Below are 57,671 nucleotides of genomic sequence, written 5' to 3'. Positions count from 1 at the left end.
AGCACTATACTGGAACTGTGATTGAAATTTTCAAAGAAGGTCAGCACACGAATACGCTAGAAGATGGCGAGCACGGTGTTGTTGTGCTTGATCGTACGCCTTTCTATGCTGAGTCGGGTGGCCAAGTAGGTGATACTGGTGTACTTAAAGTGGCGAATGGTGAATTTGTCGTAACAGATACCCAGAAATTAGGTAATGCGTTTGCACATCATGGTCATATTGTTGGCCGTATTGGTATCAACGACAAGGCGGATGCACGTATTGACGCTGAGCGTCGTGAGCGAGTGAAGAAAAACCATACCGCAACACACTTGGTACATAAAGCACTACGCGACTTACTAGGCGACCATGTTACTCAAAAGGGCTCGTTGGTACTACCTGATCGTTTGCGCTTTGACTTTTCGCATTTTGAAGGTGTGACAAAAGCACAGCTGCAACAAGTTGAAGACGCCGTGAATGCTGAGATCCGTAGTAACTTTGCTCTGCAAACGGAGCTGATGGATATTGATGCCGCAAAAGACAAAGGAGCGATGGCGCTCTTTGGTGAAAAGTACGACGATGAAGTTCGCGTCGTATCAATTGGTGAATACTCAATTGAACTTTGCGGTGGTACACACGTGAAGCGTGCAGGTGATATTGGCCTCTTCAAGATAGTTTCAGAAGGTGGTATTGCAGCTGGCGTTCGTCGTATTGAAGCGGTAACTGGTGCTGATGCTATTGCTTATGTGAATGAACAAGAGCAAGTGTTATCAGAAATTGCGGCGTTAGTTAAAGGTGATACCTCATCGGTATTGGAAAAAGTAACGGCACTGCTTGAAAAGTCAAAAGGCCTTGAAAAGCAAGTTGCACAGTTGAATGACAAACTTGCAAGTGCTGCGGGTGCAACACTACTAGACTCGATAACTCAAGTGAATGGTATTAAGTTACTGGTAGCTAATGTTGCAGGCACTGAGTCTAAGGCCTTACGTGGTATGGTTGATGATCTGAAAAACAAGATTGGCTCGGGTGTAATTGCACTAGCTGTTGCGAACGGTGAAAAAGTAAGCCTGATTGCAGGTGTAACGAAAGATCTTGTCGGTCAGGTTAAAGCTGGCGAACTGGTTAATCACATGGCTTCTCAGGTTGGTGGTAAAGGAGGCGGTCGTCCTGATATGGCGCAAGCTGGAGGCTCACAACCAGAAAACCTTGACACAGCACTCAATAGTGTTTCTGATTGGTTAAATGAAGTAACGCAGTAATCAGCAAGTGGCGCTGATTGTACAAAAGTTTGGCGGCACCTCGGTAGGTTCTATAGAGCGTATCGAGGCAGTCGCTGATCTCGTGGTTAAAACACAACAACAAGGCCACCAAGTGGTGGTCGTACTGTCTGCAATGTCGGGTGAAACAAATCGCCTAATTTCTCTTGCACAACAAATCGATGCACGTCCAAGCGCCCGTGAACTAGATGTGTTGATCACGACGGGTGAACAAGTCTCAATTTCTCTATTGGCAATGGCTATTATTAAGCGAGGCCACTCAGCGGTTAGCTTACTGGCGGATCAAGTTGGTATCAAAACTGACAATATGTTTTCTAAAGCGCGAATTACCCAGATAGATACAACGCGCTTAAGGCAAGAGCTAGAGCATAATCGGATTGCTATTATTGCTGGATTTCAAGGCCGTGACGAGGAAGGTAATATCACCACGCTTGGGCGAGGCGGTACAGACACCTCAGCAGTTGAAATTGCAGGTGCTTTGCAGGCTGATGAATGTCAGATTTATACCGACGTTGATGGTGTTTATACGACCGACCCACGCATTGAGCCACATGCAAAGCGGCTATCACATATCACTTTTTCTGAAATGCTGGAGTTAGCGTCCGTTGGCGCAAAAGTATTGCAGATCCGCTCTGTTGAAGCGGCTGGTAGATACAATGTACCGCTGCGAGTACTGTCATCATTTTCCCCTGATAATGGCACTTTAATTAGCTATGAGGAAGCAAAGATGAAAAATACTAAGATTGTGTCTGGGATAGCAAGTGTCAAAGATGAAGTATTGATCTTAGTTAAAAATATCGACGTAAAAGTAAGCAACTTGGCTAATATTCTCACGCTTTTAGGTGAATATAATATCGAAGTTGACATGATTAACCATTTGAACCACAGTGATAAAAAAATAGACTATGCTTTTACTGTGCAGGTTAATGATGCTGTGTTGGCACAAGAAGTTTTACTTCCACATCTACAAAATTTTGGTGGTGCAACAATGGAGGTTAATGCTAACGTGGCAAAAGTGTCGGCGGTTGGGATCGGGATGAAATCTCACTCTGGTGTCGCCGGTCTATTTTTTATGGCATTGGCCGAGGAAAGCATTCACACTCTACTTGTATCTACCTCTGAGATAAAGATCTCAGCACTTGTAGAGGAGAAGTATCTCGAACTGGCAGTGAGAGCATTACATGCCAAGTTCGAATTGGAAAGTACTGAGTAAACTAAGTTTTTGCTTACTTTTCTGGGAAGTTTTATTTAAAATGGATTTGATGCGGAATCTTTTAAATTTTGGAATAACAGGAGCAAGAGAATGCTAATACTAACTCGTCGAGTAGGTGAAACCCTGATGATTGGTGATGAAGTGACTGTAACAGTACTAGGTGTTAAAGGTAACCAAGTACGTATTGGTGTAAACGCGCCTAAAGATGTTTCAGTACACCGTGAAGAAATCTATATGCGTATTCAGGCTGAGAAATCTAGCCCAGGCAATATGTGATCAAGGTATTGAATTAGTATGCGAGTTAAGGTGACTTGATACCCAGTTTGTCTTAATACTTGCTCAATTTGAAGGAGTAAATCTGACGCGAACAGCGTTAAAATTTTTTATTTAGAACAACTGAATAGCAAAATTTTTGCCTGATTATCGACAAGATTTTCTCGCCTCAAAATAGACCACTTAATTAAGAAAATCGGTATAACTTGCATAAGTAAGCCCCACAAATGTGGGGTTTATCATTTCTATATGTTCTTTGTCACTTTCTGTGACAAAAACTCGATGGCTTCTGCACTTAACCCTGACTTACTAATATAACTTGGCTTGTTACTTTGAAAGACCAAAAAACCTCGCTCTGTTTCAATTAACTTTTCAATAGCATTAAAAGCGTAACAAAACTCAGCATGACTGGCTTTAGTGGTGATCTGGTTATCGGTAATTGATACTGTAACCACATTGCCTGCGGCTCGTGAAAGTGCCTGCCTAGTTACCCACCAAGCTTTACGATAATAAAAAGCTAAGCATTCGACTACGGCTAGCAAAATAAGAAAGTTGCCAAGGTAATGCTCTTGTAATCCATAAATAGCGAAAAAGCCGAGCGCGACAAGCAGTATTAATAGACCATATTTAGGTTTTATCGCCAGTCCATTTGCTTCAGATTCTTCAAAGCACTCTTTGTAATAGGCCTTATCTAACTTAAATTGACTTTGGAAAGATAAATTTTCATTTTCTTTAGGCGATGACATACGTAATTACTTTAGTGAAAATTTACCTTAATTATACCTTTATACAGGTTCAAAGCGGTAATGCTAGGTTAGAGTAATTAAAACAAATTTATTACACAGACCGAGAAATAAGCGCTACAGCTTAACGTTTACGTAAACTTACCTTTTTGGTCAGTCCAATTGACAAATATAATTATGATAACCAAAGTCCCATTAAATGAGACCTAGATCTTGACTATTACCTGCTACTATTTTGAATATTTTTCATATTTATTGTGCATATTAGCAATGTTTTAGGTGATTTTTATAGCTAACTATATGATTGGCATAAGTTTAATATTTTTGGTATTACCAATTTACACCAAGCTTTACAGCGAAACATTTTTTGTTATAAGGTGAATAAATATCGATAAAAAGTGAAGGTTTGTATCAGTTCGTTAACGCGAAGAATAAAACCGGATAGCAAGTAAGGGGTAAAAATGGATATTGGCGCACAGTTATTGCAAGCAGGAAACTTAATGTTAACTGGTATGGTTGGTGTGTTTTTGTTTCTGTCTATTTTGATTTTTGCGATGCGGCTTTTAGCAAACTTCGCCGCTCAGCTTAAAGAGGCTGAGTCAAGCACTTCACGGCAAAAAATAGCCAAAACAGCTTCTTCACAAGGGGTGCCGCAGGCACATATTGCAGCGATTAGTGCAGCTGTTGCAACCTACAGAAAAAATAATTAATAGGGGTCTTGCATGTCACAGTTAAAGCTTACTGAACTTGTGTTGCGCGATGCGCACCAATCATTATTAGCAACCAGAATGCGATTAGAAGATATGCTTCCGATTGCTGAACAGCTTGACAATATGGGGTATTGGTCGGTTGAATCTTGGGGAGGTGCAACCTTTGACTCATGTATTCGCTATTTGGGAGAAGATCCTTGGGAGCGGATCCGTGCACTGAAAGCTGCGATGCCTAAAACCAAACAGCAAATGTTGTTACGTGGTCAAAACCTTTTAGGCTACCGGCATTATGCCGATGATGTGGTCGAAAAGTTTGTCGAGCGTGCTCACCATAACGGCGTTGATGTCTTTAGAATATTTGATGCAATGAATGATGTGCGTAACCTAGAAACTGCTATCAAAGCAGCGATTAAGGTGGGAGCGCATGCGCAAGGAACGATTTCGTATACCGTGAGTCCAGTCCATACATTGGAGATGTGGTTAACTCAAGCTAAGCAACTTGAAGACCTTGGCTGTCATTCAATCTGTATCAAAGATATGGCCGGATTATTAAAGCCTTATGACGCTGAGAAACTGATTTCAGGACTAAAGCAGACAGTATCAATACCGATTGCAATGCAGTGTCATGCTACGACTGGGTTGAGTACTGCTACCTATCAAAAAGCCATTGATGCAGGCATTGACATGCTCGACACAGCTATTTCGTCTATGAGTATGACTTATGGTCATAGTGCAACAGAAACCATTGCTGCAATTGTTGAAGGTACTGAACGTGATACCGGTTTGGATTTACTCGCATTAGAAGAAATAGCGGCTTATTTTCGTGAAGTAAGAAAAAAATACGCAGCATTTGAGGGCAGTTTAAAAGGTGTGGATGGTCGTATTCTCTCGGCTCAAGTACCGGGTGGTATGCTTACCAATRTGGAAAACCAGTTGAAAGAGCAAGGAGCTGGAGATAAGCTTGATGCTGTTTTAAAAGAGATCCCAAGTGTAAGAAAAGAACTTGGCTACTTGCCGTTAGTTACACCAACTTCGCAGATTGTAGGGACACAAGCGGTATTGAATGTACTTACAGGTGAGCGGTACAAGTCGATAACCAAAGAGACCGCAGGTGTACTAAAAGGTGAGTATGGTGCGACTCCCGCTGATGTTGACCACGCCTTACAGCAGCGTGTACTGGAAGGTAAGGAGCCTATCACGTGCCGCCCAGCTGATTTAATTGAGCCAGAACTTGATAGCCTACAAAATGAATTGATAGCGACAGCGAAAAGCGAACAGGTTACGTTGGCCGAAGACGTTATTGATGATGTACTTACTTACGCTTTATTTCCTCAAATTGGCCTTAAATTCTTAAAAAACCGCAACAACCCTGATGCTTTTGAACCAAAGCCCACGCAACTTGAGAGCAAAGAGCAAAAAACAACAGCAACCCCTGCAACAGGTAAAGCATCAACTCCAGAGCGTTATAGCGTAAAAGTTGATGGCAAAGTGTATGACGTTGTTGTGGCACCTGGTGGCGAGTTGCAAGAGGTACAAGTAAAAGACAGTGAACTCATCCCACAGTCAACTTCAGTAAGTTCAAGTGAAACTCTTAATGCGCCACTTGCTGGTAACATTTTTAAGTTAATGGTACGCGCCGGAGATGAAGTACAAGAGGGCGATGTTGTACTTGTGATGGAGGCGATGAAAATGGAAACAGAGGTTCGTGCTACCCACAGCGGCCGAGTCGCAGAGTTATTGGTGTCCGAAGGTGACTCAGTCAGTGCTGGCGACGCTATGATGTCTTTAGCGTAAGGATGCAAAAATGGAAGGGTTGATTAATTTGTGGCAAGCAACAGGGCTTGCGAATTTTACCTGGCCTGCATTGTGTATGATGGCCGTGGGTTGTGGGCTATTGTACCTAGCAATTGCAAAAGGCTTTGAGCCTCTGCTTTTGGTGCCAATCGGTTTTGGGGCTATTTTGACCAACATTCCCGTTGCAGGGCTTGGAGATCCCGGCGGCTTGTTACATTACGTCTATTACATTGGCATAGATAGCGGTGTATTCCCTTTATTAATCTTTATGGGGGTTGGCGCGATGACAGACTTTAGTGCATTGATTGCAAACCCAAAAATGCTGTTATTAGGAGCAGCGGCTCAGTTTGGGATCTTCGCAACCTTATTCGGCGCTATTTTACTTAATTTTATCCCAGGGTTTGAATTTACTCTACAAGATGCCTCTGCAATCGCGATTATCGGTGGTGCTGACGGCCCAACTGCGATATTTCTGGCATCAAAATTAGCCCCTGAACTATTGGGCGCGATAGCCGTTGCTGCATATTCGTATATGGCGTTGGTGCCGATTATTCAGCCACCGATCATGAAAGCGCTCACCACAAAAGAAGAGCGTCAGATAGCAATGCCGCAATTACGTCACGTATCGAAAACAGAAAAGATATTATTTCCACTCGCTGTACTTGGCTTGACGATATTGTTTTTACCTGCCGCAACACCACTAGTCGGTATGTTTTGCTTAGGTAACTTGATGAAAGAGTGTGGTGTGGTAGACCGCCTTAGTAAAACGGCACAAAACGAGCTTATTAATATTACAACCATTTTCCTCGGTCTGGCTGTTGGCTCAAAATTAGCAGCAGATCAGTTTTTAACAATAGAAACTTTGGGAATTCTGGCGTTAGGGGCTGTTGCCTTTGGTATTGGCACAGGAACCGGGGTATTAATGGCAAAAACCATGAATCGCTTTAGCAATACTCCGATTAACCCTCTGGTAGGTGCGGCAGGGGTATCCGCAGTGCCGATGGCAGCGCGAGTGGTTAACAAGGTCGGTCTTGAGAGTAATCCACATAACTTTTTATTGATGCACGCGATGGGGCCAAATGTTGCTGGTGTATTAGGCAGTGCGGTCGCTGCTGGTATTTTGCTTGCACTAGTTGGATAATTTTAGCTTCTCCAACCATTAACGTGGCAATGATTTAATTGCCACGTATTTTTGATCCAAAATATGCGGAAGCTGAAAGAGTATGAAGTTTATTCCATTTCGAAACTTACAATGTCCGGGTTTAGAAACTGCAGTGTGGTATTGTCGATTGCTATTTTTAACCGGTGTTGGTTTGATTGTGTTTGGCATAATAAAAGAGGGGCTTGCCCTTTATCACTGGTGTGTTGAATTGGCCACTGACTCCAAGTTAACCATAGCTAGTATTTATAATTTTGACCTCTTGTCCCGTGCGAATTTTCATTTAATGGTAGTCGGTGTGGTGAAAGTATATTTTGCATGTGGACTCGCAATTAAGCTAAAAAGTATGTCTCATGAAAAGTCGTAATAATTTGATATACCCATACGAGACCTTAGATCACTTTATGTAAACTCTTTTTATACCGTTTTTGTTCCGCCTTGAAAGCGTGCTTTGCTATCCATTTTGCTATTTTCTGCATTAAAACTGGTGGAAAATCATGCCCCATGCCATTGACTAATTTGAGTTTTGATTTTCGGATACGCGTTGCAGTTTGTAACCCTGCAGTGATGGGGAAAATGGGATCATCCGTACCGTGGATGACAAGTGTTGGCGCTTTGATTTGTGATAAAGCATGTTGGCGACAACGGCCTGCTATTACTGCTGCGAGCTGGCGTTTAAACCCTTCAGGGCTATGGGCGCGCTCAATATTTTGCTTTGCGAGTTGGTGAAGTGTCATTTCATCTTGTGGGTAGGCGGGGCTTCCAATCAGTTTGTTGAGCTTGATATTATACTGTACAGCTGATTGTCGGCAGTTTGGTTTAGGCCTTGCTTTGGCGAGCTGTAACATCACTTTGAGGTTAGAAAAAGTAAACCGAGGATACGCCGAAGTTGACATAATAGACGTTAAGCTCACTACCTTTTTTCTGTGTTTGGCCGCAACTATTTGCGCAATCATTCCCCCCATGGACGCACCAACTAGATGTGCGCGCTTTATCTTTAAACTTTTCATGAGTCCTATTACATCTGACGCCATATCGTCTAAGGTGTAGGGAATATGAGCGTGGATTGGAAGTTTTTTACTGAGTATTGTTCTGATCACGTTAGGTGAGCCTAGGCTATCTAAATGGCTTGATAAACCGCAGTCTCTGTTATCAAATCGGATCACGCGAAACCCTTTGTTCACAAGTCCAAAGTACAACTCATCTGGCCATACTGTCATTTGTGCACCAAGACCCATGATAAGAATGATGACAGGTGCGCATCGCTCTCCTTCGTCTTGGTAATGTAATTCAACCCCGGTTGCTATCTTAATATTGGTCATTATCACAAATAGATTGGGTGGCCTTTTGCACTAAAGTTAAGTATAGGCATGACAACTGCGGTTATACCATTTTTACTTAACCTAGTTGCTATACTTTTCTATCAGCAGCTAAAAATATTTGTTGTCAAAGCATTGCGCTTTAACTGCGTTAGGTTATTATCCGTGCAGTGTCTACCGTGCTTATTTAGACCACAGTAGGCTTATTAATTTCGTTTCTATTTATACATTTATTCGGAGTGGATAATGACTAAAAAAAGTAAGATTCAACATGCTCATCAGCGTGGTGAAATTAAAGATAATGCACTAAAAGCGTTGGTAACCAGCCCCTTGTTCAGAGCAAAAACCGAGAAGAGCAAAAAGGGAAAAGGCAGCTATCAACGCAGCGCAAAACACAAAGGCCAAGAGCCTTACCTTAAGGCAGCCTGAGCTTTAAGATAAGGTTTTTTGCCGATACATTTGTATGTCATGTGTGATTAAATTGTTGATATTGGGGGTTGGGCATATACCGCCCGGCACTACCTCAAATTGCCACCTTTTGTCTCCCATAACTAAACGATAGGATGTTGAATAGTATAGTTGTTACCGCTGTTATGCTTTTGCTTCTACAGGTTGTGTGTCGTCAAATAGACGCAGGGCAGCAAACTCATCGTCAACTAGTACATGCTCGTAGCTGAACCAATATCTTGTAGTGACAAACAAGCCACTAAGCACAAGCCAAAATTGTCCCGTATTAGTAGTGCAATCAATAAAATAAGCTGCTATCGCCATAATCAAGTGTAAAGCACGATTACTACAGAAAACCAAACTAGGGTAATACTAGTTTGGACGTGTATTAAATGTTTACGCTAATTGGCCTTAATACTTGTTCAATTTGACGAAGTAAATTTGACCCTAACCGTGTCAAAGTTTTTCTTACCTACTGAACGTAGGTATCCTAGCGATAGCAGGGCGCAGAGCCGTGTTATTGACAAGATTTTCTCACCTCAAAATAGACCACTTAATTAAGATAACGGGTATTACTTGTAAAGTTTCTCTGTTGCTTCTTTAAGTCCTGAGTGGGGTAAAAATTGATCTGTGATTGTTAGTATTGAGTGGAGATTATTTTGTAACTTATCAAGCTCTAGATTACCTGGTTTAATAGCTGTTTGTAATAAATGAATGGCCATGTCTGCTAACAGAATACGCTGTTTTTCTAGCCATTCTTCATCGCCTTTGGCAGCGGGGTTGTCAAGGTAGCTATTTTCTACCAAACTATGCAAATCCCAGCTTGTTTTAATTAACTTATTCTTTTCAATATCATTCACTGCTGACCTTCCAAAATATATAGATTCAATGACTCCCACACCATGCTCGCCTTCTCTTCTTTGTGGGTTAGCTTAATACAAAGCAGAGTCATAATTAATTTGTGAAATAACTGAGCTGTTGGGGCTAGTCTGGGCGAACATAACATACTTTACATCTGAATTAACACACATCAAACATAGAGCGCTGTAGCCTATATTGAAGGCTTGGAGTGTGAAGCTTGCGGCGCAGGGTGTCTCCCGCGCCATCACGTTAGTTTATGAAGTTAAAGTTCTACGTTTTGCCATTTTAAAAGTAGCTTTAAGGTCGACCCACCTATACTCCCTGCTTCTGATAGCCCATAATGGATCATAGCTGCGTTCTGGTATGATAATGATATACCCAAGAGATAGTCTTTGACACCGTCTTGACACTCTGTTTCTTCATCACCATCATAATCTGAGCATTGTAAGTATAAGCCATCAATTAACGGCACAAAATAAGAGTCAAAGTGATCAGATAAGTCAACTAAGTATGACTCGATTAGCGGTTTCGAAGCATGTTCCACTGCTGCTAACGTACTAGCTTGATCCCAACAACGCTGCCACACTCTCGGGTAATCAACTTCTTTGTTTTCTAATAAAGTAATAAACTCATCATAGCTGCCATTGATGTCGAGCATTACTTGTGTGTCGTCATAACTCGTGCAATTTTGAGGGTTATTGATCGTATCAAAAATGGTGACTTTTAACTTTGAATTGTAACTAGTTCGGGCAGGGTTATATGATGAGGATAATCTTTTCCAGAGCGGCAAAAGTGTGCCTAAACGTACCGGATAAAAATCATGGTCAATTGCTACTCCTTTCTCATCAAGCCAATGAACAATATCTAACGCTTCTCGATAGCGGCCAGACTCATATAAGTAATTAGCCTCATCTAGCTTTGCTTGTAGTTGCGGGTTGATGTCGTTGGCGTGTGCAAAACCGCTAAGCGCGCTGGTGATAATAAAAGCGCTGGTGGTTAACTGTTTTTTCATTTTGCTCTACTCCTTAGTAAAAAATGAATGGGTAGTTCTCTACCACAATTAGGATTGCTTGCGTGAGGTATTGAGATTCCTTCCACGTTACAAGCAAATATATAGAGCAAAATATGCACCAAAATTATGATTAAGGTGTTTTTGTTTTCCAATGGCGATTACGACTTAAAACGAAGAGTCCAGCAGGTGTAGACTTACTGCAAAAGAACATAGAAGTTAAATTGCAAGTCCATAAAGAAATTAAATCAGCTAATGTCAACCGGACATCTGCCGCTAACTTCAATGCAAATACAGTTGGAGGAATAGTTTCCTCCATTCAGCTAGTTCAGCTCACTTAGCTTGAAACGAGGCAACGGGCACTGGGGGTTTCACCAGGTTCGATGATATTAATATTGACCTCTGTTAAGTCGCCTATTATAGGTTTTAGCGCCTTATCAAAACGATTTGCTGCGGCTTCGATTTTTTCGGCATAGTCACCAATAGCATCAAAACTGTCGCTATGATTTTCAATTATTGCTTCAATCTGCTTGGCCTTTTCTTCTTGTTTAGCCAATAACGCTTTATTGATCACAAGTTGACTGTCGTCTTCTCGTATCGCTTCTATACTAATGGCCTCTATTTCTTTGCTCAGCAGTGCAAGCTTGTCCTCAATATCTCTTATTGGTAACTCTTTAGCTGACATATCACGCTCTGCCGCTTTAAGTGCTTTATATGCACCAACCTGCTCGGAGTCCATGGTGTGTTTGATTATTGGGATACAGTCTTGGTAAGCGATAAGCTGATAGCTGCCTTGTGTTTGCACCTCAGTTGGATTTGCTTTGGAGTAGCCAACGCAGGCACTCAACGCCAATGTTACCGAAATAATGAGTATTGATTTTGTGGTTTTCATAAGCACCTCAAAGGGAAAAGTCTGATGTACAGAATTAGTCGTGGTACAGTTTGAAAAGGTTGATTTTAGATGTGCAAGTATTAGTAACAAAATATGAATCGGGCAGTGAGCTTAGGGTTATTGACCACTCTTATCGGGTGCTTGGCCTTGGTGCTGTGCAATTTCTTCGGCGTATTTGGCTTTAACTAGTTCAACATAATGGTTGAGGTTTTTATCAGGGCTAACAGCATAGGTCAGCTCATTTTTATTTATCGCAGTGATACGATCCAAACGAAACTCGCGGTAGTCGCTGCGTAATTGACAAAATGCGATGAGTGTCCACTTACCACCCCAATAGACTAACCCAAGTGGCTCGATAACGCGCTGAGAGTGTTGCTGTAAGGCATCTTTATAGTCAAGGGTTACACATCGCTGAGTTTCGATGGCCGCCCTGAGCTTGGCACTAAACGATTGCTGTTGTGGCCCATGTTTAAAGCTAGATACCAAATAGGGAGAGTGTTCGTGTTGTTGCTTAAGATGCGCAGGTAGTACAGCTTCTATCTTGGCAATGGCTGATTTTGCATGGGCGCTTAGTTCGGGATCCGTCCAAGCACTGACCATTTTACTGCCAAGCAAGAGTGCTGTTAATTCGTCATAACTAAACATCATAGGAGGAAGCGGGTAATCGGCAATGACATAGCCGATACCAGCTTCCCCTTCAATTGGCACGCCAGAACTTTGTAAGTCCTGAATATCGCGATAAATCGTACGCTCCGATACGCTAAAGTGAGCGGCTAACGATCTGGCTGTTACAGCTAATCGCCGACCCTTGAGCAAATTCACTAGCTGGAAGAGGCGTTCGGATTTATGCACGAATTTTCCTTTTTAAAAGATGTAGTGCTTATCCACTACATTGAGTTTGAGTGACGATATGGCTTCGACTAATGGAGACACTTTCACTGTTTGTATACTGCATTAGTCGCTTACATACTTCAGTGGTTGGGAATTGTTCAGATACTGCTTGCGCATGTGCTAATGATTGCCAATAGAATACATCGATATATTCATCGGTTTGGTCATCTTTACTGAGTGACCGATATAGCAGTCCAGGCTGTTGCTCAATCCATGGAGCAAAGTCAGTGTTAACACGCATTAAATCCTGCTCTGTTGCGCTAATAGCTAATTTAAATTTTACGATCTCTACGATATGTTGTTGCATAGTACGTCTCCTATTAAGTTCGTAGAGCAGTAAATCATGGGGCTGTGTCAGGGAGTGTCAGTAGTGTTCAAATATACAGTATTATAGATAAGATACCAAACATGGACTGATATACACTATGAGTGATTAGGTTCAAACTATATCGAGTCGTCAAGTTCTATTAAACAGGAGTTGCACAATGGATCATCAACAAGTACATGATTACTTACTAGCCAAGCCTTATACCAGTGTAAGTCAGCCTTTTGGTGAAGGTGTTGATGTGTATAAAGTAAAGGACAGAATGTTTGCGACGTTGGCGCTTGGTAAAATGGGTAAAGAAGATGACGAGCATCGCCATTGGCGCGTAAATCTCAAATGCGATCCTGATGAAGCACAAGCGCTGCGAGATATTTTTAGTGCGGTGTTACCGGGTTACCACATGAATAAAAAACTTTGGAACACGGTGGTGCTTGATGGATCCATTCCAACTGGAGAACTTGAGCGGATGATGGATAACTCATTTCGCCTTGTGGTCGAAAAAATGCCTAAAAAACAGCAAAAAGATATATGGGATTGAACATAGCTAGCTATCAGTGCAGTTCACCCTGAACATCACTGATATGTGCAATGAGCTGTGGAAAGAAGGTGTTGAACCCGCTTTCAAGTTCTTGATAATGCTTGTTTATGTCAGCTTCGCTGCCTGTAAATTGGTTAGCAAAACGAATGCGCCTTGCAATGTCATCCAGCGCCAGACCAACACCTGAAACAGACTCATAAGTTGCAAACCAGTCATGTGTTGTCATTGCCGTTACAACGCGCTGCATGTTGGTTGGCATAGCACCTAAACTGTCTTGGAGTAAGGCGAACCGGCTACGTTTGAATTGATGTAGAGGCGTTGTATGAAAGCTGTCCCAATACTTAATTAAAAAATGGTCATACAATACGTCTATGGCTATCCCTGCAAAGCGACGGCGTGATGGCGAAAAAAGTTGTTTCGCAGCTCTGGTTATTGCATGACTATCAGTGAACTTATCGACTTGAATGTGGGTTTTCAGACCTTGCTGCACTGCGTTTGGCAGCATCTTTACATCAACACCTTTTTGAAAGTCGCCAAGTAGATTACCAAAGCATGATGCGCCTGTGGGTTTAGCAAAGTACAAGTGCGCCAAATAGTTCATGGAAGCCTTCTCAGTTATGTTGCTGTGAACAGGGTACCTCATTGAGCCGGATTTAAGAAGATAAGAGGGGGTTAATTCAGTCAGGGGCAATCTACGTTAGATTAAGCTGGAGTCATAACATAATCTGAGTTTCAGGTTCCACCGTAAACAGGGAGCGCATAATGGCAGTTAAGGCTAAATTGAAGCAAAAGACTAAGCGACTGGTCGAATCAAAAAATATGCTTCACGGGATCACCGTTGCATCCTTTTTAGAGTCAACTATCGTGCCCATTCCCCTCGAGGCAGTGATGGTGCCGCTGATGCAAGCAAGGCGAGAAAAGCTGTGGCTAATTGCGCTAATGGCGACAGTTGGATGTGTGATTGGTGCCCTATTTGGTTATGCGTTGGGTTATTATTTATTTGATGTAGTGGGGGATTCTGTTATTGAGCTGCTGTCGAGTCAGTCTCAATTTGAGCAAGTGAAAGCGCAGATGCAAAGTCAGGGATTTTGGTTTGTGCTGACCTTAGGCATAGCACCAATACCGTTTCAGATTGCCATGTTAGCAGCAGGTGCTACTAAATTTTCACTCTTACAATTTCTAATTGCAACTTGTATTGCCCGTTCACTGCGCTATTTTGGTTTGGCGGCGGTCGTTTACTTTGCAGGTGATCAGGCAGAAAAGCTAATTAAAAAGCATAAAATAAAAGCCGTTATTTTTACAACGGCTATGGTGCTGTTGGCTTGGTGGATAGCCAGTCGTTAATCATTAATGCTTTCGATATAAAAATTTAGACTCATGTTGTGAGCGCGCAAACATCAAAAAATCATTGCTTAATGTCAATGGGGTTGATGCGAGCGTTTTATACTGCTGATACAAATTATTTGGAACGTCGGCGCGTTTCAATAATGTGAGCGCGGCTTTTCCCTTTTGTGCATACTCTCTGTAATCTTTGGACTTATTTAGCAGTTGAATATAAGCAAGGTAAAAAGGTTCAAACTCAGCATGTCTTGCAGAGCCTGTCTGCTTTAACATGAGATCAATGTTGTATAGCAGCTCGCTTTGGTGCTGCATTGTCTCAATTAACTTATTTTGATCTTGGCGGATCATCGAGGCTACCACTCGTTCTTCAAAGTTATTAAGCTGCTCTGTCACTGTGTGGTGGAGCCGTACAAATTGCTCTGCATGTCGCTTACTCAATTGTTGTTGGAGGTTGCGCAACAGCACACTTTCCTGTTTGCCCAACAGATTAATCTGAGCTCTCGCTTCTGCCAGCACCGTTTGGTAAGCTAATTTGTCCCTGTTGTCTTCTGGGATCGCCTCAATCTGCTTTTTGATTGCTTGAATATGCGTGTTGATCAGCGAGAGTTTTTCATTAACTTCAATAATGTTCCACTTACTGGGTGGTTGGTTAAAAAAACCATGAAGTGTCATTTTTTCTTGGCTAGCTTGTGTGTGTAGTTTCACCAATACATCGATCAATTCAGTCAGTGGGTAATCTGTAGATAATGCGCGCAGTAAATTATCCGCTTGTAGTGAGTTATTAATACTTTTTGATTGTGCCGCTTTTATTTGAGCCGTAACGATATCTGCGCTTTCATAAGCTGTTTTTGCATCTAATAGCAAAGCAAAAGCCTGTTGTGTTTCTTCGTATACCGCTTGCCATGTGGCGCTATCGTACCCACTGAGCGTTTTAAGTGCATTTGCCTGTGCTTCTATGTCTCTTTGTTGTTGGGCATGGTTAAGCGCGTGTTCGGTTTTTGTTATTTCAGCCGGTGTACAAGCCACGAGCGCTGCGAAACACAGGGTAGGGAGTAGTTGCTTCATGTCATTATTGTTTTGTATTCCTTTTTCCTAACGTTAGCATCATCACCGTAACGGAGCAATATTCCTAAATTGGGTATGTATTTCGATATTTGCCTACACTGGAGTTATTTAATGGCTGTCTGATCTGCATTTTGCTGGCTGTTGCTGAGTAATAACCCTGCTTATAAAAGTGAAGTGCATTGTCTTGCCAATCCAATTCGAGAAAGTGACAAAGCGATTGCATAGTCAATCGGGGCGCTTCTACTAGCGATTCATAATTCACCAATTTAATTTGAGTCGGATGCTTTTGTGTGGCTTTTTGTAAAAACGCATAAGTATCATCATACATAGTTTGAATATCTTGTATCCGGTATGAGTAGCCATGAAAGGGGCTGCTCGTTTGATAGAGTTGACGGAAGTTTGCGATACAAGTATCTGTTCTGTCTCGCTTCATCACGACAAACTTTGCGCGTGGAAACGCCTTAGCAAGCAAATCGATAAAGAAAAAATGAAATGGCTGTTTGTCTATAAAACGTTTGTCACCATCAACGGATTGCGCGCTAAAGAGACGATATTGCTCAATGGCGTAAGCCTCTTCATAGGCGCGGCTGAGGTGTTGAATATTGCTGTTATAATCATGACAAAATCTAAGTGCTTGAGGCAATATACTGGTCTCTCCCAGTGGCTGTAACAGCAGTTGCGCTAAAATTTGCTCCATCAGACTGGTGCCTGAGCGCGGCAGCCCAACGACAAATATTGGTGCAAGTGACCGCTCTGGTGCAAATTCAATAGGTTTGTCGAGAAGTTTACTAAGTGCTTGAAAGTAATCTGTCATCTGTTTAGGTGAATAGGAGATCTCAGCACTGATCGCTTGCTTACTGGCAATAAAGCTTTGCCATGCCTTGGGATAATTTTCTTGCTTTTCGTATTCGAGTGCCAGTGCATGGTGAAGCCGCTGTAATGTAAGTGGTGTAGTTTGCGCTGTTATCTCAGTAGCTAATTGAGTGATGCGAGTCGGTGCTAATTCCACAGGAGCAAGCTCTGAGTAGGCTAACTGGCACTTTGCATTACTTGAGTTTGCTTGCACTAAAGAGGCAAGCAGTGTCCGCGCTTGAGCTAATTCACCAGACATTTTCAAGTGTATTGCATAGTTTATCGCGATTTCAGGGCAGTGCGGTGCGTGCGTGTAGGCACGGTTAAAATGCCAACCAGCGTCAGTATATTGATTTAATCTCAGTAAGATATTTGCAAGCGTATCGTGCTCTGACCCCGATAATTGAGTGCAGCCTAGCAAATGCTGTATATAGCGCTTTGCAGCTAATGGTGATTGTGTAAACAGCGCAAGTTTGGCAGCGCTCAGAGAATAAAGGGCACAGGGAAATAAACTTAAGCACTTATCGTAAATTTTTTGCGCTTTATTGAGGTTGCCAAGAGTCATATTCAACTCAGCTAATAATGCGTACGCTTGGTGGTCATTGGCATTGGTATTGATGCGAGCGACTAATGCGTGATGCGCTGCTTGAAATTGGCGCTGTTGAATGTAGCTTTGGATCTGATTGTATGGTGTCATCGCAATATACAAGAGAGTGAAGGCGGCCTCACTCTCTATCTTGATTTTTACTGATTATAACTCAAACTGATAGTCTAGCTTGAGGCCTACAGTACGAGGTGCTGTGACATAGTGCCCGTACACTCGCTGTTGCTCAGGCAAAGCTTTGTTTAATGCCGCAAATTTAGCTTCACCAGCCCAAGATTTGTCTCGTCTTACCGAGGTGAAAGCAAATTTGTCAAACAAGTTGTCAACATACAAAGTGACGGCCCATTGCTCGCTTGACAGTTTGGCGCTGAGGTTAGATAAGGCAAATCCTGGCAGTACCTCTCCGTCAGCCTTTAACCCGACTTTAGTGTATACGTCACTCTGTGCGGTTACTCCATAATTCACGTTAAGCATTTTGTCGTCGAACACTTCCTGCTCGTAGCTTAAACCGAATGAAAACTGCTGTTTTGGGGCGCCAGGTAAGCGGTCGCCATCTGTACCGTCATAGTATGGCTGGTAAAGCGCGATTTCTTCAGCGCTGTAGTCACCTTCTTTGAATACCGCAAACAGGGCTGGTGCATCATCAGTCAGCTGCGCTTTTGCATAAGAATAGGTTGCGTAAACTGTCCAATGGTCGCTCAATATAGCGCGGGTTGATAACTCGATACCAGTCGAGTTCGCAGAGCCTGCATTGGAGGTTATGATTTCTTGGCCGTTTACCGTCACAGATGAGATCTGTGCATCTTCCCAATCAACACTGAATAATGCGGCATTAAAATGCAGCTTATTATTCAGCCATGTAGACTTTAACCCCAGCTCATAGTTAGTAGTGGTGTCTGGTCTATAGCTAAGTTCATGCGGCAGTGCACAGATGATCTGTTGCTCAGGCAATGTTTCTGGGCACGACTCCAAACCGTTACCACCGCCTAACCTAAACCCTTCACTGACAGTAAAGTACGTCAGTAGTCCGTCTTGCCAAGTGTAATTGGCATTAAACTTAAACAAGCTACCATTGTCTTTGGCACTGACTTGTTCAAACGAAATTTGCTCAAGACTTGACAGACCACCAGAATAGAGCGGGGTTTCAGCCGCTGATTTAGTGTTAACGTCATAGCGATAGAAACGCGCGCCTACAGTGATATTAAAATCCTCTGAAAATGCGTAGCCAACTTCGCCAAACAATGCTGACTCTTTGCTGGTGGCATTAGTCAGAGCGATATACTCAAGATCTTGCTCAATATTGTTGATTTCGTCGCCCCAAAACTCCGTGAGCCCTGGCGTGTACTCTCTATCATCTGAGCTAATTTCCTGTTTGCTGTAATATACCCCTGCAATCCAATTTAGGGCGTCATCCCCTTTTGAGACTAAGCGGATCTCTTGGGTAAACGTGTCTTGATCTGTAGTGTCTTTAGTCAAAGCGGTAAAACTAGGAAAGTCCGCGTAGCCTGGCCAAATATCATAAAGGAGATCGGTTTGATCTCGTTGGCCTTGCTGTTCTTTGCTTGACCAACCGGATGCCGAAACTAAATCTGCAAACTCCAAATCGGCGTTGATTTCAAGGCTAAGTAGGTCATCTTCTTGTTCGTTAGGTTCAAGCACACGATAGGCTGACTCGTATGGTTTGATAGAGTCGGCAAGCGGGTGTTGTGCGCCAAGGCTTTGATACTGTGAAATCGAGTTAGCACCATTTTCTTGTTTTTGATGGAAATAGTTCAGTGTGGTATCGATATTCTCACTCACCAACCAACGTAGAGAAACACGCGTAGTGGTGATGGTTTCGTCATTTGCATCTGCCACTGCGTTGATGTTCGCTTTAACATCCTCAGCATTGGACCAGTCGGGGTCTGGGTTTGAAACGCCAGGTTGTTTAACCACATAGCTATAATCCATAAAGCCGGGGTTATGATAGCGGTTAATGCTAGCGCGAACGGCCAACTCATCCATCACTATAGGCATATTGAACACAGCACCGATTTCATGACCGTTACTGTCACTTTCATTGATATTGAATACGTCGCCACTGAGTTTGCCCTCAATGACATCAAGCACAGGTGCTTTTAGCATGGTTCTAATCGCACCACCAAGCGTACCTGCACCGTATAGTGTACCTTGCGGACCAATCAAAACTTCAACACGCTCAATGTCAGTGAGTCGCAAATCAACACTAATCGGGATTTCGCCAAGGTAAGTCGCTACGGTACCCGAGTCAGAGGCTCGCTCTGATGAATTAGTATTCAAACCTCGGACAATAATAGGTGAACCCTCTCGGCCTCCTTGTTCTGTCATTGTAAGACCAGGAACCCACCTTGCTACATCTTCAAGGTCACCAATATTTTGGTCGCTCATCACATCGCTGTCTACAGCAGTAATATTTAATGGTGCTTCTTGAACTGTGCCAGCACGTCGAGTGGCAGTCACTTGAATTCGTTCAATTGACTTTTCTTGAATCTTGCGTTCTTCAGCGTGTGATTGATTAACAACAAAAAAACTCGAACTAACAGCTAGTGCGACTAAGCTTGGATGGAGCTTACTCATGAATGGTGAAACCTCAAATTAAGAATTAAACGTGACGAAATTTCAATCTTTAGAGATGGGTAACTATGCAAATAGTGCATTTTTTTCCCGAGCTTAGAGAGAATTTCATACAACTGGTGGCAAGTTAGCAAATCATACTTTGTGTATGTTTTAGGTAATTTACCCACCCTGAAACTGAATCGCATGCTAACATGCTTATTCGTTTGTTGTGAATAATTATTTTGATTTTTTGAATGGTTATTTCTTTTTTGGTTGTATCGATTTGCGAAAATTTTCAAATAGCTTAGAGTATTAACTCCGTATGCTTCTTTTGTACGTCAAATACCCTAAGGAAAAATAATGAAAAAGCTGATGTTTGCATTGTTGGCATCTTGTACATTACTTGGTTGCTCTGACAGTGAAGTTGGAGATGTATCACTCGGTCTGTTTACGCTTAAAGATATAAAGCTGGACTCTATGGTTGACCCTGTTGTTACAGGCGTGACTTGTCATGTAGCGAGTGTTGAAGACGACTTGAGTTTTTCGGACCCAAGCGATAGTTCTATCTCTTGTCGTCAAACGAGCGAAATAACACCTGCAATGCTGGCGAATATAGACAAGAGTGACTCTGGCGAAGTGGTATTTAAAAAGTCAAAAAGTGTGTTTTTTAAATCCATGAAAGTGAGAAGAATTTTTGACGCGAAAAATCAAACCTTGATGTATTTGGCTTACACCACAAAGGAAACCTCAGGCAGCTTTAAGCACAGCCTGTCGACAGTGCCATTATGGGGTACGCAGGCTTATCGAAATGCCAAAGCCGATTAACTCACGTTTGCTCAGGGTAAACTCATACACCTTGATAATTCTTTCGTACATTATTTTTGTTTGAATTAAACCTTTTTACTCACGATTTCGACTAAGCTTAATAACGATAATTTTAGGAGAAATCGTGATGCTCAAAACACGCTTTTTTGGTAAAACAGTCAATACTGCGTTTGCTGTGATGACCGTGCTATTTATTATTCTGACGTTAACAACGGATGCGCATAGTATCTCTTCCCACGAAACTGAGGTTGAGATCTTTGCGCAAGATAAGGTTATTTCAGAATCTAAATCTCAATAAACTTGCGCCTTGATTTATTTTGTTTTATTGATTAGTAAAACTTAAAACAATGAAAAAGGTAGAGTTAGTATAGTAATGGACTAGTTCCTTTTCTGGGTTGTTATGAAGGCATAAATTTATCTAACGTATTTATGACATATACTCATGACCGGCTTGCGTTGTGTATAACGTGTATACTCTAAATCTCCCCGTTTTATTCATCTCATTAATAGCCTTTATTCGCCTGCGGTCAAAATTGTAATTAATTTATTGCGTTATACTCAGTCTGCATTAGCTTTAATTGAGGACTCATATCAATTTGTTTAAATATTGGCTTAATCTGAAGTGGCAAATATGACGCTAATGATATTAAAAGCTTCCATCTTACCTTTATGGGTAAAGGTACCGTGGGAATAGCAGGAGGCAGAGTGATCGATAAGATGTGCTTGCCTCAAAATAGGCTGTTTAATTATCCGCAGCTCAGGTTAATTTAGCAAATTGGTATAAGGAAACGGCGCAGCTTGCGATTGGATACTTGCAGGTTGCTGCTCTAAAAACACGAATTTTAGCTGACTTGCTTTGTGCTTGTCTGACTAAAACAGCAATAACAAGGAAGATATATGGCACGCCAATTTGATAACTTTTATAGTCATGGGGCAATTAGCTTTGCTGATTTTATTAATTGTGTCTCTAGTTTGTATACGGGGCCTGATTGTATAGATGAAGGCACGCTAAGGTTGCTGGCAGAAATGCTTTACAGGCTCTCACAAAATAAACAGTTTTTAGCGGCGCAAGTTGCAGGTGGTAATAAGTACACGCACCACCCAAGAGGGCTGTTAGATAACGATGATTTATATGTACTTTATGAACAGCAGCAGCCATTTTTTGGTGTCTATGCTCAGATCTGGCACCCGACCCTCAAGCGAGGGAAAGCACGAGGTTTTAACCCACCACTGAGGGATTACAACTTTTCTGCGTTGACGACCAACTATTTTGGTCCAGGTTGCGGCAGTAAGCTTTATCAATACGAATACCGGCAAGATCTCAAGCAAGGTGAGCACTGTGCATTGTCATTTCTACAGTTTTATCAATTTACGTCGGAAAATGTGCTCTTTACTGAGGCCTCAAAGGATGCAATAGCTCAGGCGTTACCTAAAAGTTTGAGTATAACCATTAGCTTACGGTTAGAGAAGAACGAGCATCCATGCTTTATCTTCGATAAATCTTCGAAAAGAGTGCTAGGCGTTATAACTGATGTAAATTGTGAAAAAGCAGGCGTAACGTCAAAAATGGGATTGCTTGAAGTATAAGTCATTTCAAGAGTAGCATTTGTTCACCTTGATGTAGGTGCCTTAGCTGTAACAAGGGATGAGAGCGATGTTATCGACAAGGTGTTTTGCCTTTAAGTACCTGAGATGCGGGGTGCTTGAGCCCCATCTTTATACCAATTAGACTTAATACTTGCTCAATTTGAAGGAGTAAATCTGACACTTAACAACGTTAAAAATTTCTTATTTAGAACAAATAAATAGCAAAATTTTTGCCTTATCTATATAGAGGTAGGTACCTTAGCGATAGCAGGACGCGGTAGCGGAGTTATCGACAAGATTTTCTCGCTTCAAAATAGATCACTTAAATTAAGATAATTGGTATTATTTTGTTTAATTGAGCCTATATAGCTGTAACCGAAGTGCAAATATGTTAATTGTATCGAGGTAACTTGAGTTTAGGATAACACAGGCTGTTAGTATGCAAATATGCTTTGTATTAGGCAGTGTGTAGTTGTTGAACACAACAGGCCTATTTATTCTTTAGCCAAAGCTCAGGTTAATTGGTATTAAATATAAATATCTGCACGGGTGATGGTTGAACCAACATAATGAACTGTTTTGTTGGGTTAACTTCACGCCGTTTTGCTTTCATACCAGTGTCTTAGAGGCTGGTAATGTTTTTGCTCAAACAACAAAATTAACGGAGCGGCATAATAATGAAGAAAATGAGCTTGGTGGCCTTTGCTGTGGTGCTTGGGCTAAGTGGATGCGCTCAAGATAAGCCGGTTACACAAAAGCATTCTGAGGTTGGAGTCAGCCAATCTAGTATGTCCAGAACAGAGATAGATAAAGTTGTTGAACAATATACGAGACAATTTATTAACCACCAGCCGGCATTGGCAACATCATTAAAACTACCGAACAGTGAATACGGTGATTATCAAACAAAGCTACCTGACTACTCTGTCGTGGGTATGCAGGCACTGCAAGTCGACATGAATGCAGCGGCGCAGCGTCTAGCGGCAATACAATCGGCAATCAGTAACTCAGATGACTTATTACATGTGAAAGTCAATGAAGTGATTGCGCGTTATTACGCCGGAGATAAGGGGTTCTCAGCCGGTTATATTGATACGTGGGGTGGGCACCTGCCATATATTGTGAACCAGTTGTCAGGCCCCTTACTCGATATTCCAAATGTGCTAAAAGACCAACATGGAATAGAGAGTGAGCAAGATGCCAAAGACTATCTTGCTCGCCTGAATGCCTTTGTTGAAGTGACGAAGCAAGTGGCAAGTAAGGTAACAGCGGACGCCAATAAAGGCGTAATTTTACCAAAAGTATTGTTTCCAAACACGCTAGGTTATTTAGATAACTTCACGGCGCCACATGGTGCAGCGCATCCTTTGGTTACATCGTTTAAAGAAAAACTCGCAAATATCAATGATATTACAGATAAAGCTGCCGCTGATTATGTTGCACAGGCGATACAAATTGTTGAGCAAAAGCTTTATCCCGAGTTTAAAAATGTGTCTGCTATTATGCACGCTCTAGAGAGTAAAGCGCCTGAAAAGGTTGGTATTTGGGCTCAGTCAAATGGCGAAGCTTTCTATCAGCATGAGATCACCTACTTAGCGGATTCTGATATGAGCGCCGAAGAGATCCACAAAATTGGTCTTGCTGAGGTGGAGCGTATTTCAAAGCGTATGGACGAAATCCTTAAGCAAAATGGCTATTCACAGGGATCTGTTGGCGAACGCATGAAACAGCTCAATGAAGAATCGAGATTTTTATATGCGGATTCTGACGAGGGCCGTGAAGCGTTATTATCGTTCTTGCGTGGTGAAATAGCGACTATTATACAAAAAGCACCAGATTATTTTTCTACTATTCCACCGCAACCAGTTGAAGTCAAACGCATACCACAGGCTGTGGAAGCAGGTGCGCCCGGTGGTTACTACAATGGACCATCGCTTGATGGAAGTCGCCCAGGGGTATTTTCAATCAACCTAAAAGATATGAAGGCAGTACCAAGCTTTGGCATGAAAACCTTGACGTATCATGAAGCAGTTCCTGGTCATCATTTTCAAATTGCCCTGAATATGTTGCAAACCGAAATTGGTTTGATGCGTCAAAATGCGTCATTTAACGGCTATATCGAAGGATGGGCGTTATATTCTGAGTTGCTGGCTTATGAGATGGGCATGTATAAAGACGATCCATTTGGTGACTTAGGTCGTCTGCAAGCTGAGGCCTACCGTGCAGCTCGACTTGTTGTTGATACTGGGTTGCATTACAAAAAGTGGACACGCGACCAAGCGATCACCTATTTTGCTGATGCAACAGGTACGGCAATGAGTGATGTGGTATCGGCTATCGATCGTTATATTGCGTGGCCCGGGCAAGCGCTTGGTTATAAGCTAGGTATGCTCAAACTGGTTGAACTGAGAGAGCATGCTAAGCAGCAACTGGGAGAGAAGTTTGATATTAAAGCATTTCATGATGTGATCTTACTAAAAGGTGCAAGGCCGCTGAGCTTAGTTGAAGAGGATGTTAACGCGTGGGTTGAGTCGCTAACAGCAGCCTAATTTTTACTCTCAGCTTGGTGGTGATTAAACTACCAAGCTGATTTGCCTTTCTCTTTGCCTGTCTTTATGGTCTCTGGGTTAATACTTGATATTTGGTTTTGCTTTTGCCCTAGCAAGGATTTCTTCGCTGCGATTTATATCTTTACGTTGTAGATCGAGGCCCGTGGTATTTTCATTTTCTACAGGCTGATAGGCAAGTTCAGCATACAGTGCAAAGTGATCAGAGCCGATATTTGCCAGCCGCTTTATATCAACAACAGTGAAGTGATGACTTGAAAACAGATGATCTAATGGCCATCTAGCAAACGGGTAATCTGCGTGAAAGGTGTTAAACATACCACGACCAACCCTAGGGTCTAATAGTCCACTAATTTTACGAAAAAGCCTAGTGGTTGGAGACCATGCAACATCGTTCAAGTCTCCGGTTACTATGGTCGGTAAAGCGTGTTTCGCTATGCGTTTAGCCACAATGACTAACTCAGCATCACGTTCTATGGCGGTTTTATTCTCTGTTGGGCTAGGAGGAGCTGGATGTAAAAAGTGAGCTTGTATGATGGTATTGGATGGGAGCTTGATTTTTGCATGTATCGAGGGTACATCTTCTTCAACAATATACTCGCAGGTAGCGTCCTCAAGCGGGTGGCGTGAATATACATGCATACCATATAAATTAGACTGCGGGCACTTTACAGAGTAGGGCAGTATATCTAACAGTGAGTCGAGGTGTTGTTGCCATATCTCGTCACTTTCTAGTGTTATGAGTATATCAGGCTGATGTGCTCGAACTTGGCTGAGCAACAGGCTAAATTGGCGGTTGGTTTGTAGCACGTTGGCGGTGAGTATACTCATTGTTTGGGTATTTGATGTTGCATGTTTTACCTCTACTGGCCAAAGGGGCGTATAAGGCAAGATCCACCAAAGTTGAAAGCATAAGCACGCGGTGAGCACAAACATAGTGATCACGCTAAGCAGACTTAACTTTAAAAAGACAATGCACAACATTAGTGCTACGGCAGTCATTGTGACGAGCTGGAGCCTAGGAAACTCCATTGCTCTGACACTCCAATGCGGGTGTTTAGCCAAAGGTAATAACGTAGCTACCAAGATAACAACACTCAGTGAAACGATAATCCAAGTCATGTAATACCCTAACATAATGGAGGAATTTGCTCAGTATACTTTATGTTGGCTGAAATAACTGTGAATAGTATCGACGTTGAGTGGGTACTCATTGTCGATAAAATTTCTCATTTAGAACAACTAAATAGCAAAATTTTTGCCTTGCCTATATGGATGTAGGTACCTTAGCGATAGCAGGACGCGGTAGCGGAGTTATCGACAAGATTTTCTCGCCTCAAAATAGACCACTTAATTAAGCAAATTGGTATAATTTAGTTGATTAACTCACTTCTTACCCCAGATGCAGGTTAAATAGACAACAATTTGAAGGGAGAACTACCTTGTAAGCTTGGTAACACTGCTCAGTTGGTATGGTCAAAGCACTTTCTCCACTTCAAAAAAATTTACTTAACCTTATGTTATATAAAAATATTAGTTTTGATATGGCGTATTTTCCGCGAAGTATTCGTGGCTATCAGCATTTTGGATAGCTTGGCTTGGGTTAGAAATCGCAAGGCTTTTCGCTCCAGACTGTCCATACACAATATCGTCAGTACCGGCGACCACATTAAAGTGGCTTAGCTCATGCACAATTGTTCCTGCGCGCGAATCTGTACCAAGCTCATTTGCATTCCAAAATGCACGACATAGATATATCTTGTACGGTTGATTTGGATATACGTAAGCAAAGTACGATTGATTACAGCTACAGTCAAACGTAAGGTCTTGGTTATCAATTGCATCGTTAATGGCGTTAAAGTTTGCTTTTACCGTCGCATAACGGCTACTGGTTGCTGATCCAAACCAAGTATTGTAACGAGTCGATGGATTGTTTGCTGAGTGACTATTTAAATAAGCGACAGAGTTATTTGTGATTTGATCCGCCGCGTCCAATGCCGATAAAATGCTGTTTTTTTCGCTATTGCTACAACGGCCCGTGAAACACGTACCATCAGTACAGTCTGCTGCAGCGCCCGGCTTTGCAGCAGCCTGAATATTGCCTTTGCTTAACGGAACACCTTCAAGCCATAAGTTAACCGCATTGGAGCTTAGCTCTGCTACTGAGCTGGTAACGCTAGAGTGATGCTGCATCATACGGCTTTCCATACGCAGCTTGTCATTTCTGCCAAACAGATCGAAAGACTCAACATCATAGCTGATCTCATAATTTCCAGGCTTACTGAGGTCATAAAGTCCTGACAATTCAAATGATTTTGATAGTGTTTCACCTGATTTTAATTTGATGAAGTCTTCTTCTGTGGGCGCATGGCGTTTATAGTGAGGGCCGAAGAAATCTACTTCTTTTCCATCTCTGGTAATTTTAAATATATGTTCTTCGTCGAGATCAGTATACCAGCTTAGGATTTTTTGATTATCTTTGCCTTGGTTGGTGATGTTTAGCGTGGCGATAACGTCGCCATTTTTCTTTGTATCAACATCGACACTGACTAAGAGGTTTTCGTTCATTGCATTAGCATGTAGTGATGCGCTGATAGCTGTGGCGAGTAATCCAGCCGATACTGTGCGTGATAGTAGTTTCATTATTTCTTCCTGTTGAGGTTTTCTCAGAGCCTTGATCCTCATAAGCAATTAAGGACTGAGTTTACTTGTTGTCATTATTGTTTGAAGAACTTTAAATTTATCTTCACTTTTAATTAACAATAATATATTCAAAGTTTCAAGGGTTACTTGGAAACTTATTTTTATGTTTGAGAGAAGAGATAAATTACTAATAATTTCATGAGTATGTAATGTTATTGAAAAGTATGGATAAATTTTAATCGAATAGAGAGAAGACTTTTTTGTAAATTTATTGTTTTATTTACGTTGGTTTACAATGATTGGGGCGAAGTGTTACAAACACTGAGTGCGCAATGAGCGAGACTTTTGAAAGTTATTGAGTTTAGCTTAGTAAGCAGCCTAGCAAACCCTCACTTAATAAACTCAGATTTATACTCTATTTTGAGATTGAGCAACTTGCCTACTGGCCAGTAGGCAAGTTGAATTTAAACAGTGAGTACAAACATTTATATTTAAAAAAGCTTAACTCTCAGTCGCCTAGATTTCGGTAATGATGTCTTCGATTGCGAGGCGTGATTTAGGTAATTTAGCATTAAAATCAGTTTCGTCACGGTAGCCCAGTGCGACAATGGCAAGGGGATCAAAACCTTGTTCAGTTAATCCTAACTCTTTACCTAAGATTTCAACATCAAAACCTTCAATGGGAACCGAGTCAATGCCAAGTGACGCCGCACCGAGCAAGAACTGTCCAAGATTTAAGTACACTTGTTTACCCGTCCAAGCTTTGATTGCTTCATCGCTGGTTTGGTTTAAGCCGACAAAATAACGGCGGCCATCATTCATTTGTGCCTCGATTTCAGAGCCTTTTTCAAATCGGCCATCGGCACTTTCTTTGGCAAGCACTTTATCTAAATGCGTATCATCTATATTTTGTTTTGCAGCAAATACAAAAACATGCGAAGCATTGAGTACTTTTGCTTCATTAAACTTATAACTATCTTGTGTGCTTTTAGCCACTTGGGTTTTGCCAGCCTCAGTACTTGCGATGACGAAATGCCATGGCTGAACGTTGGTACTAGACGGGCTTAGTCTTAGCGCCTGCTTGAGTAGGTCAATATCTGAATCACTAATTTTTTTATTAGGATCAAAGGCTTTTGTGGAATAACGATTGTTAATTGCATCGCGTAACGTGTACATATCAGACTCCTAAAATTGCTTTAAAGACATAATATGGATTTACATAATCAATAAAAAGATGATAATGAGTTAAATAGTTTCAAAAATTTTTTGAAAATGAATACACAAGATTTAATCGTCGTGATGAAAACGGCTCAGCTTGGCAATATTAGTGCGGCGGCTGCGCAGTTAGATATGCAGGTTGCCACAGCGAGCGCCGCGATAAAGCGAGTGGAAAAGCACCTTGGCTTTCAACTTTTTGTGCGCTCTACGCGTAGCTTAAGGCTATCAAAGCAAGGTGAAACTTACTTGCCAATTTGCGAGCAGGCACTTGCGCTTTTGGATAGTGGCAAAAAACAGGTGCTTGATAACGACAACGAAATTGACGGTGAGCTAAGGTTAACCGCACCGTCAGATTTTGGCCGTAATATTCTCCTACCTTGGCTAGACGAATTACTTGACGAGTACCCCAAACTTGCCCTGAAGCTTATTCTTAATGATCACAATCTCGACTTTTATCGTGACGGTGTTGATATCGCGCTGCGCTATGGCGCGCCTGAAGACAGTAGCTTCTACGGCTTTAAAATTTGTGATGTGCCATTGCTGCTTTGTGCCTCTACGGAATACTTAGAAAAACAAGGCACACCAAAGAGCCATGAAGACTTAAGCGAGCATCAAGGGCTGTTCTTTTTGATCAGAGGCAGTAAGTTTGATACGTGGAAACTGACGAAAAATGAACAAACATACAAAGTGGTGCTTAAAGGGCGCAGAACCAGTAATGATGCGGATGTGGTCAAGCGTTGGTGTGCGCAAGGAGCGGGTATTTCATTGCGCTCCGCGATAGATGTAGCAGACCAACTAGAACAAGGTGTGGTGCAAAGTATATTAAATGACTACCGCGTTGACTGTAAGCCGCTGTGGTTGATCTGCCCGTCAAAGCAAATGATCAACCCAAGCGTGAGAGTGCTGCGCGATAAACTAAGAGTGAACTGCCAAGCGCTTGTAGAAAAGGCCGAGCGATATAAGTAATGCGCTAGGGCTTGACTGAAGCTGTACTCTTAGGTTTGTCGGGTAAATGGGTTGGATAACCAAATAGCGCCAACCATTTGCCCTTTAAGGTGTTTGCTTGTGAAAAGCTGTGAAACATATGACGCCACTGAGCAAAGTTAACGTCTACAGGGTTTTGCTTTGGTGCCGCACCTCTTATTCCATAGCAAATTGTTATGTCTTTACGCTCCTCAACAAAGGTGCCAAAAAGCTTATCCCAAATGATGAGCACCCCGGCAAAGTTTTTATCAATATAATCAGGATTACTGGCATGATGAACTCTGTGGTGGGAAGGCGTATTAAAAATCCGCTCTATCACTCCTAACCGATTAACCGTTTGTGTATGGACAAAAAATTGAAAAGCTAAGTTAATTGCGACGATGGCAAATACCAAGGTCGGGGTAAATCCAAGGAGTATCATAGGCAGCCAGAACAGCCACATACCGACAATTGGGTAAAGCAAGCTTTGGCGAAATGCGGTGGTAAAGTTCATTTTATTAGAACTATGATGCACTACGTGTGCGCTCCAAAGCCAATGAATACAGTGTGATGCCCGGTGAAACCAGTAATACAAAAAATCTTGCAAGATAAAACCAAAAAGCAAAGTGAAGAGATTGAGTTCGATTGTGAATAAGGCAAATTGATGGAGCCAGTAAAAGAGTGGCATCAATACAAGCAAAGCTAGCGCGTCGCTGCCTTGATGGAGCAAGGCAAGTAGGGCATTGAGCATTGAATCTCGCCAATCATAATATTCGTGGTGCTTGATGTACTCCCAAGCAACACAAAGTAAAAAGGCGGGACTGAGTGCCAGTAAAATTAGCGATACATCAATCATAGACCGCTCCTTCTTTAGCCAAAGCTTTGATACTTTATGCACTAGCGTAACGGGATAGCCATTGACAATCCTGCCAAACTGCGCCAAAAATTTGTCCAAATACGACAAAAGGAACTGCAATGCATTCAACTTCGTTTGTATATTTTTATAGTGCGTGGGTACATTTCCATGACCATTTTACTGATAACAAGAGACTGCTAGGCGAGTTTGCAGAGCTAGTAGCGTCACGGCCTGAACGTGTACCACTTGTTGAATATGAGCGGCTGCTTGAGGTAGGACTGGAGCTGAGCGGCGATCCCTTGATTGGTTTTGAGCTGGGTAAAGCCATTCAGTTGCATGACTATGGAGCACTTGGTTACTTGGTCGAAACCAGTAAAGACTTACAGCAAGCGATTACCTCTTTATTGCATTACGATGCCATTGTTGCCGATATTGGCCTCGCTGTATTCACAAGTGATAGCGACAATGCCAAGTTAACTTGGCAACCAAAAACCCCGCTGGGTAAGCAAGCCATTTTGCGTAATATGACCGCTTGGGTGAGCGCTGCACGGCAGCTCTTGCGTTCAACTTTATCGCCTAACCAACTCCATCTTAGCTTTAGTGTGTGTGACCAAGAATTACAGCGTTTACAAACTTGGTTTGGCTGCTCCGTTTTACAAAACTGCCCTGAAAATGCACTGTGGTTTCCGTTAGATTTTCTTACCATGCCAGTCGCTACCGTCGACAGCCTAATGCACGAACATATTGAGCAAGCGCTTGCTAAAAGCGTCTCAGCGTTTTGTGATAATCATGATTTAAAGACCCGCGTTGCTAATTTACTGGCAGCAAAGCACTCACTTGCTGGAGTCAACCAAGCAAGTATTGCTAAAGCATTAAACATGAGTGTGCGTTCGATGCAGCGTAAGCTACAAATACAACACACTAGCTTTAGAGTCCTACTCGATGAAGAGCGAAAGCTTCGATTTGAACAGCTCATCGGCAACACCAGGTTACTCGATATTGTCGATGCGCTCGGTTTCACAGAACAAAGTGCGCTCAATAAAGTTTGTATGAAATGGTACGGGAAATCACCATCAAAGCTAAAATGAAGAGCCGAAGGTGGGTAAGTTTGGGCTAGTTAGTCAAACTCCCAGCATCGGTGCAAATATGTATTGAGAATACATATTTGGCATCATCGATTTCTAACAACCGTTACCTCACCGCTTACGCGTTTTAATTCAATAAATCGAAGGGTCTTCCCCGTCCCATAATTTTAAAGCAGCCAATATTTCAAAGGTTGCATAAGTAAAGCCACTTACACTCAAGGACACCGAATTACACATTCCCACAACAGACGTTTTGGTGTCTGGCCTTCGAATGTAACTGGTGTCTGTGCCGACCCAGCCCCCGTTGTGGAAATAATAACGTCCATCAGTATTTTGCCCATTGGCGTAATACCATTTTCCTTCGTCACTCTCTGGAATATTGATATTTGGCTTGTTCATTAGCGCCATTAACGTTTCTGGATCTTTGCCTAGCTTAGGAGTTTGGAAGTGAGTATCCCAAATAAGCATGTCATCTATGGTTGTGAATAAGCCTCCATCACCAATAGTGTGTAAAGCGGTTAAATGATTGAGCTGTTTTCCTGCTTCAGGTGAACGATATCCTGAAGCGCGGTGAGGAATAACCTCTTCGGCGCTATCTGAAAAAAATGTGTGCTTCATACCGAGCGGCTTAAATATACGCTTGTCGGTGAATTCGCGTATCGTCATTCCGCTTACCCGCTCAATCAATTTTGCCAGAATGATATACCCGTGATTACTGTATTTCATTGTGGTGTAAGGCTCATGTACAAGCGGGAAATCTTTAATGACAGAATAGTATTCCGCATTTGGTATGAATTGTTCACTACCTATCATAAATCGGCTTAAAGGAGATTCACGTAGCGTGTCCAGGTGATCGTCGAAGTTTCCTAAACCAGAGAAATGACCTAGCATTGAATTAATGGTAATTTTTCTTCCATAATCTTTTAAATCAGGTAGGTGCTTGCGTATATCGTCTTCGAGCTTGATGGCTCCATCATCTGCTAATAACAAAACAGCAAACGCTGTAAATTGCTTTGATACCGACGCCATTCTGAATACCGATTGATTATTGAGGGGGATTTGGTGTTCTAAATTAGCCAGGCCATAGCTTTTTTTGAAAATAAACTTTTCGTTTTGGATAATACCTATAGAGCAGCCCGGTCCATCTGGGTTAATGCTTTTATCTGCAATTGCATCCATTCTTTTTTCTAAAAGCATTAGCTGCTTATTCTGTGCAACAGTTTGACCTGAACTGAGTAGTAAGCTAAAGGTGAACGCCTGAATTAATCTGTGCATGAGTTTTTCCTATTTTATTATTTATGCTTAGAAACATTTGCCTTCCATGTAAACTAAAACGTTAGGTGATTTTACATTCGCACTAGCATTGTCAAGTACTAAAACTCGTTATGTAACATTTTGTAACTCCGAAATGTTAATCGTTTTAGGCTGAAAAATATACTCTATGTTTGTATCGGAAAGAATATGACATGTCTGCTAAATTAGCTACGCTAGTAAAGGACTAAAGAGAAGCCTTGATGTCAGAGCCAAGGCTAGTTACAAATATAAACAACTACAACCCAAGCGTTCATTGCTCTTGGCGTTTTGAAGTGTGCCTATCGTTTGCTATTTCATTCTTCATTTTCTTTTTAAACACGAGAAATCTTAATCGTTTCAATCAAATCTGATTGTGAATGTTTTTATGGTTTTCAACCTTATGAAATTTAAGGCTTTTATTTTCACTCTCGACCGCAAGAAAGATTTATCTTGAGCATCAAAATTACTCAATTGCTAAGTGCTATATTTAAGATTACAACTACTTCACTTTATGTGGGTGCTCTTAATTTCCCACTTACCCTATGTTAACTCGTGGGGTGCTAAAACCATCAAATATTGGTGTTAAGCATCGCCACTCAAGGACTATTTAGATGCTATCTACTTTATTCGTTGTTGATCAAAGTACCGATGTGCTGCCACTGGCAAACAACGTTGTCACCTTTGAAACCTATTTACAGGAATATCCAAAGCTTGGCGAATCAAAACTTCGAGTGATTAATTTATGTGACTGTGACCGCTACTTAAGCCAAGGTTACTACTGCTCTTTACTTGCTGAGGCGCGTGATCATCAGGTGACCCCAAGCATCAAAGTGATTAATGGCTTAAGGGACGGTGATAACGCATTATTTTTATCCCAAGCTTGGTTTGATAAAAGAGATATGCGTGTTGCAGAGGATATAGAGCTTATCATCTGTATGGGTGAGACGCAGTCAACTGAGTTTGCTAAGTTAGCTGCGTACTTATTCCAGCAGTTTCCTGCACCATTATTAAAGGTGGGGTTACAACTTCAGGATAAAGGTGTACGTGTGCAGGTACAGCGGCGCGACTTTTCGACGCTACAGCCTGCGCAGCTTGCGTTTTGTACTCAGGTACTAGGACATGTTCACGCAACTCAGTGGAACAAGCGCAAGAGCCACAAAAAATATCGCTGGGATATTGCCATGTTAGTGGATCATGATGAGAAGCTACCGCCGAGCAATAAAGGTGCCATTAGCCGTTTTGTTAAGGCGGGTGAAAAGCTAGGAATGAAGGTGCATCCGTTGGAAGCGTCTGAGCTGTATAACTTAGGTCAATATGATGGCTTATTTATCCGTGAAACAACGGCAATTGATCATCACACTTATCGCCTTGCGCAAGAGGCAGAGCAAAAAGATTTAGTGGTAATTGATGACCCAAGCTCTATTTTGCGCTGTTGTAATAAGGTGTTTTTACATGATGCCTTTAATTACAAGAAGGTGCCAAGTTTAGAGACGCGATTTGTTAGCCAGTGCACTGAACAAGTAATTGATAAGCTCATTGACGACTTGTCGTTACCTATGGTGCTTAAAATGCCTGAGAGCTCGTTCTCAAAAGGTGTTTTTAAAGTGAAAACCAAAGAAGAGTTGACAGAGCGCCTAGAAGCACTGATGAAAGTCTCTGCTATTGTACTAGCGCAAGCATACTTGTATACCGAGTACGATTGGAGAATTGGTGTATTAAATGGCCGAGCGGTATACGCCTGCCGTTATCATATGGCACGTAACCATTGGCAAATTTATAACCACGGCTCAAAGCGTAACTTTTCTGGTGGCTTTGACACTTTGCCAACGTTTGAAGTACCAAAAGCGGTATTGCGGGCGGCATTAAAAGCGGCAGCAGTCGTAGGCAATGGTTTGTATGGAATTGATATTAAAGAGCACAATGGTAAGGCCTACGTGCTTGAAGTAAATGACAACCCAAATATTGACCAAGGGGTTGAAGACAAGTACCTCGGTGACGAGCTGTACATGCAGGTGATGTCTGAATTATTAAGACGCCTAGAAGCGAGAGGTAAAAAGTGATGTTACAACCGGCGTTAGTGCTTGAGAAGGCAGTTCCACAAGATTTGAATGATCTTAGCGCGCTAGAGCAGCAATGCTTTAGCGCAGACAAGCTTAGCCGTCGCCAACTCAAGCATTACATTAATTTTGAACATAGCCTATTGCTAACCGCTAAACTTGCTGGAGAGCTTGTGGGATATGGTCTCCTTTGGTTACATCAAGGAACACGCTTAGCAAGACTTTATTCGCTGGCGGTGTCGCCACAGCATCAAGGGCAAGGCATAGCACGCCAACTCATGTCAGAGTTAGAAGCCAAAGCGGGTGAATTTGGTTGGCTATACGTGCGTCTAGAGGTCGCTAAGCGCAATACCTCTGCCATTGGTTTGTATAAGCGTATGGGTTATCGGGTGTTTGGTGAGTATCAAAACTACTATGCAGACCAAGATGATGCGTTAAGAATGCAAAAGTGTGTACGCAAGCTATCAAAGCAGGCCGTATTACTTCCCGCACCTTGGTATCAGCAAACTACTGAGTTCACTTGCGGCCCTGCGTCACTGATGATGGCGATGGCGAGTATTGATTCTGGGTGTATGGGCGATCAAATATTGGAGCTTCAGATTTGGCGTGAAGCGACGACTATATTTATGACCGCCGGACACGGTGGGTGTCACCCGTTTGGTTTGGCATTGGCAGCTGAACGCCGGGGTTTTGCAGCAGAGGTGGCAGTTAATACATCTGGGCCGCTCTTTTTGGATGGTGTAAGAAGCGCGCAGAAAAAACAAATCATGACGTTAGTACATGAGCAATTTCAGCAAGAATGTGAGTATCGAGATATTCCGATTCATCAGACCGATGTGCAATTAGCGCAGGTGGAAAAATGGCTATCACAAGGCAGTGCAGTGCTGGCGTTAATAAGCACGTATCGGTTAAACGGTAAAAAGGCACCACATTGGGTACTAATTACGGGTATAGATGAATTATGTTTATATCTTAATGATCCTGATGTAGAGGACAATCAAAATCCAATTGATTGCCAACAAGTTCCAATTGCAAGGGCCGATTTTGAAAAAATGATCACCTTTGGTGCAAGTAAGCTAAGTGCCTTAGTTGTGTTGCATGAGTCATTTTGAGCAAACAGTACTACACCGCCTGAGTTAAAAGTAAAGGGGAGCTTGCTAACCCTTTACCCTAACTATCAGCAAACAGGTACTTCACTCAAAAAGTAGTGTTGATAAAGTAAGAGCATCAGTTATAGCCCTTATTTTTGTCCTTATAATGTCTTTAAAAACTCGACAAGTTGCCATTTTTCGTCGTTGCTTAACGTTGTGCCATGGAGGTGCCCATGATTACTATTTCCAGGCATGACATCACCATTTCCCTGCTTTACATTAAATTCATTCATGCCTTTATGGGTGATATAACCCACATGTACAGGATCGAACTGGCGACTACCAACCCAAAAGGTATCCGGACGTAATTCAGGTGATTGTAGTAATGACCATAAGTTGGGAACTGAGCCGTTGTGAAGATACGGAGCCGTTGCCCAAATGCCATTGAGTGGCCGAGCTTTGTAAACACCAGCATCATAAAAGCCATCTTGGCAATCTACATCCGTATCAGGGCTTAGATCATGCCTGTTTTTCAGATATACTTTGAGGCGTTCTTCAATGGACTTTTTGGCCGTAGTTTTTTTACCATTTGGGCCTGCACGTTCAGCTACAAGCCCAGCTTCAATGGCTTTAATGGGATGCTTTAACACTAGGCCGACAACCCCATTTACCGGTATATCAATCGCTCTATCAATGGCATCAAACTTATTTCCTATCAAAATATCTGTTTTCGTACCAGCCAAGAATAAGGTCTTAGCTTGATGACAGCTGGCATTATTGGACATCGTCGGGTCAGTGCCAATTGTTCTAACAGGTACGGTTACTGCCTGATAATCTTTAAGCACGTTTTTTCGGTCAATCAGTTGGTGACAATTGGCGCAATTATCCTGATATAACAATTTACCCTGCGCGGCTTTATTGGTATCAATGCCAGGTAAGTATTGCTCAGGCCAAGCTGGTGGTAATAAAGTTTTAACCCACGCCTCTAGTTGCCCAAGACCTTGAATATCGACGGTTGAGCTGTAACGAGCATGTTTCCCCCAAACTCGTTGCCAAACAGGTGCTTCCTCAATAGCTAGTGAACCGAACACACCGACGACTTCTCCGATGTTTCTGACCAAAGGACCAATCACGGGAACGTTTGGTGCAGACGCGTTCCACTGCACGACATTAGACTGATGTGTCCCCCACAAGAAGGGATAAGAGACAGGTGCCGTAGGTGCATTTTTATTATTGAGATCATCCAGCGCGAAAGCAGTACCAGCATTTTGAATATTACCAAAGGCGTCTAAGCGGGCGTAGCTGGTAAAGTCCTCAGGGTAGTGTGCTGGCAAAGCATTAACCGTTTGTCGCTCAGCGGTGGCAAGGGCAACATGTTTAAGATCTTCGCGCAAATCGTCAATTAACTCAGCAGATGTGCTTCCTTTTAATACACGTTTGGCAAACCGATTGAATTTCTGATTATCATTAAGCGTGGCTTCAAGTGCGGCATTTAAGCGGCTAAAAAAGAGCACAAAATTGGCCAGTGTCGGTGCACCTTCGATCAGGATTTTAGTGTCATTAAAATCAAGTTGATTGGTGTGACATGCCGCACAAGTCATACCAACCCAAGCTTGTCCGGTCTGTTGGTTGTGATGAAGTGCAAACCCAATCGGTAATCCCGATGGGTTATTTGCAGATGTTTTACTTGGCAAATAACGCAGCATTTCCATGTGTTCACTATCACGAAAAAGTGCGGTACTGTCGGGCTGTTCTAACCACGTAAACCATGAATAGGGGATTATCTGAGAGCCTTGACCTGTAAACCAAAAGTCCTGTCGTAACTTATCAGACCACCCTTGGTTTAGCCAAACCCGCTTAGGAACTTGACCTGAATGTGTTACTTGCTCAACGACTTCTTTTGATATTTCAGGTTTGTTAGTGGGCGACGTGCAACTTGCAAGGAGCAAGGTACAGATAATTGCAGTGTTTATATATTGTAATACTGGTGGCTTATCCATAATTTTCTTTGCTTTGACGGTAAAAGTACAGACAACCTTAGTACATGGCTTTTAACAATCAAGTTACATCACATTACACCAATCAAGCAGGTTTATAAGTGACTTTGACGCTGAAATCGAGAGTTGGTCAAGCTATTGTTTTTAAAGCTTTCCTAGAGATGTCTTTTTACCATATTAGTGTTTTTTAGTAACGGAGAGCTTACAGATTTTTTCTATTCTATTTTTTATCTGTTTGATATTTATTGTAAATTCTATTTAACAAAGCACAGGCTAAGTGCACCCTTGTTATTGCTAAAACATGACTGCTCAAGCTGCTTTAGTTATTCAAGATGCTGATTATTTGTGAGACTTTACTTTTCAAAGATGAAATATTTATGTAAATTTATTTGTTTACACTGTATTTACTTTGTTTGTTGGGGAGCATTTGTGCGTCGAAGTAGTTTCGCTATTTTCCATTTGATGGCAGTGGTAGTTATTTTGTTTGGGCTGATCACAGGCCCTCGTTTGGCTATTATTAACCATGACTTTCTTGCATTTTTATCGCCGTTATTGCCCCAAGGTGCAATACTCTCAACGCATGTACTGTCCGGTTGTGTGCTGACCTTGATTGCGATTGCATTTGCATTTGTGAGTCTTCGTAACCCCTTTTATGGTACGCCCAGCAAATTTGACAAACTTATTAACTGGTTTGGTTATATCAGCATCATTCTTGCCATTATTACGGGCTGGTTATTATGGTTAAGCCCACAATCTCTTGGCCTCATTGTTCATGGTATTTGCGCCGCAGCCATTATGGTTTATTTACTGTTACATGGGGTAAAGCATATTGTCTATAAAGGTAAACGAGTTCTGAGTGTGTTGATACCGAGAAACGCCTTAGTACTGCTAAGCTGTTGCATGGCGCTTGTGTATTGCTCAGGGTTAGGTGTGCAATATTTTATGTTGACGCAGCATTTACGATTAGAGATAGCGCCCCTGTCTGAACACAGTTTTCTTGAAATCGATGGTCTTGGTGACGAGCCTGAATGGTCTCGAGCAAAACCCGTGACATTAACTACGTTTGGTGGGGCAAACTTTACCGATGGTAGTAGCGAGGTGGAGATAAAGGCGCTGAGCAATCACAGCGAAACCTTTTTCCTGATCCGTTGGCAAGATCCAACCCAAAGTCTCTCTCACTTACCGTTGGAAAAAACCGCAGCAGGGTGGCAAGTTCAAGAAGATGGTTTTTACCGTTTTGATGAGCGTACTTACTATGAAGACAAATTTGCCATCATGCTGTCGACAACCTGTGAGCTGGGAGGAGATGGAACTGTCCATTATGGCGATACCCCGTTAAATGATAAACCGCAAAATTGGCACGGCAAAGGATACCATGCCAGTACAGACGGTCGTGTACGAGATCTGTGGCATTGGAAGGCCCTAAGAACCAACGATATGTACTTGGCAGATGACAACTTTGTTGGAGCGGCAAAAAAGGTGGCGCTAGGAGAGCGGCGCTATACCGCAGGTTACCAAGCTGATGGTAAAGAAAGTGGGGCTTATGTAATGAATTGGCGTTGGTATTCACCCGACACAGTGACCCCAAAACGGCTGCCAATTCCTACCGCTGAAGAAACACCAAATAAGGTACTTGATTGGTTTTCTAGTACAGTCTACACACCACAATCTGATAGCGCGAAAATAGGTGAGCAACTTCCATCGGTGTTGTATCGCTCAAATCGTTTTGAAGGGGATAGAGCGGACGTAAGAGCGCGTGGGCGTTGGCAGGATGGTTATTGGACACTGGAGCTGGTCAGGAAACACCAAACTAACTCAGCCCTTGATGTAGACTTACAGTCAGGTGTGTGTATGTGGGTATCGGCCTTTGATCATGCACAAATTGCACACACTCGACATCACAGAGCCATCCAGTTGCGGTATATGCTATGAATATCACTTCACGCTTTATTTTGACGCTGATAATCGTGGGGATGACCTTCGCTTGTTTGTGGGGAGAGCCTCCAAAGCGCAAAGCGCCAGCGCATAGTCGCTTTATCAAAGTAACGAGTGATATGCAGCCGTTATCAGCATGGCAAGGACCGTGGCATTGTGTATACGACAAAAAGTTAAATCTCATTTGGGAAGTCAAACGTGACGATGAATCTATTCATGACGGTTACTGGAGCTACTCTTGGTACGATGGTAATACAGGTATTGCTGATCAAGGGGATTGCTACTTTGAAGCATCTCGTTGTGATAGCCAAGACCTTATTCGTAACACCAACCGTGCTGCACTGTGCGGTAGTACTATGTGGCGCTTGCCTACCCCCGCAGAGCTGCGCTCGTTAATTCAAACACCTAATAGTCCAGGTAGTCCGCATATTGCGAGTGATTTTTTCCCCCATATTAAAAATGGTGATTACTGGAGCAATGCAGCTGATGCCCAATTACCTCGTGCATTTAGAGGTAAAAAGCGAGGGGCTGTTGCGGTGAACTTTCATACAAAAGAGTCGCTTTCATTGCCTTATGACAATGCTGCTTTTGTGATGCTGGTGGCAACGCCACCAATACAACTCTCTACGGCTCTAAGTGGTAATGAGCCTATTACGCTTAACTAGGACCAAGGAAATGAAATACACGTATACAGCAACATTATTACTTACCACGAGCCTCTCTTTTGGCAGCATGGCTGCCAGTGATTATCATCGGCTTGTTTGGGATGCAGAGCCTAGCACCTCAGCCACAATCGGTTTTACTGCCACATCGGGAACCGGTCATATCGTGAAATATGGCAATACGACCGATGAACAAACTTGGCGCAGTGGCGCAGTTAGTGCGACCCATACTTTTGATAATGGCCTTTCAAGTTCATTTGTAAAGTTAACGGGCTTAACACCCAATAGTGCCGTGTATTATCGCGTGTGTGATTCTGAAGGGTGTGGTCAGCGCCTTTGGTTTAGAACGGCACCACAAACTGCATCGGGGATCACCGCTGTGGCTGGTGGTGATACGCGCACCGGATGGACAACGCGACGCAAGGGGAATGCGTTGATTGCCAAAATTAGGCCGTTATTTATTATGCACGGTGGAGATTATACCAATGCAAATTCAGCTTCTGAAATGCGTGAGTATCTAAAAGATTGGCAATTAACATTTTCAGATGACTTGATAAATGGGCTGGCTTATAAACGTATTTATCCGTTTGTCGCGACGCATGGAAATCATGAAGATGATAACTATAAAACGCTCTGCCAAGTATTTGGCGTGGATTATGATCAAGATGGGACGTGCACCGCAAAGGACACCTATGGTGCGTTTAATGTCGCAGGCCTGTTGCGGGTTTATACGCTAAATAGTCAATTTAAAAACAGTGGTTGGTCGAATTATGCAACAGCCATGAATAATTGGCTAAAAAGTGATTTACAGTCGCAGGGAGCTGGCGCCAAATGGCGTGTTGCACAGTACCACAAACCTATGTATCCACACTACTCAGGTAAGTCTGACAATACCATATTACACTCGTGGTGGGCGCAGACTTTTTATGACCATGCGATGAACCTCGTCGTTGAGTCTGACACCCATATTAATAAGCTCACTTATGCACTTAGCCCCACCAGTAATGGATTCAGTGCAACTACACAAGGTGGTACGGTTTATGTGGGTGAAGGTAGCTGGGGAGCACCTGCAAGAAGTGCGAATGATCCAAAAAGTTGGACGATTGACTTGGCTAGTATTCAGCAGTTTAAAGTATTGAGTGTGACTAATGACAAGCTGACAGTACGTACCGCAGAGTTTTCTAGTAATGCGACGGCGTTGACTAAAGCTGAGCGTGACGCCGATCCGCTGGCGCTGCCTATGAATATGACATGGTGGTATGCCACAGAAATTGGTGAGGAGCTAAACTTACTTAAAGCTGCAAATAACCTTTCGGTAATAGATACACCGGTGATAGAGCCTCCTTTGCCGACAGAGTTGATCAGTGGTCAAGCTGAAACCAATTTAACAGGCGCACAAGCATCACAGTCACTCTTTTATATTGCAGTGCCTCCGACGGCGACACAATTGACGGTAGAGACGCGCGGCGGTCAAGGTGACGTAGATTTGTACGTACTCTTTAATGCACCACCCACCACAAACAACTTTGAGTGTCGCCCCTATAAGTCTGGCAATAATGAAGTGTGTACCATCACACCGGTACAGTCAGGCAATTATTATGTGATGCTTAATGGCTACCGTGATTATTCTGGTGTGTCTTTGACAGCGACCTATTCGACAGACACACCGCCGGATCAAGGCAAGCAAAAACAATGGCCAGATCAAGGTGGAAGCAAAGGACAATGGCAGTATTATACATTTGATGTTGCACAAGGAACGCAAAGCTTACAGATCAGTGCAGCAGGAGGGACAGGGGATGCCGATTTATATGTCCGTTTTGGTCAACAACCAACAAGCGAATTGTATGAGTGTCGCCCTTATGAAAACGGCAATAATGAGCTGTGTACTATTACAGCGCCGGCCGCAGGGCAATGGCACATTGGACTTTACGGCTACGCCGCCTATTCTGGCGTAACAGTGGAGGCTAATGCTCAGTAGTCATGGTAATAATATGCTTGAGCTTGGAACAAACACTTGTTTTTGGCTCAGGCTATACGTTAGGCCGGGTTAAGTAATTATTTTGGCGTGTGATCACAGAGGATAGGCTTGTTGCAAAATAGAGTGAATTGATGGAATTGCGACAATAATCAGGGTACAATTACGCTGCTTTTTTGGACGCATTCATGCGTTCTGGCAACGACCTCTGAGGCTCGCAATCGTTGCGGTTCGTAGGGAAGAATAATTGATCACGAGCTGGATTTAGTCTCGTGGTGATAACAAGGATCATATTATGAATACAAAACTTCTCGTTGGCTTAGGTGCTGTGGCTATTGCCGTTGGTGCTTATGTTTCTACTCAACCTTCTTCACCTAGCATAGCCATGGAACAGCTAGAGTATGTGCCTGCTGACACTGCAGTTTTTTGGGGGCAGTTGCAGCCTTTTGAGCAGCAAAAATACCTCTCTTTCATGCCACAGGAACTAAGGCAGATCCAAGATATTGAAGAAGTAACTGCAATAATCAGACAGGAAAATAATAAGCATCTTAACTTCTTGGCGACATTATTAGAGCAGTATAATCAAGCGATGACTTCGCCTGAGCAAATGAAAGCTATCCTTGGTATGGGTGACACCGTGAGAAGTGTGTTCTATACCGTAGGTTTGTTACCTTCAATTCGCTATGAACTTGCAGATCCTGAAGCGTTAAACCGTACCATCAAAATGGCAGCTAAAGACGCTGGTATTACATTCGAGGAAGACACGCTAGATGGCGTGGCGCTGACGCGTTACAAACTTGAGGTTGCCCCAGATGCCAATATTGAGCTGATCACCTCTATTCAGGGACAGTGGATCACCACTACTTTCAATACACCGATTAACACTGAAGCCGATCTAAAAATTGCACTAGGTATTGCCAAGCCTGCTCAATCACTTGCACAATCGGGAAAACTTGAGAAGTACAACGAGCAATTTGGCTTTGATGGTGCGTCAATTGCATTTTTAAATCACGTGGCGTTAGTTGATGGGATCACAGCAAATAAGCAGTCTGATTTGGCACGTATGCTGAACAACATATTGCAGTTAGGTGGTGGCGCAGAAGAGCTTGCAAGCATCAGAACGCCAGAATGCCAAGCTGACTACAGCGCAATTGCGAATCAGTGGCCTGCAACGGTAATGGGTACTAAGAAGGTTCAATTTACTAATTCTGAAATCGACTTTGAAATTGACACTGTGGTTGTTGGTAAAGACACAGAATTAATGAAAGCGCTTGGTTCTATTCGTGGCTTTATTCCTGCGCATGTCACTAATGATGAAGACAAAGTGCTAGGGTTTGGATACGGCGTGGATGTTGCTAAGATTGCACCGCTTGCTAACACCTTATGGAGTCGCTTTACTAAAGCGGAGTTTTCTTGTGCAGAGCTTGTCGCAGCGCAGCAACAAGCTAAGCAAAATAGTCCAATGGCAGTGGCGATGATGACTGGTATGGTTAACTCTGTAAAAGGTGTAAGCGCATCAGTGTTTGATTTATCAATAGATCAGAATGCTCAAGGGATGCCTGAGCCAAAAGCGGTTGATGCACTTATTACGCTCTCAGCAGAAGACCCATTAGTATTGGTGAATACTGTTAAAGGTCTTGCTCCTATGCTTGCACAAATTGAAATACCTGAAGATGGTAGCCCCATCTCAATTAATCAATATATCCCTTCTCCGCAGCCGCTAGGAATAGATATTAAACTGGCGCTAAAAGGAGATCACTTAGTATTATTTACTGGTGAAAAGTCTACTGTTGTTGCACAGAAAATGGCAGACCAAGCACTTGAGAGTAATGGCATGACGCACTTTAGCATGGATATGCAGGCCTTTTTGACACCAATGCTAACTGCACTGAAGTCAGCAGGACAACCTGTCCCTGAAAGCCTCGATGCGCTCTTGGAGCAAAATATGGTGTTTGAGTTTAGCATGGATGTGGCTGAACATGGCCTCGTATTCGGTACTGATATGAAGCTAAAAAAGCTATAAAGATTAAGTACAAATAACACGTAAAAAATGCCGGCTTACTGTCGGCATTTTTGTGTCTGAGGTTATACCAATTTGACTTAATGCTTGCTCAATTTGAAGGCGTAAATCTGACGCTAACAGCGTTAAAAACTTCCTTTCTAGAACAACTTAATAGCAAAATTGTTACTTGGTAATCGACAAGATTTTCTCGCCTCAAAATAGACCGCTTAAGTAAGAAAATTGATATTAAAATTGGTATCGCACTGTCATTTTAATATTACGACCAAGCTCCGCAGGATCATTGGCTTCACTTGCAGGTGCACGCAAATAGCGCTTATCAGTGAGGTTGTCTACCCCTAAGCGAGCGGAGAAATTTGATAAGCTTCCTGTTCCTTGATACTTGGCATTGAGATTGTAAACAGTATAGGTTTTTGTACCAAACCCTCGCTCTAACATCGCATCATCAAGGCGTTGCTGTGCTCGGTAGTGTAATAGTTGCAGACCTAGGTTAATGTTTTCATTAAATTGATAGTTGCTGTTCCAAGTGAGCTTGTCAGCTGGCGCTTCTGAGTAGGGTTGCGACTGATAATCGATTGTGCCGAGATAGAAGTTAGGTACCCCTTCTACATCCATATTCATAGACGCGTACCCCAGGTACATATCAAGTGCAGCAAAGGAGTAGTGCGCCTCAATCTCAACACCATGACTAAATAATTTACCGATATTTTTGGCACTATAATCACGGTGTGTTGCGACGGGAATACCGTTGCTGGGCTCTGGACCTAGCGACCCAAGTTGTTTGGTACCATTGGCATCTATGTAATACATAAATGGAACATTATCGATGTAGTTATCTACTTCGGTATCAAAATACATAACCTTGATACTTAGGTTTTCAGCATAGTGTAAATTTTGCCAATTTAGTCCAAAGCCTATCTCGTAGTTTTGTGATTCTTCCGCTTGTAAATCTGGTTGCGGTTCACTGAAACATATCTTTCCACCAATGTGGCAACGCCATTCATCTTTTTTGTACAGCTCTTGCAGTGAGGGGGCTCGAAAGGCCTGCGCTGTTTTTGCGTACAAATTAAGGTGCTCAGCAGCTTTAATTGTGACACCAAGTTCACCTGAAAGTGCGGAGTCGTCATTATCTTGATAGCCGGTAAAATGATCACTAGAGCGGCTGTAATGATCGAATCTTACACCCCCTGTAAGTAGCAATTTGTCTTGCCACCATTGGCTTTGATCGATTATAGAAATTGACCAATTGGATGCGTCGCTATCACCGTAGTAGGTTGAAAGGTTGGCAGGGTTATCATCCCATTGTTGCTGGTCAAAGCTCTCCGCTTCATATTGGGCCTCAATTGCGAGCTTGTGTTTTACCTTGCCGGTAAAGGTTGATAAGTTCGCCACGCGCAAGCCATGGCGTTTACTCTCGCCCGTTTTAGCACTGTCGTAATTGATTTTATTGCTACCACGCTCGATAAACCCTTTGGTGATTTCGTCATAGGTCTTACGAGAGAAAAACGCTTGGACATCTAGGTCGATTAAGTCATTGTCGGCCTGATAGGTATAGTTAACCATTCCTTCAAGATAATCATTTTTGTAGTCTTCAGCGAGCGTGGGGTAGGCAATTGCCAAGTCCATACGCTGCGCATATGGTTGATCGATTGACTCGGTTTTACTGTAGTCGACTTTACTTGTGAGGCTGTGGTGATCGTTAATGTACCAAGTATTTTTTAGCGCAACGTTTTGTCGTTTGGATTCGTTTTTGATTTTACTGATACGTTGAATATCATCTTCTTCATCAGTATGTTCGTCAGCGACAACATCAATGTCACTATACTTTACTTGTCCGAAAGACAATACGGTATCGCTGTGATCATTTAAGTGGAATATACTGACATTGACATCATTTGCGTCAGCAACAGATAAGTGTGTTACAGACACACTAGCTCCAAGCCCTTGATTATCTTGCAGGTAATCAGCTGCACTTTTAGTGACTAAGCGTATGCTGCCGCCAATGGCACCTGAGCCAACAGTTAGCGAGTCAGCACCTCTTAACACTTGTATTTGTTTAAGCTGATCAGGATTAATGCCAAGGGAGTTAATTTGTGCAATATTTTGGCTACCATCAGAATCAATCTTACGTTTTACATTATCGACGGAGATATGAACCCGCTCACCGTACAATCCTCTAATTGCAGGCTGTCCTGATAGCGGCGTCACACTGCCTGAAAACTCGACATTGGGTAGCGTTTTAAGTATTTGATTTAGATCTGCAGCTTGCTGCCTTGCGATTTGTTCTTTGGTTAGTGCCGAGACTGATGCGGCAACATCATGATTTTGGGTGGTTAACTTATGACCAAGTACCTCAATTTTTTCGATAGTAGCTGATGAGGTGTCAGGCGCTGCTGCATCAGCGGTGGCACCATAAAGCGCTGCAAAAATGCAGAAGGAGAGAGTAGAGTATTTCATTTATTAATCCTTAATAAAAACAATTACCATTTGCAGTTGCGGCGTGGATGTTAGATGTTATAAGATCTAATTGCAATAATTAATTACTTATAGTTATATGATTTGTAAGGTAAACAGAATTTATTTTTAAGGAGAAAATATGAATAAAATACGTACACTATGTGCGCTATCAGTACTGGTACTTAGTCTGGCAAGCGAAGCTAAAAACATTGAGTTTGGTGGTGGCGCTGATTTGAATAAGCTTGTTGCGGCTACAGAGGTACTTGAAAACGTGAATGAGTTTAAAGAACGTGAGATCACAGTATCAGGCAAGGTAACTAAAGTCTGTAAGAAGCGTGGTTGTTGGATGACACTGCAAGTCGATAACGGTGAAAGTTTGAATGTTAAAGTCCGAGATGGTGATATGGTATTTCCGATGTCTGCAATCGGTAAGCGTGCTTTTGCGACCGGTAAAGTTGAACATTTTAAGCTGGATATTGCAAAAACTAAGCGCTATCTTGCGCATAAAGCGCATGAAAACGGCGAACAGTTCGATGAAACTAAAGTCATAGAGGGAATGGAGCTTATCAGGCTAAAACCGGATGCAGTAACAATTATTCAAGAGAGTGAGTAGGCTGACATCACTTCACCAAAACAGCGTACTCGAAGTCGGTGCGCTTAGACGTGGGGCTGATGACAACCTGATAGGTTTGTGCCCCTAACATAACGTAATTTACTTTGCCTACTTTGAGTGGCTTTGGCGTACTGTCTAAGTCCATCAACCACACACCAGTTTCTGTATCTGGGGCTAAGTTTATTAACGTTCTACCGACATTATTAGGTATGTACAAAGCCGCATTACCGCTTTTGCCCCAAATTGCTTTTAGCTTACTACTCTCAGATACCAAGGTGTAGTTGGCAGGACCTGAGGGGCGCATATCGGTTTGGTTGACGATTTCACACTGTTCACATTGTATCGAGGTTGCCGATAGATGGGTTTGCAGTTGGCCATTAAAAATAATACCTTCAGCCGCAATTTTCCATATTGGCTGCGTTTCGCTCAGTTGATTGCATCCAAAGAGCAGCAGTGCAGACAAGGCGAGGCTGTAATGTTTATTTATAATGGACACCGGATCACCAAATTACAATAAGTTAAACCGGTACAAATAGTAGCTAATCTTTGCTGTTAATATAAGTGTGCAACGTTAACGAATGTAAAGAGCCTCTATTTTAGTGGAGGGATCAAGCTAGCTGCTACAACCACTACCACAGCTGGAACCACTACTACAACTGGATGCTGAACTATCAGCGCCATCAGCGTTACCATCACCACTTTTTAGTGTCGTACAGCCGATGTTTCCGGCATAAATGGCGAGCGTATCGTCATGTTTCGGTTCAGTTTGATCTGATTGAAATTCAGCTGTTGTATAGTAATACCCGTCGGGTATGTGTAGCTGTGCATCTAATGCAAATAGGATGGGCAGTTGATGTGGTTTTCGTGGCGAAATGCTGGCAATACTGCAACAGGCTCGCCAAGTTTTACGAATACTGAGCTGTGCTTTATTACTGCCTTGCATTGCTTCTGATGGGCAATGGTGTAAAAACCTGCCAAAAGCTTGTTGGCAGAACTCATGGTACGTTTTGGTATGCAATATAAACTCATGCCAGAGTGTATCTACTACTTTTGAGGGCATAGCGAGAGATTGGTCTTTGAGCAATAAATTAGCAAGAAAAAATTGCTTCAAGCCGGATTCTACTTGCGCCAGATCCGTATCTGATAGTGCGGGGTGATACTTACGTAATTTAGGTCTAAGGAAGGTTAGATTGTAATTTTGAATGTACGTACGACGACGTGTGTCAGTTTTTACCTTTTTATAATGTAATAAGGCAATTAAAACAGCCACTCCAATTAAAGCGTAGATAAAACCTAACATGTACTTTCCCTATATTTTTGAGAGTTAGCATGACGAAACTCACTAAGGGTGTCAATAATGAAAGCATTTGGTTGAGGGATAAAACTTGAGAGGCTGAGTTTATAGCAGTAGAGATTGGATGCTGTAATACCAATTAGCGTTAATACTTGCTCAATTTGACGGAGTAAATCTGACGCTAACTGCGTTAAAACTTCTTATTTAGAACAACTAAATAACCTGAGCACCTTTTGTAAATCCAAATTGCTAGGCACGCATGAATTACTCATGCTCAGGTTACTTATCGTTGAGACTAAATAACGCGTTTGACATATTCGCCTGGTGCATCATAAATACCAGGCTGTTCATCGCTTTGCGCAGCCCTTGCTGGTACAAGTTCTGGTGCTAATTGGTGTAACCACTGTGCCCAGTGCGGCCACCAAGAACCACTTTGGTGCTGTGCTGATTCAAACCACTGAGTTGGGTCGTCGTTATCTTGCCCGTCAAACCAAAAACCGTACTTATTTGCACCTGGCGGATTGATCACTCCTGCAATATGACCTGATTCGCCAAGCACAAAGGTCACTGAACTACTGAGCCTTTTAGCCCCTTCGTATGTCCCTTGCCAAAGCGCAATATGATCGTCACGCGTAGAGAGAAAGTAGACCGGTTGCTTTACTTTGCCAAGGTCAATTTTAGTGCCTCGGATACTCACTGCTTTGTCTTCGATAAGACAGTTATTGAGATATAGCTCACGTAAGATAAAGTTGTGGCATGCTGCGGTTAGGTTTGTACTATCACTATTCCAATAGAGCAGGTCTAAATCCGCAGGTGTTTTGCCTTTCAGATAGTTGTTGACGAAGTAATTCCAGTACAGGCTGTTTTCTCGCAGCATACTAAAAGAAGTGCCAAGCAAGTGGCCTGACATTACACCATGCTGGTTGTTGTACTGCTCAAGTGCACTAATGGTTGGCTCATTGATAAAAGCGCCTATCTCTCCAGGTTGCGAGAAATCTAATATAGTCGTTAGCAGGGTGGCACTTTTCACTCTTTGCTTCATGCGCTTTGCTGCAATATAAGCCATGCAAGTCGTCAGTAAAGTACCACCAATACAGTAACCCATAGCATGGACTTGGGTTTCGCCGGTTTGTTTTTCTGTTTGCTCTAAAGCGCATAACACGCCGTCAACAACGTAGTCATCAAAAGCAATGTTAGCCATACTTGGATCTGGGTTTTTCCAAGAGATCATCAAAACCGAATAACCCTGTTCGAGTGCCCATTTGACCAAGGAATTGTCAGCTCGTAAGTCAAGTATATAGTACTTATTAACAAAAGGAGGCACGATCAATAGCGGTGTTTTGTGTACTTCTTCAGTACAAGGGTGATATTGGATCAGCTCAAATAAATGGTTTTGAAATACCACTCTACCTGGGGTACAAGCGAGATCCTCGCCAAGGGTATAAGCATTCTCATTGGTCATGCTTATACGCAGCATTTCTGAACTTTTGGCCAAATCTTTTTTCAGTAGTGCTAGACCGTCAAACAAGTTTTGGCCGTTACTCTCAAGCGTTAGCCTAAGCAATTCAGGGTTGGTTGATACAAAATTGCTTGGTGACATCGAATTTACTGACTGTCTGGCAAAAAACGCCAATCGCTCTTTGAGTTTAGGGTCAAGGCCCGGGGTATTTTCAATGGTATTTTGCAGTGATTGCCCAAACCAAAGGTAGCTCTGTTTTAGGTAGTTAAACCACGGGTTTTCCTGCCAATCTGCGTCAACAAAACGTTTATCTCCACGCTCTGGACTAACAACCTGCGCTTTTTCTCCTGTTGTGTGTGGCATAAAACTATTTTGGAAAATAGCAAATTGAGTTTGCCACCATTCACTTTGTTGTTTTAAGAAAGAATCAGGCTGTTGGTTGATGGCACTGAGCCAGCTCTGAAAATCAGCTTGGTTTTGTTCATTCAATGCCTGTTGCAATGGATGCGCTTTACCTAGGTTGGTGGCGGCCAGTTGCCACAATTCTTGATTATATTGCCACCATGCGGTCAACCCTTGCTCAATATTTGCTTGAGTGCCCATACCGGAAAATCCTTTATTTTTTGAACGGGTAAGGCGATCGAGATCGCCCAGTGTTAGAGGTTATTGCGCTTTTGCTGTTTTTAGTGTTTCTTTGCTTAGAGACTCTAGGCTGTCTTTAAACTCTTGACCTAATTGCGAAAGCTTTTGACCGTCTTGGATCATTTGCTGGCTGAGTACGTTTAGGGCAGTTAACTGACTTGCATTAAAGTCCATCATCGACTTTGCATCTTTGATTTCAGTCGCTTGCTTTAATTGCTCAATTGAGGTTTTAGTGAGTTGCTCTGCACTATGAAGCTGGATTTTAGAGAGCGCTTCGATATTTTTTGCAACAATTTGATTGAACTGTATTGCTGGCGCGAAAAATTGCTCGGTTTGCTCGTTGAATGTTTTAAATAAATCGCTGTACATGATCGTTTCCTTGTTTTGGATTGAGTTAACGCAATAAATCTTGTGAAATCTGGGCTTTAAAAAAGCCAGTACATTTCTTCTCAAAATCTCAGAGTAATAAATTGGTTTTATATAAACCACAATGCCACCAAACATCAGGTACAGCTCATTCCTTTGGTGGTTGCGATATTACTGCATGTATAATCCGCCATTAAGAGAGAGTGTCTCTCCTGTGATATAACTCGCCTGTTTTGATGCCAAGTAGGCTACCGCAGCGGCAACTTCGTCAGGAGTCGCCAGCCTTTGCATGGGCACTTGTGCTTTTATGCTGTTCAATACATCTTCACGCATAGCGCTTACCATGGGCGTTTCTGTATAGCCGGGTGCAACAGCATTGACGGTAACGCCACTTCTAGCACCTTCGTAGGCTAGGGCTTTAGTAAAGCCAATCATGCCGGCTTTAGCGGCAGAATAGTTTGTTTGACCAAACTGGCCTTTTAGTCCATTTACGCTAGAGATGTTTATGATACGACCTTGGCGGTTGGCACACATTGCAGAAAAAACAGGGTTTGTCATATTAAACAAAGAGTTTAGGTTAGTGTTTATGACTTCGCTCCACTGCGTATGTGTCATCTTCTTAAATGCAGAATCTCTGGTAATACCCGCGTTATTGACCAGTAAGTCTATGTTGCCAAACTCTTGTAACACTTGCGTCATCGCAGTGTGGCAGTGTTCAGCATTGGTGACGTCTAAAAATAACGGCTTTACGTTTACTGGATTGATTTGCAACGTATTAAGCCAATTATCAAAGTCAGCCTCATTGCGTCTTTCGCTCGCAACGGCGATAACAAAAAAGTCTTTTTCAATGAGTGTTTTTGTAATAGCAGAACCAATACCACCAAAGGCACCGGTAACTACTGCAATATGCTTGTTTTCCATAACGCTCCCGCGAAAAAAGAGGCTATACCAACATACTTCCTAGCCGAGTTAGCTTAACTATCATTTTTGCGCGCTTTTATGACAAATTAGTCGCGAGTTTGTGTCAGTTTGAAGACAGTGGAAACTAAATTAGGAACGAAAATTTAAATAACCCGAACGTGGGGTAAAAGTGAGCTAGTCAGCTAAAACACCTAAGCGCAAAAGGCGTAATAGCTGCTAGAGAACAAGTTACTACCCCTAGTTCAGGGTAAATAGTCTTAAGTTTATTTTTGATTGACCGATAAAGTAAAGCGGAGCTGCGAGTAAACGGGGCATAAGGAGATCTAACATTAATTACTTACCCCTGTCGTCAGCATCAAATTAATCGTATTGATCCCAAGGAGTGAAAATGGATATTCGAATACATCAGGGAAGCTTATCACCAAGAGTACCTGACGTTATGTCTAAATCATCAGCTGCATCTCAACCTGTGTCACAAAACGCTCAGTCATTACCTCAAAGTGAAGTTGAAAATGAGAATGAGCAAGATCAGCGTGTGGTGCTCTCAAAGGAGCTTGATGAAGAGGCAACGGGTTATAAGGAAGATAATCCAGTCTTTAAAGAAGACTACGAAAACTTAGAAAAAGCGATGGATCTTATTCAAGCGCAAATTCATACATTGCAAGAGCGTATTGATAAGCTGATGCAATCCCGAGAACAGCGTTTTATGAAAATAAACCACCAACAAGATATTACGCCCGATGACGGAGCCGTTATTGCAGAGCATGTCGGCAGCAAAAAGTATCGTGATAATACGGTGACCGATGAAGTAAAAGAACTTGAGAAGCAACTATCAGAGTTAAAAGGGCAAGAAGCGCAGCTGCGTACTCAGATGTTAAAGATGATTTTGGCAGAGCGAGAGCGGTTAGAAGAGCTCAAACGTAAGGGTAAACTGTAAAGTACAGCGAAAAGCTCCCTGCTACTAGTGAATTATTGAAAGTGAATCAGCCTTGCCAACTAGAGACAAGAACTTGGGCATATAAGAGCAGGACTATCCTCAAAATGCCCTAAAGTGAGAAAGAAATAAGCTAATGTATAGTAGCTTACCCCCAAATCTTACCGTCTAAATGAGTGGGTTTATTAGACTCGCCTGACAGGCCGCTTTAAGCGCATAGGTGATGGTTGTGAATGCTACCGCAACTCAACAAAGTGGCCGTTCAGCCAACTCATTTTTGCCCCAAAACAAGCTAGAAACCTTTGCTCAACGGGGTATCATCGGTTCTGACCGAATATTGCTTAGTCAGCATAAAGTTGACGATATGGTTTAAAAATGGCGAACGAGCTTTCATTGAGTTAGCTCTAAAAGTTAACTGTATTTATATACAGTTTCGCCGTATTTCTCCTATAGCCAAGAAAACGACCCACTGGGTCGTTTTTATCCTTTTCATAATGATGAAAAATATCTGTATAGCAACAAGTTAGCTATTATGATAAAACTGGTACAATGAGATTAATGACCCATGACTCGGTAGAGAAACGACCCATTGGGTCGATATTAAATTGTTATGTGTAAAGGGAAGTATGGAGTTTAATGATAATTACGGGGTATATGTTTGCCCTCATGTCTTTAATAAAGAGTCACCCGCATTAGTAGGTATTCGAGATCCCGAAGGTGATTGGCAGTTTTTCTGTGATGATGAGGATTGTCCTGAGAACTCAGAGCCACATCTTATTTGTGTTGGCCATTTGACGAAAGCTGACCCAACTATTAACGAACTAACCTGCTTAAAACCCGGTTCATTCGCACAAAAAATACACGCCAATGCAGATTGGGAATATGGTGAGTTCGAGTAATTTACACATAACAAATTAATTAAACAATGGACGCAAAACAGCAGGCTTGCGCTCATTCTTCGCTTAGTTTAGCCTGCTATTTTTCGCCGTTTATTAAGGCGTTAGGTTTCTTGAGGGAGTAATGGAATACAGTGATTTTATAAAAGTCGTAGTTGAAGGTTATCTTGAAGACCAAGAACAAACACAGAATGAGCGTGTTAAAAGACTGGTTGAATTGAATGAATTATTTGGCCCCCAAGGAGACAAGTTACTATTTGGAGGTACTCAATCTGAATTAGCTTTACATGAATTGGCAAATAGCTACGTTTCAGGAAACTATATGGCTGTAATCCAGCTTTGCCAAGCGTTCATTGAGCATAGCTTGTCTGGCCATTTTACAATGAGTGGGCAAAATAGCATCGCTGAAGCTTCATTCAAAAAATACTAGACTCTGCTAAGCAGCAAAACTATATAAGCTTCGACTTATATAGTCGGCTAAACGAACTAAGGCTTATTAGAAACCCTTATGTACATGCTAAAGCAGGCTTCAAAGACAACTCCTTGGACAAAAAAATACTAGAAAGTAAAATTTATGATCCTGTTGAATTTGCCAAAAAAGATTCACTTGAGTCGTTGAAAATATTAAAAGAGTTTATGGAAGCACACGTCCCAATGTGGTTTTATGAAGACGAAACCTAACAAACGCATCAACGAAATGGACTTTAAAAGTTTGGCTTCACTCGCTGCGCTCGTTATTATAGCCAAAACTTTTAAAGCCCGTTATGCGGAGCATTAGCAGTACAAGAGTATGAATCGAATTTTAGTGTTAATTTTAAGTCTTATTTCTTTTGATGCATTAGCATGCTCAATGATGCCAACTTCAAAGTACTTTGAAGTCACAGGAAATGGTACTACCGAACCTGTCAAACCTGTTTTTGAGGTAGATGGAGTTCACAGAGGCACTGATGATGGAAATCATGGTTCATGTTCTGATGTTGGCTCTATTGTTTTAAAACTCAAAAACATTCCAACTATTGAACAAGGTTATATTTTTGAGTTAGTAGAGGGGACATTTGAAGACACTCTATTTTCCGACAAAGCAATTACGCTTGCTGATTTCCTCGAAGAAAAGGACGAGTACTATTTCGTCTGGTTTGATGGCAATTCGGAAGAACAAGAGGCTTTTGATATTAAAATAAAAATAACAGCAGTGTCAGAATCAGGTATTAAAAGTGAGCCGCAGTATTTAAAAGTATCTCATCCTGGTGTTCAAAAGCTTTGGTGGAAAGTCTGGTAAGTACTGCTAACAAACAGTTTAAAAGCGGACAAAATTCAGTTGGCTGGTTTCGCTCCGCTTCACATTATAGCCAATTAAATTTTGCCTTTTAACTGAGGCGTTAGGCATACAAGGAGAGTTCGGTGATAAAATTAACTTTAGTATTCATATTCCTTATTTTTTCTTTCTCAATTTCTGCAAATGACAAGTTCACGGCAGAACAATTAATTGAAAAAGCAAAGGCATTTGTATCAGCCAAAAATTCACGTCAACAACCAAATACAACCACTAAAGAAATCGACCATTATATATCTTTATTGTCAGATAACTTTATCGATGAACATGTTAAATTTAAGTTTACGTATACTGATAAAACGAAACTCCGTTCAGACATGGTTGGTAAACTAAAAGATGAAGTTATAAACAGTAATATTGAAATAAAGGAAATCATGGTAGGTGCTAATGTTGTTTTTATCAAAATGACTGAAATGGGTAAAGTTAAGCCTGCACATTTAGATAAAACCATTGAATATAGTAAAACGAATATTGTTTCATTAGAATTTAACGAAGCAGGTTTAATAAAGCATATCCGCCGACACCACGGTTAATGTATGCCTAACAAACGCTTTAACCAAAGGACGCAAAACAGCAGGCTTGTGCTCCTTCGTCGCTAATTTTAGCCTGCTATTTTACGCCGTTTATTAAGGCGTTAGGTAAACATGAGATACCAATGAAAACTATTACTTTAATAATTATTATTCTGTTATCCCCAATTTTGAAAGCTAAGGAAGTTAACTTGAGTGAGTTAGAAAGTGTTTCACAGAACCTACAGTTCTTAATTGCGCCTACCAGTGAAGGTGAATTTGAAAAATTAGAAAAGCTATGTAGATGCACCGCAAAAATAGCTCAAGAGAAATGGGAGCCTGCGAAGTATTCAGAATTTAGCAATGCACTAAGTGAACATGCCGAACTAGCAAATTCAGTAATGGAAAACATGGAAGAAATGCTTGAAAATGGTCCTCCTAGGCCTTCAGAAACAGTTATATCTGGCATGCAAGACATGGTCGAAATCATTGAGTCTTGTGAAGAGAGGTATGGAATTAGAGTTGAATTCTAGCCAATACGAATAAGTTTACCTAACAAGCGCATTATGAACGGGATCAAAAAGCTTGGCTTGGTTCGTACCTCACCAATTATAGCCAAGCATTTTATTCCGCATATGCGGGTGTCCACTTCCCTTAACATGAGACATGTTTAATTAGAGTTTTCTGTAATACCACAAAAAGGAGACAACGATGAAAAAGTCACGTTTTACAGAATCTCAGATCATAGCTGTGCTCAAAGAAACCGATGCGGGTATGAAGGTTGAAGAAGTGTGCCGCAAGCATGGGATCAGTAGCGCCACTTACTACAACTGGAAAGCTAAATATGGCGGTATGGAAGCGTCAGATGTTAAGCGCCTGAAAGAGCTCGAAGAAGAGAATGCCAAGCTTAAAAAGATGTACGCAGATGTCAGTTTGGAAAATCATGCGATAAAGGAGTTATTCGCAAAAAAGGGTTGGTGACAGCGCAGAAGCGAAGTTGCGCCAGCACAATGGTTCAAGCGGGTATAAGTATTTTAAAAGCGTGCAAGTTTGTCGGTATTGGTCGCGCTACCTACTACCGCCCAGAACGAGACTGGCGAAAGGCTGACGCAGCTGTCATTGATGCCATCAATGCAGAATTAAAAAAGTCCCCCAGAGCTGGATTCTGGAAATGCTATGGGCGTCTTCGTTTTAAAGGTTATCCGTTTAACCATAAGCGCGTTTATCGGGAGTATTGCCAAATGGGTTTGAACTTAATACCTTTAAACCAGACACCCACTACCTTTAAACCAGACACCCACTACCTTTAAACCAGACACCCACCACTAATTTGCACCTTGATGAGATACCGCCTAAGCTTTAGTTCTGCACTCAATGGATTGAGGAAACCAAATGATGGCGACTGCCCGTAAAAGACAAATCAGTTTAACCGACACCAAATACTATCACTGTATTTCTCGTTGCGTCAGGCGCGCATTTCTCTGTGGCGAAGATAAATTTACTGGTAAATCATACGAACACCGCAGGGATTGGGTTGAAGAAAAGCTATTGATGTTGGCTTCCGTATTTTGTATTGATGTCTGTGCTTATGCCGTGATGAGTAATCA

At 42.2% G+C, this 57,671-nt stretch carries 55 protein-coding genes and 2 pseudogenes (1 of these 57 running past the window's edge); 33 read left to right on the top strand and 24 right to left on the bottom strand.

What is annotated here, in order from left to right; translation table 11 throughout:
• From alaS to csrA, 3 genes are all read left to right on the top strand, one after another.
• Nucleotides 1-1,238 carry the 3' portion of an alanine--tRNA ligase gene (gene alaS, locus EAG18_RS19480; protein ID WP_125254024.1) on the top strand. 1,366 nt of this gene lie to the left of the window's left edge, so the window shows 1,238 of its 2,604 coding nt (coding positions 1,367-2,604); its start codon lies off the left edge, out of view; its stop codon occupies nucleotides 1,236-1,238.
• A 7-nt stretch (nucleotides 1,239-1,245) separates the two neighbouring features.
• Nucleotides 1,246-2,469, top strand: a complete 1,224-nt coding sequence (locus EAG18_RS19475) for an aspartate kinase (protein WP_125254023.1) — start codon at nucleotides 1,246-1,248, stop codon at nucleotides 2,467-2,469.
• A gap of 90 nt (nucleotides 2,470-2,559) precedes the next feature.
• Nucleotides 2,560-2,745 (top strand): carbon storage regulator CsrA, encoded by a 186-nt coding sequence (gene csrA / locus EAG18_RS19470; RefSeq protein WP_010375935.1) that lies wholly within the window; start codon nucleotides 2,560-2,562, stop codon nucleotides 2,743-2,745.
• A 242-nt stretch (nucleotides 2,746-2,987) separates the two neighbouring features.
• On the opposite strand, the gene EAG18_RS19465 is transcribed toward csrA, so the two are convergent.
• Nucleotides 2,988-3,488, bottom strand: a complete 501-nt coding sequence (locus EAG18_RS19465) for a YcxB family protein (protein ID WP_125254022.1) — start codon at nucleotides 3,486-3,488, stop codon at nucleotides 2,988-2,990.
• Nucleotides 3,489-3,946: 458 nt separating this feature from the next.
• Between EAG18_RS19465 and EAG18_RS19460 the strand changes: the two genes are divergently transcribed.
• The 4 genes from EAG18_RS19460 to EAG18_RS19445 all read left to right on the top strand — a co-directional run bounded on the left by EAG18_RS19460 (nucleotide 3,947) and on the right by EAG18_RS19445 (nucleotide 7,515).
• Nucleotides 3,947-4,195 (top strand): OadG family transporter subunit, encoded by a 249-nt coding sequence (locus EAG18_RS19460; RefSeq protein ID WP_125254021.1) that lies wholly within the window; start codon nucleotides 3,947-3,949, stop codon nucleotides 4,193-4,195.
• Nucleotides 4,196-4,207: 12 nt separating this feature from the next.
• Nucleotides 4,208-5,989 carry a sodium-extruding oxaloacetate decarboxylase subunit alpha gene (gene oadA / locus EAG18_RS19455; RefSeq protein WP_125254020.1) on the top strand — a complete coding sequence of 594 codons (1,782 nt, stop codon included), beginning with the start codon at nucleotides 4,208-4,210 and terminating at the stop codon, nucleotides 5,987-5,989.
• A gap of 10 nt (nucleotides 5,990-5,999) precedes the next feature.
• A complete protein-coding gene (locus EAG18_RS19450) occupies nucleotides 6,000-7,130 on the top strand; it encodes a sodium ion-translocating decarboxylase subunit beta (RefSeq protein WP_125254019.1) in 1,131 nt (376 codons plus the stop codon).
• Between the two features lie 82 nt (nucleotides 7,131-7,212).
• Complete coding sequence (locus EAG18_RS19445) at nucleotides 7,213-7,515, top strand: hypothetical protein (protein ID WP_125254018.1); 303 nt, start codon at nucleotides 7,213-7,215, stop codon at nucleotides 7,513-7,515.
• Nucleotides 7,516-7,540: 25 nt separating this feature from the next.
• Here EAG18_RS19445 and EAG18_RS19440 read toward each other — a convergent pair whose 3' ends face one another.
• Nucleotides 7,541-8,470 carry an alpha/beta hydrolase gene (locus EAG18_RS19440; RefSeq protein ID WP_125254017.1) on the bottom strand — a complete coding sequence of 310 codons (930 nt, stop codon included), beginning with the start codon at nucleotides 8,468-8,470 and terminating at the stop codon, nucleotides 7,541-7,543.
• A gap of 243 nt (nucleotides 8,471-8,713) precedes the next feature.
• On the opposite strand from EAG18_RS19440, the gene EAG18_RS19435 reads away from it, so the two are divergent.
• The gene (locus EAG18_RS19435; protein WP_125254016.1) at nucleotides 8,714-8,896 is read left to right on the top strand and encodes a ribosome alternative rescue factor ArfA; all 183 of its coding nucleotides are present in this window, start codon (nucleotides 8,714-8,716) and stop codon (nucleotides 8,894-8,896) included.
• A gap of 162 nt (nucleotides 8,897-9,058) precedes the next feature.
• Here EAG18_RS19435 and EAG18_RS19430 read toward each other — a convergent pair whose 3' ends face one another.
• The 6 genes from EAG18_RS19430 to EAG18_RS19405 all read right to left on the bottom strand — a co-directional run bounded on the left by EAG18_RS19430 (nucleotide 9,059) and on the right by EAG18_RS19405 (nucleotide 12,874).
• Nucleotides 9,059-9,238, bottom strand: a complete 180-nt coding sequence (locus EAG18_RS19430) for a hypothetical protein (protein ID WP_125254015.1) — start codon at nucleotides 9,236-9,238, stop codon at nucleotides 9,059-9,061.
• 248 nt (nucleotides 9,239-9,486) lie between these two features.
• The gene (locus EAG18_RS19425) at nucleotides 9,487-9,774 is read right to left on the bottom strand and encodes a hypothetical protein (RefSeq protein WP_125254014.1); all 288 of its coding nucleotides are present in this window, start codon (nucleotides 9,772-9,774) and stop codon (nucleotides 9,487-9,489) included.
• A 263-nt stretch (nucleotides 9,775-10,037) separates the two neighbouring features.
• Complete coding sequence (locus EAG18_RS19420) at nucleotides 10,038-10,787, bottom strand: hypothetical protein (RefSeq protein WP_125254013.1); 750 nt, start codon at nucleotides 10,785-10,787, stop codon at nucleotides 10,038-10,040.
• 334 nt (nucleotides 10,788-11,121) lie between these two features.
• Nucleotides 11,122-11,676, bottom strand: coding sequence for a hypothetical protein (locus tag EAG18_RS19415; protein ID WP_125254012.1), 555 nt, complete (start codon nucleotides 11,674-11,676; stop codon nucleotides 11,122-11,124).
• 117 nt (nucleotides 11,677-11,793) lie between these two features.
• Nucleotides 11,794-12,528 carry a YafY family protein gene (locus tag EAG18_RS19410; RefSeq protein WP_125254011.1) on the bottom strand — a complete coding sequence of 245 codons (735 nt, stop codon included), beginning with the start codon at nucleotides 12,526-12,528 and terminating at the stop codon, nucleotides 11,794-11,796.
• 28 nt (nucleotides 12,529-12,556) lie between these two features.
• Nucleotides 12,557-12,874, bottom strand: coding sequence for a hypothetical protein (locus tag EAG18_RS19405; RefSeq protein WP_125254010.1), 318 nt, complete (start codon nucleotides 12,872-12,874; stop codon nucleotides 12,557-12,559).
• 178 nt (nucleotides 12,875-13,052) lie between these two features.
• Here EAG18_RS19405 and EAG18_RS19400 point away from each other — a divergent pair, with 178 nt between their 5' ends.
• Nucleotides 13,053-13,430, top strand: a complete 378-nt coding sequence (locus tag EAG18_RS19400) for an MmcQ/YjbR family DNA-binding protein (RefSeq protein ID WP_125254009.1) — start codon at nucleotides 13,053-13,055, stop codon at nucleotides 13,428-13,430.
• A 13-nt stretch (nucleotides 13,431-13,443) separates the two neighbouring features.
• On the opposite strand, the gene EAG18_RS19395 is transcribed toward EAG18_RS19400, so the two are convergent.
• A complete protein-coding gene (locus tag EAG18_RS19395) occupies nucleotides 13,444-14,031 on the bottom strand; it encodes an ACP phosphodiesterase (protein ID WP_125254008.1) in 588 nt (195 codons plus the stop codon).
• A 161-nt stretch (nucleotides 14,032-14,192) separates the two neighbouring features.
• On the opposite strand from EAG18_RS19395, the gene EAG18_RS19390 reads away from it, so the two are divergent.
• Nucleotides 14,193-14,774: a VTT domain-containing protein gene (locus tag EAG18_RS19390; RefSeq protein WP_125254007.1), complete on the top strand. Its 582-nt coding sequence runs from the start codon at nucleotides 14,193-14,195 to the stop codon at nucleotides 14,772-14,774.
• Nucleotides 14,775-14,777: 3 nt separating this feature from the next.
• Here the strand turns inward: EAG18_RS19390 and EAG18_RS19385 are convergent, their stop codons facing one another.
• From EAG18_RS19385 to EAG18_RS19375, 3 genes are all read right to left on the bottom strand, one after another.
• The gene (locus tag EAG18_RS19385) at nucleotides 14,778-15,836 is read right to left on the bottom strand and encodes a hypothetical protein (RefSeq protein WP_125254006.1); all 1,059 of its coding nucleotides are present in this window, start codon (nucleotides 15,834-15,836) and stop codon (nucleotides 14,778-14,780) included.
• Nucleotides 15,837-15,900: 64 nt separating this feature from the next.
• Entirely contained in the window at nucleotides 15,901-17,385 is a 1,485-nt protein-coding gene (locus EAG18_RS19380) for a sulfotransferase (RefSeq protein WP_125254005.1), read from the bottom strand.
• Nucleotides 17,386-17,439: 54 nt separating this feature from the next.
• The gene (locus EAG18_RS19375; protein ID WP_125254004.1) at nucleotides 17,440-19,887 is read right to left on the bottom strand and encodes a TonB-dependent receptor; all 2,448 of its coding nucleotides are present in this window, start codon (nucleotides 19,885-19,887) and stop codon (nucleotides 17,440-17,442) included.
• A gap of 339 nt (nucleotides 19,888-20,226) precedes the next feature.
• On the opposite strand from EAG18_RS19375, the gene EAG18_RS19370 reads away from it, so the two are divergent.
• The 4 genes from EAG18_RS19370 (at nucleotide 20,227) to EAG18_RS19360 (ending at nucleotide 24,827) form a co-directional block, all read left to right on the top strand.
• On the top strand, nucleotides 20,227-20,691 hold the full coding sequence (locus tag EAG18_RS19370) for a CreA family protein (RefSeq protein WP_125254003.1): 465 nt from the start codon (nucleotides 20,227-20,229) through the stop codon (nucleotides 20,689-20,691).
• Between the two features lie 124 nt (nucleotides 20,692-20,815).
• The gene (locus EAG18_RS22240) at nucleotides 20,816-20,989 is read left to right on the top strand and encodes a hypothetical protein (protein WP_167508252.1); all 174 of its coding nucleotides are present in this window, start codon (nucleotides 20,816-20,818) and stop codon (nucleotides 20,987-20,989) included.
• Nucleotides 20,990-21,588: 599 nt separating this feature from the next.
• Nucleotides 21,589-22,278 carry a transposase gene (locus EAG18_RS19365; protein ID WP_125254002.1) on the top strand — a complete coding sequence of 230 codons (690 nt, stop codon included), beginning with the start codon at nucleotides 21,589-21,591 and terminating at the stop codon, nucleotides 22,276-22,278.
• Between the two features lie 677 nt (nucleotides 22,279-22,955).
• Nucleotides 22,956-24,827 (top strand): DUF885 domain-containing protein, encoded by a 1,872-nt coding sequence (locus EAG18_RS19360; RefSeq protein WP_125254001.1) that lies wholly within the window; start codon nucleotides 22,956-22,958, stop codon nucleotides 24,825-24,827.
• Nucleotides 24,828-24,905: 78 nt separating this feature from the next.
• On the opposite strand, the gene EAG18_RS19355 is transcribed toward EAG18_RS19360, so the two are convergent.
• The 3 genes from EAG18_RS19355 to nfsB all read right to left on the bottom strand — a co-directional run bounded on the left by EAG18_RS19355 (nucleotide 24,906) and on the right by nfsB (nucleotide 28,664).
• Entirely contained in the window at nucleotides 24,906-25,967 is a 1,062-nt protein-coding gene (locus EAG18_RS19355; RefSeq protein WP_125254000.1) for an endonuclease/exonuclease/phosphatase family protein, read from the bottom strand.
• Between the two features lie 411 nt (nucleotides 25,968-26,378).
• Entirely contained in the window at nucleotides 26,379-27,488 is a 1,110-nt protein-coding gene (locus tag EAG18_RS19350) for a M35 family metallo-endopeptidase (RefSeq protein ID WP_125253999.1), read from the bottom strand.
• Between the two features lie 516 nt (nucleotides 27,489-28,004).
• Nucleotides 28,005-28,664 (bottom strand): oxygen-insensitive NAD(P)H nitroreductase, encoded by a 660-nt coding sequence (nfsB, locus tag EAG18_RS19345; protein ID WP_125253998.1) that lies wholly within the window; start codon nucleotides 28,662-28,664, stop codon nucleotides 28,005-28,007.
• 96 nt (nucleotides 28,665-28,760) lie between these two features.
• On the opposite strand from nfsB, the gene EAG18_RS19340 reads away from it, so the two are divergent.
• A complete protein-coding gene (locus EAG18_RS19340; protein WP_125253997.1) occupies nucleotides 28,761-29,672 on the top strand; it encodes a LysR family transcriptional regulator in 912 nt (303 codons plus the stop codon).
• A gap of 4 nt (nucleotides 29,673-29,676) precedes the next feature.
• On the opposite strand, the gene EAG18_RS19335 is transcribed toward EAG18_RS19340, so the two are convergent.
• Nucleotides 29,677-30,525: a sterol desaturase family protein gene (locus tag EAG18_RS19335; RefSeq protein ID WP_125253996.1), complete on the bottom strand. Its 849-nt coding sequence runs from the start codon at nucleotides 30,523-30,525 to the stop codon at nucleotides 29,677-29,679.
• Between the two features lie 119 nt (nucleotides 30,526-30,644).
• Between EAG18_RS19335 and EAG18_RS19330 the strand changes: the two genes are divergently transcribed.
• Nucleotides 30,645-31,613, top strand: coding sequence for an AraC family transcriptional regulator (locus EAG18_RS19330; protein WP_125253995.1), 969 nt, complete (start codon nucleotides 30,645-30,647; stop codon nucleotides 31,611-31,613).
• A gap of 129 nt (nucleotides 31,614-31,742) precedes the next feature.
• On the opposite strand, the gene EAG18_RS19325 is transcribed toward EAG18_RS19330, so the two are convergent.
• Entirely contained in the window at nucleotides 31,743-32,885 is a 1,143-nt protein-coding gene (locus EAG18_RS19325; RefSeq protein ID WP_125253994.1) for a serine hydrolase domain-containing protein, read from the bottom strand.
• A 629-nt stretch (nucleotides 32,886-33,514) separates the two neighbouring features.
• On the opposite strand from EAG18_RS19325, the gene EAG18_RS19320 reads away from it, so the two are divergent.
• Both EAG18_RS19320 and EAG18_RS19315 read left to right on the top strand, forming a co-directional pair.
• The gene (locus EAG18_RS19320) at nucleotides 33,515-34,963 is read left to right on the top strand and encodes a RimK family protein (RefSeq protein ID WP_125253993.1); all 1,449 of its coding nucleotides are present in this window, start codon (nucleotides 33,515-33,517) and stop codon (nucleotides 34,961-34,963) included.
• Nucleotides 34,963-36,072, top strand: a complete 1,110-nt coding sequence (locus EAG18_RS19315; RefSeq protein ID WP_125254036.1) for a GNAT family N-acetyltransferase/peptidase C39 family protein — start codon at nucleotides 34,963-34,965, stop codon at nucleotides 36,070-36,072. The genes EAG18_RS19320 and EAG18_RS19315 overlap by 1 nt, the downstream gene beginning before the upstream one ends.
• A gap of 140 nt (nucleotides 36,073-36,212) precedes the next feature.
• On the opposite strand, the gene EAG18_RS19310 is transcribed toward EAG18_RS19315, so the two are convergent.
• The gene (locus EAG18_RS19310) at nucleotides 36,213-38,051 is read right to left on the bottom strand and encodes a di-heme-cytochrome C peroxidase (RefSeq protein ID WP_125253992.1); all 1,839 of its coding nucleotides are present in this window, start codon (nucleotides 38,049-38,051) and stop codon (nucleotides 36,213-36,215) included.
• A gap of 426 nt (nucleotides 38,052-38,477) precedes the next feature.
• On the opposite strand from EAG18_RS19310, the gene EAG18_RS19305 reads away from it, so the two are divergent.
• The 4 genes from EAG18_RS19305 to EAG18_RS19290 all read left to right on the top strand — a co-directional run bounded on the left by EAG18_RS19305 (nucleotide 38,478) and on the right by EAG18_RS19290 (nucleotide 44,643).
• Nucleotides 38,478-39,980: an ethylbenzene dehydrogenase-related protein gene (locus EAG18_RS19305; RefSeq protein ID WP_125253991.1), complete on the top strand. Its 1,503-nt coding sequence runs from the start codon at nucleotides 38,478-38,480 to the stop codon at nucleotides 39,978-39,980.
• Nucleotides 39,977-40,648 carry a DUF1566 domain-containing protein gene (locus EAG18_RS19300; protein ID WP_125253990.1) on the top strand — a complete coding sequence of 224 codons (672 nt, stop codon included), beginning with the start codon at nucleotides 39,977-39,979 and terminating at the stop codon, nucleotides 40,646-40,648. The genes EAG18_RS19305 and EAG18_RS19300 overlap by 4 nt, the downstream gene beginning before the upstream one ends.
• A 10-nt stretch (nucleotides 40,649-40,658) precedes the next feature.
• Nucleotides 40,659-42,623 carry a pre-peptidase C-terminal domain-containing protein gene (locus tag EAG18_RS19295; RefSeq protein ID WP_125253989.1) on the top strand — a complete coding sequence of 655 codons (1,965 nt, stop codon included), beginning with the start codon at nucleotides 40,659-40,661 and terminating at the stop codon, nucleotides 42,621-42,623.
• A gap of 292 nt (nucleotides 42,624-42,915) precedes the next feature.
• On the top strand, nucleotides 42,916-44,643 hold the full coding sequence (locus EAG18_RS19290; RefSeq protein WP_125253988.1) for a hypothetical protein: 1,728 nt from the start codon (nucleotides 42,916-42,918) through the stop codon (nucleotides 44,641-44,643).
• A 225-nt stretch (nucleotides 44,644-44,868) separates the two neighbouring features.
• On the opposite strand, the gene EAG18_RS19285 is transcribed toward EAG18_RS19290, so the two are convergent.
• Nucleotides 44,869-47,097 (bottom strand): TonB-dependent receptor, encoded by a 2,229-nt coding sequence (locus tag EAG18_RS19285; RefSeq protein WP_125253987.1) that lies wholly within the window; start codon nucleotides 47,095-47,097, stop codon nucleotides 44,869-44,871.
• Nucleotides 47,098-47,236: 139 nt separating this feature from the next.
• Here EAG18_RS19285 and EAG18_RS19280 point away from each other — a divergent pair, with 139 nt between their 5' ends.
• A complete protein-coding gene (locus tag EAG18_RS19280; RefSeq protein WP_125253986.1) occupies nucleotides 47,237-47,710 on the top strand; it encodes a DUF4920 domain-containing protein in 474 nt (157 codons plus the stop codon).
• 7 nt (nucleotides 47,711-47,717) lie between these two features.
• Here the strand turns inward: EAG18_RS19280 and EAG18_RS19275 are convergent, their stop codons facing one another.
• From EAG18_RS19275 to EAG18_RS19255, 5 genes are all read right to left on the bottom strand, one after another.
• A complete protein-coding gene (locus EAG18_RS19275; RefSeq protein WP_125253985.1) occupies nucleotides 47,718-48,206 on the bottom strand; it encodes a hypothetical protein in 489 nt (162 codons plus the stop codon).
• Nucleotides 48,207-48,323: 117 nt separating this feature from the next.
• Nucleotides 48,324-49,010, bottom strand: coding sequence for a hypothetical protein (locus tag EAG18_RS19270; RefSeq protein WP_125253984.1), 687 nt, complete (start codon nucleotides 49,008-49,010; stop codon nucleotides 48,324-48,326).
• 289 nt (nucleotides 49,011-49,299) lie between these two features.
• A complete protein-coding gene (phaC, locus tag EAG18_RS19265) occupies nucleotides 49,300-51,066 on the bottom strand; it encodes a class I poly(R)-hydroxyalkanoic acid synthase (RefSeq protein WP_125253983.1) in 1,767 nt (588 codons plus the stop codon).
• A gap of 60 nt (nucleotides 51,067-51,126) precedes the next feature.
• Complete coding sequence (locus EAG18_RS19260; protein ID WP_125253982.1) at nucleotides 51,127-51,474, bottom strand: phasin family protein; 348 nt, start codon at nucleotides 51,472-51,474, stop codon at nucleotides 51,127-51,129.
• Nucleotides 51,475-51,642: 168 nt separating this feature from the next.
• Nucleotides 51,643-52,392 carry a 3-oxoacyl-ACP reductase gene (locus tag EAG18_RS19255; protein ID WP_125253981.1) on the bottom strand — a complete coding sequence of 250 codons (750 nt, stop codon included), beginning with the start codon at nucleotides 52,390-52,392 and terminating at the stop codon, nucleotides 51,643-51,645.
• Between the two features lie 388 nt (nucleotides 52,393-52,780).
• Here EAG18_RS19255 and EAG18_RS19250 point away from each other — a divergent pair, with 388 nt between their 5' ends.
• The 10 genes and pseudogenes from EAG18_RS19250 to EAG18_RS19210 all read left to right on the top strand — a co-directional run.
• Nucleotides 52,781-53,329 carry a hypothetical protein gene (locus EAG18_RS19250; RefSeq protein ID WP_125253980.1) on the top strand — a complete coding sequence of 183 codons (549 nt, stop codon included), beginning with the start codon at nucleotides 52,781-52,783 and terminating at the stop codon, nucleotides 53,327-53,329.
• 226 nt (nucleotides 53,330-53,555) lie between these two features.
• Complete coding sequence (locus EAG18_RS22235; protein ID WP_185745631.1) at nucleotides 53,556-53,699, top strand: hypothetical protein; 144 nt, start codon at nucleotides 53,556-53,558, stop codon at nucleotides 53,697-53,699.
• A 253-nt stretch (nucleotides 53,700-53,952) separates the two neighbouring features.
• Nucleotides 53,953-54,225 carry a hypothetical protein gene (locus tag EAG18_RS19240; RefSeq protein ID WP_125253979.1) on the top strand — a complete coding sequence of 91 codons (273 nt, stop codon included), beginning with the start codon at nucleotides 53,953-53,955 and terminating at the stop codon, nucleotides 54,223-54,225.
• A gap of 121 nt (nucleotides 54,226-54,346) precedes the next feature.
• Nucleotides 54,347-54,652 carry a hypothetical protein gene (locus tag EAG18_RS19235; protein ID WP_125253978.1) on the top strand — a complete coding sequence of 102 codons (306 nt, stop codon included), beginning with the start codon at nucleotides 54,347-54,349 and terminating at the stop codon, nucleotides 54,650-54,652.
• Nucleotides 54,653-54,765: 113 nt separating this feature from the next.
• Nucleotides 54,766-54,903, top strand: coding sequence for a hypothetical protein (locus tag EAG18_RS22230; RefSeq protein ID WP_185745630.1), 138 nt, complete (start codon nucleotides 54,766-54,768; stop codon nucleotides 54,901-54,903).
• Between the two features lie 109 nt (nucleotides 54,904-55,012).
• Nucleotides 55,013-55,501: a hypothetical protein gene (locus tag EAG18_RS19230; protein ID WP_125253977.1), complete on the top strand. Its 489-nt coding sequence runs from the start codon at nucleotides 55,013-55,015 to the stop codon at nucleotides 55,499-55,501.
• A 122-nt stretch (nucleotides 55,502-55,623) separates the two neighbouring features.
• A complete protein-coding gene (locus tag EAG18_RS19225) occupies nucleotides 55,624-56,088 on the top strand; it encodes a nuclear transport factor 2 family protein (RefSeq protein ID WP_125253976.1) in 465 nt (154 codons plus the stop codon).
• 188 nt (nucleotides 56,089-56,276) lie between these two features.
• Entirely contained in the window at nucleotides 56,277-56,597 is a 321-nt protein-coding gene (locus EAG18_RS19220; RefSeq protein ID WP_125253975.1) for a hypothetical protein, read from the top strand.
• Nucleotides 56,598-56,775: 178 nt separating this feature from the next.
• Nucleotides 56,776-57,320 (top strand): annotated as a pseudogene (locus EAG18_RS19215) (transposase); the annotation flags it as partial.
• Nucleotides 57,321-57,459: 139 nt separating this feature from the next.
• Nucleotides 57,460-57,671, top strand: a pseudogene (locus EAG18_RS19210) (transposase); the annotation flags it as partial.

Source organism: Pseudoalteromonas sp. J010, from assembly GCF_003934235.1.
Lineage (GTDB): Bacteria > Pseudomonadota > Gammaproteobacteria > Enterobacterales > Alteromonadaceae > Pseudoalteromonas > Pseudoalteromonas peptidolytica.
This window is presented reverse-complemented; position numbering and strand designations above follow the sequence as displayed.

Excerpts from the sequence above, each read along its gene's own strand:
- EAG18_RS19445 (WP_125254018.1), top strand. The coding sequence starts at position 7,213 with ATGAAGTTTATTCCATTTCGAAACTTACAATGTCCGGGTTTAGAAACT.
- EAG18_RS19335 (WP_125253996.1), bottom strand. The coding sequence starts at position 30,525 with ATGATTGATGTATCGCTAATTTTACTGGCACTCAGTCCCGCCTTTTTA.
- EAG18_RS19325 (WP_125253994.1), bottom strand. The coding sequence starts at position 32,885 with ATGCACAGATTAATTCAGGCGTTCACCTTTAGCTTACTACTCAGTTCA.
- phaC (WP_125253983.1), bottom strand. The coding sequence starts at position 51,066 with ATGGGCACTCAAGCAAATATTGAGCAAGGGTTGACCGCATGGTGGCAA.
- EAG18_RS19250 (WP_125253980.1), top strand. The coding sequence starts at position 52,781 with ATGGATATTCGAATACATCAGGGAAGCTTATCACCAAGAGTACCTGAC.
- EAG18_RS19420 (WP_125254013.1), bottom strand. The coding sequence starts at position 10,787 with ATGAAAAAACAGTTAACCACCAGCGCTTTTATTATCACCAGCGCGCTT.
- nfsB (WP_125253998.1), bottom strand. The coding sequence starts at position 28,664 with ATGTACACGTTACGCGATGCAATTAACAATCGTTATTCCACAAAAGCC.
- EAG18_RS19310 (WP_125253992.1), bottom strand. The coding sequence starts at position 38,051 with ATGGATAAGCCACCAGTATTACAATATATAAACACTGCAATTATCTGT.
- EAG18_RS19380 (WP_125254005.1), bottom strand. The coding sequence starts at position 17,385 with ATGACACCATACAATCAGATCCAAAGCTACATTCAACAGCGCCAATTT.
- EAG18_RS19290 (WP_125253988.1), top strand. The coding sequence starts at position 42,916 with ATGAATACAAAACTTCTCGTTGGCTTAGGTGCTGTGGCTATTGCCGTT.
- EAG18_RS19260 (WP_125253982.1), bottom strand. The coding sequence starts at position 51,474 with ATGTACAGCGATTTATTTAAAACATTCAACGAGCAAACCGAGCAATTT.
- EAG18_RS19350 (WP_125253999.1), bottom strand. The coding sequence starts at position 27,488 with ATGAAACTACTATCACGCACAGTATCGGCTGGATTACTCGCCACAGCT.
- EAG18_RS19435 (WP_125254016.1), top strand. The coding sequence starts at position 8,714 with ATGACTAAAAAAAGTAAGATTCAACATGCTCATCAGCGTGGTGAAATT.
- EAG18_RS19255 (WP_125253981.1), bottom strand. The coding sequence starts at position 52,392 with ATGGAAAACAAGCATATTGCAGTAGTTACCGGTGCCTTTGGTGGTATT.
- EAG18_RS19415 (WP_125254012.1), bottom strand. The coding sequence starts at position 11,676 with ATGAAAACCACAAAATCAATACTCATTATTTCGGTAACATTGGCGTTG.
- EAG18_RS19360 (WP_125254001.1), top strand. The coding sequence starts at position 22,956 with ATGAAGAAAATGAGCTTGGTGGCCTTTGCTGTGGTGCTTGGGCTAAGT.
- EAG18_RS19270 (WP_125253984.1), bottom strand. The coding sequence starts at position 49,010 with ATGTTAGGTTTTATCTACGCTTTAATTGGAGTGGCTGTTTTAATTGCC.
- EAG18_RS19300 (WP_125253990.1), top strand. The coding sequence starts at position 39,977 with ATGAATATCACTTCACGCTTTATTTTGACGCTGATAATCGTGGGGATG.
- EAG18_RS19320 (WP_125253993.1), top strand. The coding sequence starts at position 33,515 with ATGCTATCTACTTTATTCGTTGTTGATCAAAGTACCGATGTGCTGCCA.
- EAG18_RS19315 (WP_125254036.1), top strand. The coding sequence starts at position 34,963 with ATGTTACAACCGGCGTTAGTGCTTGAGAAGGCAGTTCCACAAGATTTG.
- EAG18_RS19465 (WP_125254022.1), bottom strand. The coding sequence starts at position 3,488 with ATGTCATCGCCTAAAGAAAATGAAAATTTATCTTTCCAAAGTCAATTT.
- EAG18_RS19355 (WP_125254000.1), bottom strand. The coding sequence starts at position 25,967 with ATGACTTGGATTATCGTTTCACTGAGTGTTGTTATCTTGGTAGCTACG.
- EAG18_RS19340 (WP_125253997.1), top strand. The coding sequence starts at position 28,761 with ATGAATACACAAGATTTAATCGTCGTGATGAAAACGGCTCAGCTTGGC.
- EAG18_RS19375 (WP_125254004.1), bottom strand. The coding sequence starts at position 19,887 with ATGAGTAAGCTCCATCCAAGCTTAGTCGCACTAGCTGTTAGTTCGAGT.
- EAG18_RS19280 (WP_125253986.1), top strand. The coding sequence starts at position 47,237 with ATGAATAAAATACGTACACTATGTGCGCTATCAGTACTGGTACTTAGT.
- EAG18_RS19330 (WP_125253995.1), top strand. The coding sequence starts at position 30,645 with ATGCATTCAACTTCGTTTGTATATTTTTATAGTGCGTGGGTACATTTC.
- EAG18_RS19395 (WP_125254008.1), bottom strand. The coding sequence starts at position 14,031 with ATGAACTATTTGGCGCACTTGTACTTTGCTAAACCCACAGGCGCATCA.
- EAG18_RS19240 (WP_125253979.1), top strand. The coding sequence starts at position 53,953 with ATGGAGTTTAATGATAATTACGGGGTATATGTTTGCCCTCATGTCTTT.
- EAG18_RS19295 (WP_125253989.1), top strand. The coding sequence starts at position 40,659 with ATGAAATACACGTATACAGCAACATTATTACTTACCACGAGCCTCTCT.
- EAG18_RS19390 (WP_125254007.1), top strand. The coding sequence starts at position 14,193 with ATGGCAGTTAAGGCTAAATTGAAGCAAAAGACTAAGCGACTGGTCGAA.
- EAG18_RS19440 (WP_125254017.1), bottom strand. The coding sequence starts at position 8,470 with ATGACCAATATTAAGATAGCAACCGGGGTTGAATTACATTACCAAGAC.
- EAG18_RS19230 (WP_125253977.1), top strand. The coding sequence starts at position 55,013 with ATGAATCGAATTTTAGTGTTAATTTTAAGTCTTATTTCTTTTGATGCA.
- EAG18_RS19370 (WP_125254003.1), top strand. The coding sequence starts at position 20,227 with ATGAAAAAGCTGATGTTTGCATTGTTGGCATCTTGTACATTACTTGGT.
- EAG18_RS19460 (WP_125254021.1), top strand. The coding sequence starts at position 3,947 with ATGGATATTGGCGCACAGTTATTGCAAGCAGGAAACTTAATGTTAACT.
- EAG18_RS19385 (WP_125254006.1), bottom strand. The coding sequence starts at position 15,836 with ATGAAGCAACTACTCCCTACCCTGTGTTTCGCAGCGCTCGTGGCTTGT.
- csrA (WP_010375935.1), top strand. The coding sequence starts at position 2,560 with ATGCTAATACTAACTCGTCGAGTAGGTGAAACCCTGATGATTGGTGAT.
- EAG18_RS19365 (WP_125254002.1), top strand. The coding sequence starts at position 21,589 with ATGGCACGCCAATTTGATAACTTTTATAGTCATGGGGCAATTAGCTTT.
- EAG18_RS19405 (WP_125254010.1), bottom strand. The coding sequence starts at position 12,874 with ATGCAACAACATATCGTAGAGATCGTAAAATTTAAATTAGCTATTAGC.
- EAG18_RS19285 (WP_125253987.1), bottom strand. The coding sequence starts at position 47,097 with ATGAAATACTCTACTCTCTCCTTCTGCATTTTTGCAGCGCTTTATGGT.
- EAG18_RS19430 (WP_125254015.1), bottom strand. The coding sequence starts at position 9,238 with ATGGCGATAGCAGCTTATTTTATTGATTGCACTACTAATACGGGACAA.
- EAG18_RS19450 (WP_125254019.1), top strand. The coding sequence starts at position 6,000 with ATGGAAGGGTTGATTAATTTGTGGCAAGCAACAGGGCTTGCGAATTTT.
- EAG18_RS19235 (WP_125253978.1), top strand. The coding sequence starts at position 54,347 with ATGGAATACAGTGATTTTATAAAAGTCGTAGTTGAAGGTTATCTTGAA.
- EAG18_RS19400 (WP_125254009.1), top strand. The coding sequence starts at position 13,053 with ATGGATCATCAACAAGTACATGATTACTTACTAGCCAAGCCTTATACC.